Source organism: Gammaproteobacteria bacterium CG11_big_fil_rev_8_21_14_0_20_46_22 (assembly GCA_002796245.1).
In the GTDB taxonomy this organism is placed as follows: domain Bacteria; phylum Pseudomonadota; class Gammaproteobacteria; order UBA12402; family UBA12402; genus 1-14-0-20-46-22.
Genome location: PCWT01000054.1, coordinates 3,516 through 61,186 on the forward strand (window position 1 = coordinate 3,516; position 57,671 = coordinate 61,186).

Consider the following 57,671-nt stretch of genomic DNA (forward strand, 5'->3'; position numbering starts at 1 on the left):
GAAGGTCCCCCGCTTTGGTCCGTAGACATTATGCGGTATTAGCTCGAGTTTCCCCGAGTTGTCCCCCGCCTAGAGGCAGATTCCCACGCATTACTCACCCGTCCGCCGCTTGTCAGCGAAGAAGCAAGCTTCTTCCTGTTACCGCTCGACTTGCATGTGTTAGGCGTGCCGCCAGCGTTCAATCTGAGCCAGGATCAAACTCTTTCATTAAAAAAGAGATTTGCCCCTAACGCAAAATTACGTTAGTAGCCATATATATAGTATATGAGCTACGTACGCTGCACTCATCAAAATTGCTTACTTAATTTTTAAAGATCATCCTCTCCGGGAAAGGCTTTGCATTCTACACTTAGCCTTCTGCCTGTCAACGATTTTTTTACACTTTTTCAAGGGCCTAAATCGTCATCTCTCAGGCAGGCGGCCATTGTAATCACAAATTATCCAAAGGCAAGCGTTTTTTTAAAAAAGTTTTTTGGCGCTCAGATTAGGGCGTGTTAAGAGGGGGCTAGTCATCGATATAGCCGACCTCACCATGCTGACTAATATCTAAGCCTGCAAGTTCGTCCGCTTTTTCCACGCGAATAGAAAAACAGCGTTTCATCACACTAAGAATCACAAAGGTCCAAAAAGCAGACCAAGCAGCAACCAGTAGTGCTGCAAGAAACTGCACCCAAAGCTGCTTATTGACCGTCAGCCCAGGCGGATAACCTGCCCCGCCTAAACGCGCTGATATAAACACCCCCACCAACATGGCACCCACTAAGCCTGCCACACCATGCAGGCCAAATGCATCTAGCGCATCATCGTAGCCTAAAGAATGACGCCAACGCACCGCAAAATGGCAAATCGCGCTTGATATCAAGCCTATCAATATAGCGCCGAACACCCCAACAAAACCAGCCGCCGGCGTAATGGCAACCAGGCCTGAAATTGCTGCTGCTGACGTGCCAATCACCGTGACACGACGCCTGACAAGATGATCCAGAAAAAGTTTAAACAAAATAGCTGAGATGGCTGCCAACTGCGTATTTAGGATAGCCACGCCTAAAATATGAAAATTTTCTGAGCCGCCGCCATTAAATCCAAACCAACCAATCCATAAAATACCAATCCCTATCACTACAAAGACGCGGTTGTGTGGCTCAACCTCTTTGACTTGCCCAAGACATCTTTTACCAAGCAAGCATGCAGCGACTAGAGCGGCAACGCCTGAGCTTACGTGCACGACAAGGCCGCCCGCATAATCTAACACGCCCATGTGATACAAAAAGCCACCACCCCAAACGGTGTGCGCCACTGGATAATACACCAGCAATTCCCAAAAAAAGATAAACACCATCACGGCTTTAAATTTAATACGCTCGGCCACCCCACCTAAAATCAACACAGGGGCGATCACTGCAAAACCCATTTGATAAATGGCAAATGCAAGCTTAACTGAGTGGTGCTCACTTAAATTTTGATGAAGATGAAACAAAAACGTGTCCGTGATATTGCCAATCACGGCATCTGTAGGCATATGACTTGTCCCGAAGCTCAACGCATAGCCAATCAGTACCCACATCAATGTGGTCATGGACACGACAGCCGCCGCTTGAAGAATGATTGAGAGCACATTCTTGCGCCGTACGAGGCCGCCATAAAATAACATCACGCCAGGAAAGACCATGAAGAGAACTAAAATGGCCGCGATGATCATCCAATCTGCACGGCCAAGATCCACTCGACTAACCCAAGCGGGAATGTCAGCTTTACCCACTACTGTAAGGCACAGTAAGCCCGCAAGCGCTAACAGACGATTTATCATAAATCGTAATACATATCAAACTCAACAGGGTGCGTTGTGCCGCGCAAACGTGCGACTTCTTTATCTTTTAGTTCGATATAACTATCAATAAAGTCATCCGTAAACACGCCGCCTTCTCGCAAAAAAGCCCGATCTTTATCTAAAAAATGCAGCGCAGCCTGTAAGGTATTGCACACGTGCGGCAATTTTTTCGCCTCATTCGGTGAGATATCAAACAAATCACGATCAGTAGGTTCGCCAGGATCAATCTTATGTTTAATGCCATCAAGACCTGCCATCAACATCGCCGAAAAGCCCAAATAAGCATTACCGCAAGGGTCTGGAAAGCGCACTTCGATATGGGCGGACTCAGGCGTGGGCGCGTGAGGGATGCGAATGGCAACAGAACGATTACGACTCGAGTAAGCTAACATCGTTGGTGCTTCAAAGCCTGGCACTAAACGCTTATAGCTATTTGTGCTTGAATTTGTAAATGCATTAATTGCGCGCGCATGTTTAATGATGCCCCCAATATAATACAATGCCATTTGTGATAAACCAGCATACTTGTCACCAGCAAATAAATTTTTGCCGCCCTTGGCGATAGACTGATGCACATGCATGCCACTACCATTATCACCCACGATGGGTTTTGGCATAAAAGTCACTGACTTGCCATATTGACGAGCGACATTTTGAATCACGTATTTAAACACTTGGAGCTCATCTGCCTTTTTTAAAAGCGTATTAAAACGAAAAGCAATTTCATTTTGGTTACCCGTTGCGACTTCATGATGATGCGCTTCAACCACGATACCTAAAGCACGCAGTTGTTCACTCATCGCTGTGCGAATATCTTGCGATGAGTCCACAGGTGGCACAGGAAAATACCCGCCTTTTACGGTTGGGCGATAGCCTTTATTGCCGTCCTTATATTCTTTTGAAGAGTTCCACGCACCTTCTCGCGAATCAACACTGTAGAAAACACCGTTCATCTCAGTGCCCCAGCGGACATCGTCGAACATGAAAAATTCAGGCTCAGGCCCCACAAGAAACTCATCGCCAACGCCTGAATCTACTAGATACCGTTCAGCGTGTTTAGCAATGGATCGAGGATCACGCTCATAGCCTTCCTTTGTCACAGGGTCAATGACATCGCAACGAACCACCACCGTAGCCACATCACGAAATGCGTCAAGAAAAGCCGTATCAGGATCCGGCATAAGGATCATGTCAGATTCTTGAATGCCCCGCCAACCTGCGATCGATGAGCCATCAAACATTTTTCCGTACTTAAAAAAAGCCTCATCGGCAGCCGCAACCGGAATTGTGACGTGTTGCTCTTTGCCTCGCGTATCCGTGAAACGAACATCAACGTACTTGGCTTGATATTGCTCAATTAACTCATTTACTCGATTAGACATGCGCCCTCCTGGACTTAAATTTTCTTTAACCTCCAAAAGGATAACGTAATTTTTCCAATAGAGCAAAACCGCCTTTATCTGCCCGAAGCGTTGAAAAACGCTTTAAGTATGTACCCGACATTATATCGCAATAATGTTTGCAAAACGCCGTTTACCTACCTGCACCACTGCCGAAAAGCCTGCCGTAATTTTCAGGTTGTGATCTTCAACGCGCTCGCCGTCAATTTTCACCGCGCCTTGTTTGATCATGCGATTACCCTCACCAGAACTTACCACAAGCTCCGCTTGCTTGAGCACAACAGCTATCAGCAAGCCTTCACCCACATCTATACTGATCTCAGGGATATCGTCAGGCATCGCACCGTGCTTGAATCGCTCAATAAAGGCCTCACGCGCAGCCGTGGCCGCAGCTTGATCATGAAAGCGCGCCACAATTTCTTCGCCCAATAAAAATTTCACATCACGCGGATTTTGACCGTCTTGAACAGCCTGCTTCAATTTAGCAACTTCAGCCGGCGTTTTAAAACTTAAGCAATCAAAGTAACGCCACATTAATTCATCGGATACCGACATGATTTTGCCAAACATTTCGTCGGCCTTATCGGCAATACCAATATAATTACCCAAAGATTTTGACATTTTCTGCACGCCATCCAAACCTTCGATCAGCGGGGTTGTGATCACAGTTTGTGGACGCTGACCATAATGTTTCTGAAGCTCGCGCCCCACTAATAAATTAAATTTTTGATCGGTACCGCCGAGCTCCACATCAGCCTGCAAAGCGACTGAGTCGTAACCTTGGACTAAAGGGTACAAAAACTCGTGAATCGCAATTGGGCGATTATCTTTAAAACGCTTGGAAAAATCGTCGCGCTCCAGCATGCGAGCGACCGTATAGGTCGACGCAAGCTGGACCAAATCTGCCGCGGTTTTATCGCCGAACCATTCTGAGTTGAACAGCACATGGGTTTTTTCAGGATCTAAGATTTTAAAGACTTGCGACTTGTAGGTTTCAGCATTCGCCAAGACTTCTTCACGGGTTAAGGGCTTGCGCGTGACATTTTTACCCGTGGGGTCACCAATCATGCCCGTAAAGTCGCCGATCAAGAAGGTGACCTCATGCCCCAAATCTTGAAACTGGCGCAGTTTATTAATCACCACGGTATGACCCAAATGCAAATCCGGCGCCGTGGGATCAAAGCCCGCTTTTACTTTCAGCGGCTTGCCGCTTTTGAGCTTTTCAACAAACTCGTCTTCGACGATAATTTCTTCGGTGCCCTTTTTCAGCAAAGCCAGTGTTTCATTCATAATAGCTTCTCTAAAATCAAGCGCATACAGTATGACAAAATGCGCAACAGATCAAATTGAAAAAAAGAGAGCGATGTTTTTCGACATCTAAAACAAAAAACCCGGGCTCAGCCCGGGTTCCTCATGACTGATATTAACCTTGCACAGTGCTACAATGCTCGTTTGAATCAATGACAAAATGTGTATTAAGCGCTTGGGCGAATTTAGCAGAATCGCCTGTGTTAAGGGTAATGTTTGGACAGGTAATCGTTGTCGGCTTAATATCTTTGCCTGGGTTACCAGGAGTTACCGCAGACATTGTTACTGTAATATTTTGATCATAACACCCTGCATCGTTCATAATCATTTGGTAAAGATATCCAGCATAAGAGGCTGTTTGCCGGCCACTGTCAATATAGTTAGCAATCGTCAGCTCGCCGCCGCCCGAAGACATTTGATACGTAAAGGTTAAATTCTGAAGCTGAAGACCACTTTCATTTTGAAGATATAGACCGCCAGCAACAAACTGTGGCGACGCTGAAGAACCTGCAGCGAATGAAGCCGTTGATACCGCCAGGGCCACCGAAAGAAATAGTGTATTTTTCATAGCATTCTCCCCTCAAGGATAATCGTTAAACTTGGCGAGCATTGTATCAAAAAAAACGAATCTGTCAATGACTATGGAAAAATAGATTCGCACTCAAAAACACAGAAAAAAAGCTAAATCGAAAACGACTGCCCACAACCACAGGTGGTTTTAGCATTGGGGTTTCTAATAACAAATTGTGAACCCGACAAATCTTCTTTGTAATCGATCGTCGCGCCCATTAAATATTGAAAACTCATTGGGTCGATCAGCAACGTCACGCTACCGCTTTCTAGCGGCTTTTGAATCGCCATATCATCGGCATTTTGCTCTTCATCAAAGGTAAAACCATATTGAAACCCGGAGCAGCCCCCGCCCGTAATAAACGCACGCAGCTTCAATTTAGGATTTTCTTCTTCACGAATCAGCTCCAAGACCTTGGCTGCGGCAGCATCGGTAAAATCGATTGGGGATTTGGGTTTGTGAGTTTTAACGGCATCGCTCATGACTGATCACACTTGTTACTGAACTGAGGCCATTATCCGCGCAGCGAGATCGCCTGTAAAGCCCCGTTTTCTTGACACTGTTCATAGCAGAGCGTAGCCTTGTGCCAGACAAAAACCCGAGAATACCGATGCTCTGGCTCAAAGCCTTTCACGTGATCTGTGTGGTCTGCTGGTTTGCAGGGCTATTTTATTTGCCGAGACTCTTTGTCTACCACGCCATGACCGAAGATAAAAACGTCTCTGAACAATTCAAGATCATGGAGTATAAACTTTATTATTACATCATGTGGCCTTCATTGATTGGCGCGGCGTTTTTTGGCTGCTGGATGTTATTTTCGCGCCATCACTACTACGCCCAACAAATGTGGATGCATATCAAGCTCATCTCCGTGATGATTCTAGTCGGCTACCATTTACTCTGCGGCAAATACCTCAAAAATTTCAAGCGCGACCGCAACACGCACAGTCACCGTTTTTACCGCTACTTCAATGAAGTACCGTCTGTGTTTTTGGTGCTCATCATCATATTGACGATCATCCAGCCCTAAGCCCTCACTTCATTGGAGAAGCAGGAACCACACGGTCATCAGGCTCGAGAGACTGCTCATCGGACAAAGCCGTGACCCAGATGATGCACTCTACATCCCGCCCGATCACACTGGACTCAATGCGTTCTTGTAGAGCCTGTGCTCGCTGATAAAAACCTTGTGCATCTGTATGTTCTGGGCTCCCGGGGCCCGCGGTGCGCGAATTATAATCAACCACCTGATTCAAATACACCACCGTTCCCAAGAAATAGCCAAACACGCGCCTCAAAGCAGCCCCACGAGCATCAGTCGCATTGCTGTGCAAAAGCTCGTGGGCCCTGCCAATCTCAAGCAAGTGAAAATTTCGGATACGGGCTTTAATCTCAAGCTGCAGGGCGTTACAAGCCAACAGCGTTTGATAAATTCCTGAAATATCTCCTAGTAACCCTCTGACGTTCGCATTCGAGTCTTGATTAAAAAATCCACGGGGTGAATCCATAGAACTCAGCTCCTTTTTGATTATGATTAAACTGAACGCTAAGTATGGCCGAGCTTTCTTTAGAAAAGCTTAAGGCATAGCTCAATTTTTCATTTTGAGCTATGATTCACACGAATTTAAGGAGACCACCATGTCACATTCCAGCAATATCTTTCACCAAGCCGAGAAGCTGATCCCAGGTGGTGTGAATTCCCCCGTGCGCGCTTTTCGCGCTGTGGGCCTTGAACCGCCGATTATTGATCGTGGCACGGGCGCTTATATGATCGATGTCGATGGCAATCGCTACATTGATTATATTGGCTCGTGGGGGCCACTGATTGCCGGCCACGCTCACCCTGCTGTGGTGAAAGCCCTGTGCGAGCAAGCGCAAAAAGGCTTGAGCTTTGGCGCCTCCTGCGAACTCGAGCTCAAACTCGCGCAAAAAATCTGCGCCATCATGCCAAATATTGAAAAAATCCGTATGGTGAATTCCGGCACCGAGGCGACCATGAGCGCCATTCGCTTGGCGCGCGGCTTCACTGGCAAACTTAAAATTATCAAATTCGAAGGCTGCTACCATGGCCATGCCGATCATCTGCTCGTGAAAGCCGGCTCCGGCGCACTCACTTTTGGACAACCGAGCTCCGCAGGCGTACCCGAAGACTTTGCCAAACACACGCTCACCGCGGATTTTAACGATCTCTCCTCGGTCGAAGCTTTATTCAAAGAAAACGCCAACGCTATCGCGGCGATTATTTTAGAGCCTGTGGCTGGCAATATGAACTGCATCAGCCCCGAACCCGGTTTTCTTGAAGGCTTGCGCGCACTGTGCGACCAACACCAAAGCTTGCTCATTTTTGATGAAGTGATGACCGGTTTTCGCGTAGATTATCAAGGGGCTCAGCATAAATTCAACATCAAGCCCGACCTCACCACGCTGGGTAAAGTCATCGGCGGCGGCATGCCTGTGGGTGCGTTTGGCGGTCGCGCAGATGTGATGAATTACCTTTCACCCTTAGGGCCTGTGTATCAAGCCGGCACCTTATCCGGCAATCCTTTAGCGATGGCTGCAGGCCTAGCCACACTCAACTTGTTAGCCGATGGCAAAGTCTACCCCGCACTCTTTGAAAAAACCCAGTGCTTGCTCCAAGGTATTCAAGCGGCGGCCGATAAACACGGCATTGCTCTGTGCACGAATCAAGAAGGCACCATGTTTGGCATTTTCTTCACCGACAAAAGCAAAGTCACCAGCTTTCGCGATGCCACACAGTGCAACATCGACCAGTTCAACCGCTTTTTCGCGCATATACTAAAACAAGGCATTTACCTCGCACCTTCGGCTTACGAGGCAGGGTTTATGTCGATGGCGCACAGCGATGAGGATATTGCAAAAACGATCGATGCCGCAGACCAGGCGTTTGCCAGCTTGTAGCAAGCAGCACGATAGCCGCCTCAAATCCGCTCGCATACCGTATCGCAGGGTATGCGCTCGCTGTTTTGGGCGAGGGTTTTTCTTTCGCAGGGCTTCTGGAGGCATGGATGCCGGAAGAGAGCGGCCAAGGATGGCGAAAAGCGTCCCTGCGAAAGAGAAACGCAAGATCAATAAAAGCGAGCAAGCCCTGCCACTGAAAAAATGCAACCTGATGCGCAAGCACTCGTCAACGGCTAGCGTATTCCACAGCCGCCCTAGCCAACAAACGCGTGGTGTCTACAGACGGGATCGACAGTGTATTTCCAAACACTTCAGGAAGCTCTGTACAGCCTAGAATAACAGCATCACAGCTAAGCTTTTCGATAAGCCCTCTAATATATTGGGTACTGCTTAAAGACACTTTCTCAGGAATGATTTCATGGATGATAAAATCATGTATTGCCTCACAAGCACCATCAGAAAGCGGAAGGATTTCAATACCCCTGCCAGACAATGCTTTTGAATATAGGCCATCTTGCATGGTCGGCTTAGTGCCCAAGACAGCCACTTTTTTATACGCGCGACGGGAGCACTCTTCGGCGGCGATATCAATAAGGTTTAAAACCGGCACCTTAGATGCGCGAACAAAAAAGTCATAACAATAATGCGGCGTATTTGAAGGGATAATAATAAAATCGCAATGCTGCTCTAGCACCCGGATCGAGCGTAAAATCAACTCGCCCATACGCTGCCAATCTCTAGCGCCGCAAAGTGTTACGCAATGCCTCTAAAGAAAACGTGAACTCATTCGGCGCTTCAGTTTTTTGCTCAGCCTTAACGCCGTGACCAAACACCAGCTCCAAACTTACAGTGTACGGCGGCACACCCAACGCTGTTTGAAACGCTTGCCATTTGGCTTTACCCATCAAACCTTTTTGTCGATCCACATGAAGATTAGTCCAACCCAGTTGTTTTAACTCGTTGAACATTGCCGGCAATGACGTATACTGCAAGCTCACTCGCTCCACATCCATCACCGGATCTTCAAACCCTGCCGATAATAATCGATCGCCCACATCATGCATATCCCAATGCACATGCACATGCGGTTTATCATCCACTTTTGCCCAAGCCTCTCGAAGCTCAATCAAGGTATCTGGCCCAAAACTTGAAAACAGGCACACGCCGCCCACCTTTAGCACGCGCCACATTTCACTGAACACACCCGATAAATCATTACACCACGGCAACATTAAATTAGACACGAGCAAGTCAGCGTAGTGATCTGGAAAGGGCAATACTGTGGCCGCAGCACACTGAGAGCCATACGGGTAAGTTGCCAATGATTTCGACGAAATATCCGCGCCGATGATTTTAGCCTCAGGGTATAAGGCATGAATGGCTTTGGAAAGCGCGCCCGTGCCGCAACCAATATCCAACACCACAGCCGGCTTGTGCTTAATAAAAGACAGGCGTGACATCAAACGTGCGGCAATGTCTTCAGGCAAGTCAGCCTGCTCGGCAAGCTTGCCCGCCACACGGTCAAAGCGCTGAGCAACAGACGGTAATAAAAATTGTTCCATACCACAACCCGGAGTTTCGAATGAAAGCGATCATAACACGCTTGATAAACAGCGTCTTCGTACAGCACTGCTTTTTATGTAAAACCAAAAGCACGCTCATCATCTGCACCGAATGCAAGCATCAACTCAAATCACACGCCACACGCTGCCCGCGCTGCGCCAGACCCAGCACATCAAATATGGCGTGCATTAGCTGCCAAGCTGAACCGCCTGTTTTCGATAAAGCCTACGCCTGTTTTGATTATAACGATGTGATCAAATACAGCATTCAGCAGTTTAAATATCATGAGGCGCTTTACTTCGCGCCCTTTTTCGCTGCCTGCCTACACGAAACGATTAATTGGAATGAAGTGGATGCGATTTTAGCCGTGCCCTTGCATCGTAAGCGATTAGTTTCACGCGGTTACAATCAATCGCAAGAGCTCGCCAAACGCCTCAGACGGCAAACGAGCAAACCCGTGGTTAGCCATTATGTGAAACGCATCAAAAACACCGCGCCACAACACACACTGAATAAAACTGCACGAGCCAAAAACCCCAAAGGAGCGTTCAAATTGATAAAGCCGATACCGTATACGAAACTTTTAATCATCGATGATGTGATGACCACCGCCAGCACGCTCAATGCTTTGTGCAAAGCACTACAGCAAGCGAGGTCACATCACATCATCGTGGCCTGTGTGGCTAGGGCTTAGTAAACAGGCCCATCTCAACATCAGGATCTTCAAATACAGAACCATCAAGGACAGGCTTAGCGCCATCTATAACCACACATCCGTTTAAAACAGGCTCAGGGAGTGGTTCAGGATCAAGAAGCTCGTGGAGAGCAAACACCTCACCAAACCTTAAGCCCGGTGCTTGAAGCTGATCCAGGAAAAATGCGCTTTGCGGACTGGGCGATCGAGAGTCTTGTGAAAGCACATCTGCCGAACTAGCTGTACTATCTGTAAGCGGCGAAGTAGGCTTTTTCGCCCGCTTTTCGGCAGATGTGTTTTTAACACCCAACACTTTGTGTAAGATTTACCCAAAACAGAGCGACCCACCTCCTGAACCGCTGCTCTTGTTTCACGCTTATACCGATTACCAATACCTTCTTTCGCATCAAGACTGTGATAAAAAAGCTCTAGCGCACGAACATAGCTTTTCGCGCCCTCAGAATCCCTATTAGACTTACATTCACGACTTAATGGACTGGTTACCAACTGATTTCCAAGCATCGTTTGCTAAAAGCTCAGATCGTGTATAACCCTTATTGCTAGGTCTAGCCATATTAACACCTTTATTTTTATGATTATTGAGCGGCGAGTTTAGCAAAGAAAAATTAAGGGTTTATTAAAGGTAACTACTTGCCCCCTCTATTTATAAATTTCCCCACTCAACGCCGGCGCGGTGCGCTTCCTCAATAATCTTAGCCATTTGCCGAGAAACCAGCATGCCTGCCTCATCCACGACAAGTGCCTCTACAACCCTTAGCTAGCAATGGGTTATTTAACTAGCAAAATTGCTGTTTATGAATGTAGCAGCAAAGTTGTAATGCCCCTTTTAGTAAAAAGGGGCATGTGGATGACGGGGTGCGTCCGCCGGATAACAGGAGACGCATTACGAAGCTGAAGGAGCACTTGCTTTGTAAGATAACCCATCGTCCATCAAACCATCAGCTCTTCCCGAATCAAACAACACCCCAGGGGCGCTTGACATAGATATTCTCCTATGACCTGCTTGAGGGATATTTGTAAAAAACTGTCCGCTGTCACAGCAAAAACCAAAATGTTCATAGGTTCTTTCAATCAGTGAAGCAACGAATTGTTTATTCTCTCTTAAAAAATCTCTAAGCTTGCTTTCTTCAATCGTTAAATCTGTGCTTATACATCCAAACTCGGAAGCGTCATAACAATCCGTTTCAATTTTCTTTTTTAGAGTACCCCACTCCTCTGCTAGATCAGAATTACAGGGGACGTGCCACGAGCTTGTTTTCCCAGAATACGTGACTGGAGTCCCCGTGCTCAATAAATGATAAATATCCGCAATAAAAGAGACAGAATCATGCCCAAAGTTGAATTGATTAAACATCACATATAAGTAGACCTGCATTACTTCTGGTGTATATGCTGCATGTAATGCAACTTTATAAGCAATTTGAAAAAGAGCAAACCCATCAGTCTTATGAAGGCGCTTAAAAACGATCGCTGCTTGTCGAAGATTTTTTGAAATACCCAACTCCTCATCACCCGTTAAATATAACAAACCCAGCTGAGCGATTGCCCCAGGCGACCCTTCTTTCGCAGCAAAGTGATAGACATCCAACATTTTTTCTCGTCGCACCCAAACCGGGCCCGAGTTTACTTGTGTACGATAGACCTCAGCAAGTTTTAAAGCACAGTTAGCTTGGTCATGCTTACTCTCTCCCGTTCGCATACCTAACTCTAAAGCCGATACAGCCTTTGCGACACAAACATCTATTCTAATGAGTTGAGCATCAAAACTTTGAAGCGAACAATAATCTTCATTCAAAAATATTTGTGACAAGGTGATAGCTGCTTCAGCATCTCCACCTCTCAAGACACATTCAAGAAAATGTATGGCTTTATTAATATCTGGCTCCACTCGAACCGGGATAGTATCAAAGCAACCATTATAATAAAATTTAGCTATTTCAGTTCCAACCTCCGAATCTCCTAGCTCTGCCATTTCATGATATAAAGATAAAAGAAGAGAATCATTAGGTTTACTCGGTATATCAGCACTTTCCTGAGCACTATCATCCAGAGTTCCCGGCTCTCCTTGCTCCGCCACTCCAGAAGAGAAATCGAAGAAAGCAGAACAGCTCGACTCCCCCGACGAATCAGCGTCGGATTCATCACTAAAATTATTACTATCTTTGATAGAAATTAATTTTTGTCGCAAGACGTTAATTCTGAGCTCCCGATCTGTTACTGATTCCAACAGTTCATCAAAAATCGTACCGGCTTGATTAGCATCACATTGAACACCCAACTCAGGGCGCCCCTCCACAAGAAACCTAAAATACTCATATTTAGCATGCTCACTTTTAAGCTTTAGCGCCAAGTCAAAATAATATTTGGATTGAACATAATCTTGCTGCATTACTTTTTTCGCCCATGAAAACGGCGGCTCTTCAATAAAATTATAGTTTTCATCAAAACCATCTGCGTAAATTTGAAACAACCAAAAAGCCGCGCTTGGGTCACCGTTATTGGCGGCGTCAATTAACGTCTGCATTCCTTGAGCCATTTGTTGTTCTAAAGTTTTTTTGAAGTCTTTACCTTTTGGAAATAGAGTTGATGGCATGAGATATCCTTGATTTTTTTTAATTAGAAATATGAGTTTTTACTATATGGTCAAAAATTATACTTATCAAGCTATTTCGAGCAGAGGCCACCTCATTAAAAAGTAGCAAAAACTGAACAATTTTTTATGCTATCAAGCTTTGAGCTTGAGGAGGCTAAAATCAAGGGTTTATTAAAGATAACACCTTTAACGATTCACTACGCAACGGCCACCCAGCAGCTTCGCCCAAGCGGGACACAACTGTTTTTCGATAATGCCGTCAACCTGCCAAGGCGGATTGATTAAGCTCACACCACAGGCGGTGAGCTCATTACCCTGCGCCTTAGCATTCAAGTGAAATTCTACCGTAAACACTTCACCCAAGGCTTTTAAATTACGGTGAAAAGCACTCACGCGGGCTTTGTTTTTAATGGGATACCAAATCATAAAATGCCCACCGCGCCAGGTTTTCAATGCCTGTTTTAGCGATTGTTCAATCGTGTTAAATTCATCGGGCTTTTCAAACGGCGGATCGATCATCACCACACCGCGCTTTTCAAGCGGTGGCAAAAAGGCTTTTAAGCCCGTGTAACCATTCATAGGGTGAATACCCAGTTTTCTAGATTTCGGCCATTGCTCATTTAAGGTTTCATAATCTTTGGGGTGAAGTTCGCAAAGCTGCATTCTATCATCTGGACGCAAGCAGGCTTTAGCAATCGCCGGCGAACCCGGGTAAACACGAAGATCGCCTTTGGGGTTATAGGCTTTAATAATCTCAATATACGATGCCAACACCGGAAACTGCTCGGCCGCGCCCATCAAACGCGCCACACCCTCGGCATACTCTTGTTTTTTCTGCATTTCAGTGGCCGAGACAGGATAAAGCCCTATGCCCGCATGCGTATCCAGATAACAAAACGGCGCATCTTTGCGCTTAAGCGCGGCGAACAACTCAATCAAAATACAATGCTTAATCACATCGGCAAAGTTACCTGCATGATAAATATGGCGATAGTTCAAAGGGTACCTCTACGAAACAAATGAGACTTGCGATCTAAAATCCTGGCCCGTAGAATAGCGACAAAAAATAACACAGGCAATGACCACCATGACAGACTCAAAAAAATTACAAATTTGGAAAGATGATCAAACACAATTTGAACAACAACTTTCTGATTCTCAAGTCTTAAGCCTTACCTTAAAACAACGTGGATACCGTGATTTAAGACTGACAGATGCCTCCAATCTTCGCATGGCCCACCTATGCCTTGACTTCTCATTAAGCCTAACCCCAAACTGCTCTCCCAGTGACGCCGCCCAAAACCTCAGAACTTTCTTGGGAAAAAAACTGGATGAAACACAACCCGATGCAATAATCACAGGTCTAAAAGATGTATTCGAAATCTGCTCGCCTCGCCAGATCATTCGCGAAGACCAGTCGATGATTTGGCAGCTCACAAACCAACGTCGGCAAAACATGTTGTTTATCTATAAAAGTAGTGGCGAATATTACGCATTAGGACACCCAGGGCAATACAATACAGTCATTAAGCTCCTGAACATATACACCCAAGATACAGGTCAAAAGCCCGGAGTCAAAAAAATTATCGCGGCGCTGTATAAAATGTTTAATGGCATGAGCACGAAGAACGAGGAACCTTGCTATCACCGAATAGAAATTTTAAAAAACCAGCTTCACTTTGAAATTTTTGGTGGCAAAACTGCCGAGACAAGCGAGATTGGATTTGATTTTTTCAGAAATCGCATGATACAACGAAAAACGGGCTTAGGGCCGACCCGACAAGCTTTTTACACGATCGCCGAGTTGGCTGATAGACCGTGGCTAGAAATCATTGAGCGATTTCACAACACAAACCAACAACCCACAGGCGCACCGGCGCCATAATGACGGTTTATTTTTAAGCAGCGCTTTACTCGCCCTACCTTTCGCGAAATAATAGGGCTTAAATTTTAGAGCGCCAGAATGAAACGATTATTACAACAACGCGCTGTTCGCGCCTTTTTATGGCTTGTGATCCTTGCAGGCATTGTGGCCACGCTCGTCGTTTATTGGCACCACAATGAACTCTACCCTTCGACTGATGATGCCTATTTGCAAGCCAACATCGTGCATATTGCGCCGCAAGTTTCAGGCCCGGTTGATCACGTGCTGGTTAAAAACTATGACAATGTCAAACAAGGGCAATTGCTGTTCACTATCGACCCACGGCCTTTTCAGCTTGCAGTGAACGATGCCAAAGCCAAGCTCTCACTCGCCCAGCAGCAAATGCAAAGTGATATCGCCACCGTGAAAAAAGCCGAGGCCGATATCAACGCCAACCAATCCCAACTGGAGCTTGCGCAAAGCAACGCCAAACGTATTTTAACCCTGGTGAAAGACGGTCAGATCTCAGCGCAAGAAGGTGATAAAATCAATAATGCCTTGAAAGTGGCTCGCGCCAACTTAGCGGCCAGCCAGCAACAACTGGCACAAGCCCAAGCCCAGCTGGGTGAAAACGGTCCAAACAACGCGAATATCCAAGAAGCAAAAACCAATCTTGCCACCGCCGAGCTGAACTTGAGCTATACCAAAATTTACGCGCCAGAAACCGGTCAGCTGGTTAATTTCCACTTACGTCCCGGCAATATGCTCACACAAGGGCAACAGGTGTTTGATATCGTTGAGCAGAACAGTTGGTGGGTGGCCAGCAACTTCAAAGAAACCGTGCTTGAGCGCATACACCCCGGCCAAAAAGCCAGCGTGGTACTGGACATGTACCCAGGCCATGTGTATCACGGCCAAGTCGCACACTTAAGCCCAGGCAGTGGCGCGGCGTTTTCCTTGTTGCCGCCTGAAAATGCCAGCGGCAACTGGGTAAAAGTGACCCAACGTTTCCCGGTGCGCGTTGAAATCACCGACAAAGCCAATGCACGCTACCCGCTACGTGTAGGCGCGAGCGCTTCGGTCACCATCGACACGACGTCATGAACAACGCTCAAGACACACCACTCGATACTCTAAACAAAACGCTAATCACGATCAGCGTGATGCTGGTCGCCGTCATCGAAGTGTTGGACATGACTATCGTGAATGTGGCCTTGCCGCAAATGATGGGCCAGCTTGGCGCAAACTCGGATCAAATCACTTGGGTGCTGACCTCCTACGTGGTTTCAAGTGCCATCCTCATGCCGATGACCGGCTTTTTAGCTGCACGCGTTGGCCAGAAAAAGCTGCTCATGATCAACGTCATTGGTTTTATGATCACCTCAGGATTGTGTGGCATGTCCACAAGCCTGGGGGAAATTGTCTTATTTCGTACCTTGCAGGGCGTTTTTGGTGCCTCACTTGTGCCCATGTCGCAAACGATTTTGCGCAACACCTTCCCGATTGAAAAACAAGCCAAAGCGATGGCGATCTGGGGCATCGGCATCATGGTCGCACCGGTGCTTGGGCCCACTGTCGGCGGCTACATTACCGATGCAGCCTCGTGGCGCTGGGTGTTTTACATCAACGTGCCGTTTTGCATCATGGCCGCCATCATGATTATTTTCTGCATCCAAGAGACCCCGAGAGAACACTCGAAAATTGATTGGCTAGGCATCATGCTTTTGGTCATTGGGGTGGGCAGTTTGCAAATCTTCTTGGATCGCGGCAATACATCCAATTGGTTTGACTCAAAAATGATTACCCTGCTCGCCGTCATGGCCTTTGCAGGTTTGGGTATGTTTATCTCGCGCGGGCGGCGCTTAAAAGAAAAAAATATTATCAACTTTAGTCTTTTTCGTGATCGTAATTTTTGCCTATGCACCATCATGCTTGCCATTTACTGCATGGGCGCGCTCGGCATACTCACACTGCGCCCCTTAATGATGGAGCATTTGATCGGCTATACCGCAAAAACTGCAGGCCTTGCCATGGCACCTTCAGGTATCGCCTCAGCCTTTGGGATGATAATCGCCTCAATGCTCATGAAGCACATTAGCCCAAAAATCATTTTAATCGCCGGTGTATTGCTGAGCATGGCGGCAAGCTACACCATGGCTACGCAAAGTTTGTTGACGATGAGCTTTGAAGTCTTACAAATTCAAAGTTTATTTTTAGGCCTTGGCATGGGTTTTGTGTTTTTAATCATCTCATCCGTGTCGCTCTCCACACTGCGTGGCCGCGAAATGGCCGATGGCGCGGGCTTGTTTAGCTTTGGCCGAAACCTCGGGGTATCGATCGGCATTTCACTATTAAGCACGCTGGTCACACGCGCCACACAAACCAACTGGAACCAACTTTCAGAACATGTCTACAGCGGCAACTCTGCCCTTAACGTTTGGCTGCAAGCTCATAACGCCACGCTGCAAAACCCACAAACCATTGCCCGTCTGGGCGAATTAGTCGCCAACCAAGCCAACCTCATTGCCTTTAGCGATGCGTATTGGATCACCGCGATTGGCTTTACCGCATTGATTCCGCTCGCATTTTTCCTAAAACCACCCAAAGCACTCACGATGGGTGCCGGGCATTAAACAACGTTTCTCAATGAATACTGCTTGACAAACTACGTATGTAAATTACGATAGCGATCACATAACAATAACAATAAGAAATCTACACCATGGCATGCTCCTGCTTCTGCTCATTCTTTCGTAAATCGCGACAAGTCACTGACGAAAAAGTGATCTCAGCATTGCAACAGCTCAAAATAAAGTTCGCCGAATTGATTACAATATGTTACGAGAATCGCCGATCACAACCCCTCGCCCTCGGCCTCAAAACATTCGACACATTGATCGATATTTCACCCGACTCCTCAAAAGAAAAACTAACCCAGATAAAATTTATTGTGGAAGAGCTCGAACTTTTTGAAAAGCTCCTGACCCCTGAATCGCTGCACTTCGCTCAACTTAAAAACAAGCAGGAAAAGCCGTCAAACGCTCAACTAAAAAAAACAATTGAAAAAGCGAATAGCGTCATCTCAAAGGTTTACAAACAGCTCAAAGGAAATCACTGCCACCAAAACCAACCACGCTAAAAACAAAAAACATGATAAAACTTTTAAAAAATTGCTTTCAATTTCTTTTTACAGCGCACGATGAAGCTGAATCTAAGAGAAACGCCCGCTACTTCAGCGGAAACAGGCGCCCTGCTCTCAGTCAGCTCACTCAGCGCTCTATTCACCACCAGTAAGCGCGGGTGTAGAACGAAATTTAGCTCAAGCCGCAAGCCGACTGAGTGATTTGAGTCGACGGCAAGCACTGCAAAATTTACAATGGCGCCATGCCCATCAGCCACAATAAGAGCTGAAGGCCTATCAGGGTATACAGCCCTGCGACCACATCATCCATCATCATGCCTAGGCCGCCCATCACGTTGGTTTTCACCCAACATGTGGGCCACGGTTTCCAAATGCTGAACAAGCGATACACCACAAAGCCGAGCAAGACCCATTTCCAAGTTAATGGTAAGGCATAGAGTGCGACCATCACACCAACGACTTGATCAAAGACAATGCCATCGAGCGAGTATTTTCGAAGATCACTAGAAGTGACTTCACAAACCCACACGCCGAGTACAAATAAAATGAGCAATAACAAGGCGTACAAGGTCAGCGGCAAGTGCGAAAAGATTAAGAAAAGAACGGTACCAACCACACACGCCCAAGTGCGCGGCATCGGCCAAGTGCCCACACCAAAACCGAAGGCCACAAAGTGGACCCAGTTTTTCCAGATGCTGGGCGGGGGTTTTGGCATTACTCTTTTCCTTGCGAAGCTAAAGGCCGTAATTGTGACACTAATTTGTCCAAAACGCCATTCACAAACTTATGCGCCTCTTCTGCACCATAGCGTTTAGTCAGCTCCAAGGCTTCATTAATGACCACTTGGTACGGCACATCGTGATGGTGCTTGAGCTCATAGGTGGCCATGCGCAATACACACAACTCGATCGGCGTGAGATCGTCAAAACTCACGTCTTTCAAATACGGGGTGAACACCGCATCCAGCTCGGAAGCCTCCCTCGTGGTGCCGTGAAGCAAATCCACCAAATACGGCACATCAACCTTGTCTTCTTTCACTGCTGTCATCAGGTGTTTTTCGGCGTCAGCCGGTAAATTGCCTGACATGTAGACTTCGTATAGGCCTTGCAAAGCAAAGCGTCTGGCTTTTCGGCGTTGCGCAGGGATCATATTTTTTTTCCTTCTTGTTGTAATCGTTTAATCGTCTCACCAAATTGTTTCACGTCTTCAAAATCGCGATACACAGATGCAAAGCGTATGTAGGCGACGTGATCCAATTGTTTTAGCTCGTCCATCACCCACTCACCAATGCGCTTTGATTCAACTTCTCTCTCACCAGTCGCGCGAAGCTTGTGCTTGATGTGCGTGATTGCCGCCTCCAGCTTATCGCTATCGACTGGGCGTTTTTCTAACGCTCTGACCAGGCCGGCCCGCAGCTTTTCTTCTAAAAAGCCTTCTCGCTTACCATCACTTTTCACCACGCGCGGCATCACCAACTCAGCTTGCTCGAAGGTGGTAAAGCGCTCGCCACAATCCGGGCACTCGCGACGACGACGCACTTGAGCACCTTCACTGACCAAACGCGAGTCGATCACTTTCGTGTCTTCTGTTTCACAAAAAGGGCAATGCATCCTTACCTCACATACACGGGGTACGCCCGAGTCAACTCGGCCAATTTGGCTTTCACTTGCTCAAGCACATTATCGTCATTCATGTGATCGAGTATATCACACACACAGTGTGCGACGAGCTCACACTCAGCTTCTTTAAAACCGCGCGTTGTGACTGCCGGCGTACCCAAGCGTAAACCACTGGTGACAAACGGCGAAGCGGGATCGTTCGGCACGGTGTTTTTATTCACGGTGATGTTCGCCTGGCCTAAACGTGCCTCGGCGGCTTTACCTGTGATGCCTTTATCCACGAGACTGACAAGAAACAAATGATTTTTCGTGCCATTGGACACAATGCTATAACCACGCGCTTGCATAAGCTTCACCATCGCATTCGCATTATCCAACACCTGCTGCTGATACACGGCAAAGCTTGGATCCAAGGCTTCTTTAAACGCGACCGCTTTCGCTGCGATCACGTGCATCAAAGGACCACCTTGGCTGCCGGGAAACACCGCGGAGTTGAGCTTTTTAGTCAACTCATCATTTTGACGCGCTAAAATAATACCGCCTCTTGGGCCGCGTAGCGTTTTATGCGTGGTGGAAGTGACCACATCGGCAAACGGCACAGGATTTGGATACAACCCTGCCGCCACAAGACCTGCGACATGCGCCATATCCACCATCAAGTACGCGCCAACGCTATCAGCAATCGCACGAAAACGCGCCCAATCGATCACACCCGAAAAGGCAGAAAAGCCTGCCAAAATCATCTTTGGCTGGTGCGCTTTAGCCAGTGATTCAACTTGCTCATAATCAATATCACCCGTCTCAGCGTGCAAACCATAATGATAGGCCTGATAGATTTTGCCCGAGAAATTCACGGGCGAGCCATGCGTTAAATGCCCACCCTGATCCAAGCTCATCCCCAAAAATGCATCGCCTGGTTTTAACAGGGCTTGAAACACTGCGCTGTTAGCTTGCGAACCCGAATGCGGCTGCACGTTGGCATAGTCTGCGCCAAACAAGGTTTTTAAGCGCTCAATCGCCACATTCTCAACGATATCAACATACTCACAACCACCGTAATAACGTTTACCCGGATAACCTTCAGCGTATTTATTCGTCAGCACTGAGCCCTGCGCAGCCATCACATTAGCACTCGCGTAGTTTTCAGAGGCAATAAGCTCAATATGATTTTCTTGGCGTTGCGCCTCCTGGTTGATGGCTTTAGCTAAGTCAGGATCAAAGGCAGGTAAATTTTCAGCATGAAGCATGGGCTTATCCTTATTCAAATGTGGGCCCATTTTAAACGAGTTTATGAGCGAGGTCACGAGGGTTTATCGGCTTAGAAACTGCCGAAGCGGAACCACCTCAATCTTTTCATCCAAAAGATAAGCATTGTCACCCGGATAGATAACACAGAGCTTTTCAAGCCCCAGGTGCTCGAGCGAGCTTACCATAGAACGAGTGAGTTTTGGCGCATCACTGAATTTAAATTCAAAGCCCAGTAGGCCTGTATTTTGGTTAACCAATAAATCCAGCTCAGCCTGATTATGCACGCCCCAAAAAAAACAGTCTTCGGACTCAGCGCCCAGTGAATGAATCACCGCCTCCATCGCAAAACCTTCCCAAGAGGCGCCGAGTTTCGGGTGAAACAGTAACTCTTCCATGCTCTGAATATTGAGCAAAGCATGAAAAATACCGCTGTCTCTAAAATAAATTTTAGGGGTCTTAACCTGGCGCTTTTTAATATTGGCAAGCCACGGTTGCAACTGACGCACCATAAAAGTGTCGGTGAGTATATCGACGTAATGCTTAATCGTGGGATGAGATAAATTAAGCGACTGCCCAAGCTCACTCGCATTCAGTGTTTGCCCATGATAGTGGCTTAGCATCATCCAAAAACGCCGGATATTTTGCGGCTGAACTTTAAACCCGAGATTTGGAATATCCTGCTCTAAAAACGTTTTGATATAAAATTTTCGCCACGTCAGGCTTTCATCGTCAGTATTAGCCAAATACGCCAAAGGAAAACCGCCTCGTAACCACAACGATTTTTCTTCTTTGGTTTCATCGTATGAAAACGGCGTAACCTCAATATAGGCCAAACGACCCGCCAAAGTTTCTGAGGAATGCTGAATCAGGTGACGAGAAGCGCTGCCCAAAATTAAATAGCGCTGCTTTCTCTCAGGCCTGTCGACCAGCACCCTAAGTAATGGAAACAAATCAGGCTTGGTTTGAATTTCGTCGATGATGATTAAGCCCTCAAGCGCGGACAATACCGTCTTTGGCTCGCTCAAGCGCTGCAAATCCTCAGGGTCTTCTAAATCAAAATAGTGTGTTGTCTCAGATTGCAAGGCACGATACTGGCGCGCTAGCGTCGTCTTACCACACTGCCTTGGGCCCAACAAAGCCACCACCGGGAACTGGCCGACCAGGGATTTGATCTTCTCTAAATATTTGTTTCTATTCATAAAAACACAACTTTGTGAAAACTGAAAACATGGATTACAATTTTCACATATTTGACGCCGGATAGCAAGAAAACACCGGGTTTAAGCCATTTACAGCCGTTTTGTAAAATGAAAGACGACCCCGGCTATGCCATCACCAGCAAAGCATAGTAAAAACCATCCATCGCCGACTCGCCCGGTAAAATCTGGCGACCGTGAGCCATCGCATGCCCCCAGCTCGCGTCAATGGGCTGCTCGCGAGCATCGGCATGGCGCGCCAAGAAAGCCGCAATCTGCTCGCTGTTTTCTTCGGGCAAAATAGAACAGGTCGCATACAGCAAGCGCCCACCGGATTTTAAACAACGCCAAGCTGCATCCAAAACTTCGGCCTGCAAAGCCACTGCTGAGGCAATATCCTCTTCGCTGCGCAAGGTTTTAATGTCCGGGTGGCGGCGAATCACGCCCAGCGCGGAGCACGGCGCATCGAGCAATACTGCATCAAAACCCGTTTCAGAATACTGACGAAGATCGGCGCACACCGTTTGCATATTCGCTTTAAGCCTCGTGCAATTTTCCCGCACCTTATTTAAGCGCGACTCACTAACATCCAGCGCCGTGAGCCGAACAGCGGGCTCATACTCCCATAAATGACAAGCTTTACCGCCAGGGGCCGCACAAGCATCTAAAATTTTCTCGCCAGATTTCGGCGCAAGTATATAAACGGCAAGCTGGGCTGCTTCATCTTGCACAGACACCGCACCTTCTGAGAAATTTGGCAAGGCACTCACATTCACCGCGGAGCGTAACCGCAAGCCTGCCGTACTGTGCTCACAGACATCAGCCTCGATACCCGCATTTTTCAAAGACGCCAAATACGAATCGCGAGAAGCTTGCTGCGTATTCACACGCAAGCTCATGGGCGCTTGCCCATTATTGGCGTCCAAAATCGCTTGCCAGTCACTGGGGTATGCGCTTTTTATGCGGTCAATTAAATACTGCGGGTGTGAGTAAAAAGCTTCTTCGCTTTGCACAAGCTCGCCAAGCAAAGCCTCATGTTCTCGCTGAAAGCGACGCAAGCTCGCATTCACCACCCCTTTAGCCCAGACTTTTTTCAAGCTCACACACAACTTGACCGATTCATCGACAATCGCATAGGGCTTCACACGACTGTGCTGCAACTGAAATAAAGCGATCAGTAAAACAACTTCAATATCACGATCTTTGGCTTTTAACGATTTATTTAACAACAATGCCAAAAGGGCCTGAAGCTGATCATAGAAACGAAACACCCCAAAGGTGATAAATTGAATTTCAGGCAGACGCGGATGATCACGATGGTGATCTAGCGCATCATTGAGCGGCGCACCATCAAGCACGGCCTGAATAACGTCAATACTCACAGCTCGAACATCACGCATCTAAGACATCACCCACAGAAAACGGCAGTTGCTGACCGTTGATTAAATCACTCACTGGCATCGCCCTTTTACCCGGCAATTGCAAGCAGCTTAAATTAAGTGCGCGCTCGCCACAAGCCACACACACGCCAGTTTTATCGACAGATAACACAGTGCCGGGCACGGCTTGTTTATCCGTTGGCACCACATAGGCTTCAAGCACCCGAAAACGTTCACCCTTAACATATGCCTCACTCACCGGCCAGGGATTAAAAGCTCGAACTTGCCGGTCCAAACATTCAGCAGACTGAGCCCAATCTAAACGTGCCTCAGCTTTATTAAGCTTTTTAGCATAGCTAGATTGATTGTCGTCTTGTGCCTCGGGTACCAAACTCTCTAGATTAGCTATGGCTTCCAGCAAGGCTTGCGAACCGAGATTCGCAAGCCGATCATGCAGGCTGCCACCAGTGTCATGATCAGCAATGTCACAAGTCTTCTTCAATAGCATATCGCCGGTGTCCAAACCCGCATCCATCTGCATAATGGTGACACCACTTTGCGTATCACCCGCCAAAATAGCGCGCTGAATGGGTGCTGCGCCACGCCAACGTGGCAACAAGGACGCATGCACATTCCAGCTACCATAACGCGGAATGAACAAAAATGATTCTGGCAGGATTAAACCATACGCCACCACGATCATTAAATCGGGCTTTAACGCCATAAGCTCGTCATGGAATTCTCTGTCACCGCGCAAACGCTCAGGCTGATATACCTCGATACCGTGCCGCAAAGCCAATTGTTTCACAGGCGAAGCCGCAAGCTTACGGCCACGGCCTGCAGGTCGGTCTGGCTGTGTAAACACGGCCGCCACCTCAAAACCCGCCGACAACACGGCCTGTAAATGCAGAGCAGCAAATTCTGGCGTTCCGCAAAAAACGACGCGTTTTATGGACATGATTCAATCTCGGCAGTGACAAGTGGCTGAAAGTTTAATATAAATGATATCATGAGACAAATAGATGACTGGGCACAATTTAAATGGCTGCACGCTTTTCGGTGTGCCGTAGCCGTCAGCGTCTGCCTTTTCATCATTAATCAGTTCACTTGGCCACTGCTTGCCTTCATGGCACCCACCTCCGCCTTTGTGATCATGAACGTCTTCAAGAACCAGACGGTCTCGAGCGCTATACAGCGCATCGTCGGGCCTTTTATTTTTTCGATCTTCGCCTTGCTGTGTGCTTACTTTGTGCATAACCCCTGGCTGAACACGGTTTTTTTATTCTTACTATTACTGATCGGCAGCTACTTATTCGCACGAGCCTATTTTCCTTATGCCGCGATCATGGGCTGCTTGATTGGCACAGTTATCTTTTCTGTCGCCGCCACCAGTACACACCCCGACTTTGCCACACTCACCGCTATTTCGTTTATCGCTTATTGCGTGATAGGCGTTGTGATCGCCTGGCTCGCCACACGACTGATCTTCCCTAACCGCGCTAAACGAGAGTTACTCCCACAACTTGGCCTCACATTAGACGCGATCAAAGAAAGTTATAAAAGTAAAAAAGCAATGCTATCACTCGAAAGCTTCACCCCGCTAAAGCATTTATTTCTCAATTGTGAGCACCAGTTCAAGCCCGCCCAAGCTAGAATCATTGAACACTTAATTATTGAGCTAAAACAGCTTTATTTAAAAGTCGAACGCATCAACCAGGAAAAACGAACGCAGACACTCGGCAAAAAATTGCCCGAGCTTGGCAAAGCGCTCAGGGCACTCGATCAAGCCATGATCGATCGCTTCAGCGCTTTCGCTCAAGCACTGAAGAGCAGCAAACCTTTAAGCCATCGCGCAAGCGAAATTAGCGACATGCTCAACCAGCTAGACTCTCTATTAAGCCAGCTTCGCGAGCAAGGCGAACTATTAAAGCAAGATGTCTTAAGCGTACTCAAACTCACCAGCTGTATCCAAAGCTATCGCCTACTCAACCAAAAACTCGAAGCCTGCATCAAAGCGTTCAATGCCAGCTTTGACACACACACCACACCCAAACAACTCAATGCTTTTCTACCCGGCGAGAAAAGCCGCTTGTGGCAGTGGGATAAAAAAACAGCCAGACGAACGTTTAAAATCAGCATTGTGCTCTTGATCGTGTATTACTTTGTAACCCAGCAGCACTTACCCGGCAGCTTTCAAGCGATCATCACAGCAGGCATTATTGCCGCGCAACCTAACCTCGGCCAATCCACACAAAAACTTTGGCAACGTTTTTTAGGGATTGTCGTCGGCGGACTCATTGGCTTTGGCTTGCTATTACTACTAGGGCATACAAGCAGTTTATGGCTTCTCATTCCGGCCTTGTTTATCCTCACCTTAGTGTTTAGCTATATCGCACAAGGCTCAGACACGGTCAGCTACTTCGGCATACAAGCCGGTGTGATTTTATTTATCCTGGTCGCCATGCTCGAGCCAAGCCACAACACAACCATGGCGATACAACGTTTAGAAGGCGTCTTTAGCGGTGGATTGATTGCATTAATTGTCGCTTGGATCCTTTTCCCCGTTCACCCACGCAAACTATTACGCAAACAATTAGGTGTAGGTTTACAGCTTGCCAGCCAATTAACAACCGCCATCAATCAACACAAGGTTAGCGATGTCCGAATCATTTTACGCGACGCCCTAAGCGGAAAGAAACAGCTGCTTGATGATCTCAACGGACTAGGTAGCCAAGCAGCCGACAGGCAAATACTCGACAGCTTTAACCTACTAGAGGAATGTTTTGAACAACTGGCACACTTAAATGACATTCAAGCTCAAGTCAACAAAAGCCAACTCTGCCAGCGAGCTGACCGCGACCTACAAACGGTTCGCCGAATCTTACCGCGCATTTTTGAACAACTTGGCACATTAGACACGGCAAACGTCAAACAACTTGACCCCGAGCGCCTCATTAAAACGATCGGTGAAATCGCGCAATCTTATCGGGAGCGACGCATTACCTACCAATACCCACTCGAAGAAAGCGAACTTTACGCGAACTACGTTTGCACTTGGATTTTCATTGCTGAGCGCGCCGTGCTACTCAAGGCCTTGCTGTTAAAGTCGAGCTAGGCAACGTCCCTAAAGTCTCGGTAGGAGCGAAAAACAAGATAATCGAGGAAAAATAGCTGAAGGTTCGAGGCGAATATTGAACATATTTAACGAGAAGCTTCAGCTATTTTTACCGATTTTGCTTGTTTTACAGCCCAGCGACGACTTTAGGGACGTTGCCTAAATACTTCATAGACTGCAAGCTTAGCTTCTGTGTTTTTCACTTTAAATATTGAACGTCTTGCCCAGTATTCAGCAGGCTTTAGCGATACGCTCGCCGACTGAAATAAAGCGTGATTGCGAGCCAAACGCGCAACCTCAATCTCACTACGCACAAAAGGACTATCGCTGGCAAAAAGCAACTCGCCCAAGGGCTGCTTTTCTTTCAAATCGCTAAGATACTTCAGCACAGAATCTGTGAGCACGCTGCGGCCATAAACCTCAATCGCCTTGCCCTGATGCAGAATCTCTCGCACAGTCACGCGCGCACCCACTGTGATCTGTAAATACCCCGCATCTTCTTCTGTAATTGTTTGCTGCTGATCGGTCAACTTCACAAAACGATAGCTGTCACCATTGAATTTTCGGCAGCGAGCTGTCAGTGAATCGCGCGATGACAACCACTCAAACAAATCAGCCGGCACGCGGCCGGCTGTGATAGGCGCCCAAACTGGCATGATTATTCCATATCAGTGGAATACTGGCCCAACTGGGCTTTGCTATTAAGCTCTAAACGCTTTAAGAAAGCCGCTTGTGCTGCTTGTACGTTTTCGGCTTTACCGCGCCACGCGTCCATCGCAGGCTCTTGCAAAGCGCGCGCATACGAGAAGCTCAAATTCCAAGGCTTATGGGCTGCTTGGTTCATCAGGTTTAGATGTGCTGTAGCCTGCTCTGGCGTTTGACCACCGGAGAGGAAGTTGATCGTGGGGACCGCAGCTGGCACCGTGCGACGAAAGACACTCAAGGTTTCATTCGCGACTTCTTCATGCGACGCCTGTTTTGCACATTGCTTACCAGAGATCACCATGCTCGGCTTTAAGATCATGCCTTCTAAATGCACTTTGTGCAGGTGCAAGAAACGGAAGGTGTGAAACAACACACGATCACTCACGCGTGCGCAGCGCTCTAGCGTATGATCGCCATCGATTAAAATCTCTGGCTCAACAATCGGCACAATACCGGCTTGCTGGCAGGCCGTGGCGTAACGCGCCAAACCTTCGGCGTTGGTATGAATCGCTTGCATTGAGGGCGTATCATCGCTGATGCGGTACACCGAACGCCATTTCGCAAAACGCGCACCGAGTTTTCTGTATTCTGCTAAACGTTCAGGCAAGCCATCGAGGCCTTGCGTGGTTTGTTCATCATCGGCGTTGATTAATTCAATTAAACCTTTGTCGACCTTAATGCCCGGCACAATACCTTGCTTGGCCAATAATTCAGGAATTGGCGTGCCGCACGAAGCTTTCTGCATCAACGTTTCTTCAAAGAGAATCACACCACTCAAATACTGGCCCACATTCGGTGCGGTGAACAACATTTCACGGTACGCCAAACGGTTGGCTTCCGTATTTTCCACACCCACCGCCTCAAAGCGTTTACCCACTGTGCGGTGACTTTCATCAGCGGCCAAAATACCTTTACCTGGCTGGACGATGTCTTTGATCGTGTTTAATAATACGTCGATGCTCATAGCGTTCCTCATTTAAGGTGTTTAAAAGACCGTTACAGCGGCCTCGCAAAGGGGTATCATCATACCGAAAAAAATGGAAATAGACCATGACTCCGTGTCCTTGTCACAGCCAAAAACCGTACGACGCCTGTTGCGGTCGATTCATTGGCGGTCATGCTTTGCCCAGCACGCCGCTAGAACTTATGCGCTCACGCTACACGGCATTCACCCAAGCCAATATGGACTATGTTCAAGAAACGCAATGCGGCCCGGCGGCCGAATACTTTGATCGAAAAATGGCCAAGTCTTGGGCGGAGCAATCGATTTGGCTGGGCCTGGATATCATCAGCGCGCCCAGTATTGGGCCCTTTGACATGATAGGCTACGTCACCTTTCGCGCGCACTATTCCTTCGAAGGCAAGACCCAGCAACTCAACGAAAAAAGTCGCTTTGAAAAAATCGATGATCGCTGGTTCTATGTGGGCGGGAAAATTTAGGCTTTCGCATTCTCTCTGAGTGTTGCAATCGCGCGAGCATAATCTGCTTCTTTAAAAATCGCAGAGCCTGCCACAAAGGTATCCGCGCCCGCTTGCGCCACCAGATGAATATTATCCGCGCGCAAACCGCCATCAACCGCTAAATAAATATGCTCACCACTGCGATCAATGCGAGCACGCACATCCCGAATCGTCTCAACACTGCTTTCAATGAAGGTTTGCCCACCAAAACCTGGGTTCACCGACATACACAACACCAAAGCCAAGTCCGAAAGCACGTTATCCAACCAGCGCGTGGAGCTACTAGGGTTAATCGCAAGACCAGCTTTGCAACCGTAGTGCTTGATTTGGCGAATACTGCGCATGACATCACGGGTGGCTTCAGGGTGAAAGGTGATGTAGTCGGCACCCGCCTTGGCAAACGCGGAAATCAGATTATCCACGGGCTCAACCATCAAATGCACATCCAAGGTGTGCTTGATACCGTAGTTACGTAAAGCGGTGCAAATCATCGGGCCAATCGTGAGATTCGGCACGTAATGATTATCCATCACATCGATATGAATCCAATCCGCACCTGCGGCAATAACTTTGTCGACCTCCTCGCCCAAACGTGCAAAATCGGCCGCTAAAATGGATGGTGCGATACGGATACTCATAAAACCCTCGTAAATGTTGAAGGCATTATAACGAAAACCGGCTTAAGCGCCAGCAGCAGGACTGAATACAGACTTCTGACTGACCCGGCTCAATTCATTTTCTATAGCCAGCCAGTCGTCGTAAAGACTTGCGCCAACGCCACTCACCAACTGTTCGTAGAACTGCGCTAAGTGCTGCAAATTCGCCTGATAGGCACCTAAATCAACATACTGATCACGCTGCAAGGTAGCATACTGATTATTTAACTCATTTAAACGATGATGCGCGTCACTGCCTACTTGAAAAAAATTTTGAACCAAGACCGCAGGTTGAAAAAAACCAATCGGATTCATATTACTACCTTTTTTATTGTTATGATCAATATTTTATCAAATGAAGCTTAAGGTAAGATTAAAGGCCCCGAGCGACACAGTATTAATACGTAAGACATTGCTTACACAATCTTGCGCCTGCAATTTGGGACATTGTCGTTATAATGAACATCTGCCATCTGCTAAGGGACTAAAGGGGAGCTAATGGCGTTCAATGATCTGATCGATACAATCAGCAAGGCGTGGAACTATCTCGCTCATCCATATCATTTATATGATATTTCGCTCGAGCGCGTGATTTATGACACCCAAAAAAGTGAAGAAGTTGCGCATTTCGTCATCAAAAATTTTCGCACACTGCGAAAATTACCCGTGCGCAAAGCACTGAAAGATCGACAGCTGGCCGCGAAACTCTCACCGTTGGAGCTTACCCTATTAACCATTATCGCCGAAGAGGAAAGGCTGCATCATGGTTTATCGCTGAGCGCTAACGTCAACACAGTCCTCGAGCGCTTTTTAGCCTACCCATTAGTAGAGAGTTATTTTTTTTCAGCCGCACAAAAGCGACACATGCTCGTGATTCATTTTGAAGACAGCGACCATGAAACGTGTTTATCTGTGCGCGAGCTTGCCGATATGCCAGACTATATTGAAGCGCTGCGCAAAAGCGAAGAAGCGTATCACGCCGCCAACACCTCAGAAGACAGCGAAGAAGCCTTCGCTTAAACGCTGTAACGATCAAACTGCGTGATATCTTCTGGCAACGAGACCTGCTCTTTCGGCATGACCTTGGCCAACAAGGTTTCACCTCTGTTCTCAACGATATCGAAAAACACCGTCACACCTTCTCCGTCTTGCTTGCCCGGTGAAAACACATCCAAAAACACACTGTCTTCTATCGCTGCGATGGAATGCACATTAAGCTCTGGCGTTAGGGTCATGGCTTGGTTAGCGATCACAACGTCACTAGACGCCAGCGTCAAGCAGTAGTCAGTTTCTGACAGCTTTTCATGCGCATAGCAATTCACGCGACTTTTACCCGACAGCAAATACGTTAAAGCATACTGCCCTTTATGCAAATGATGTGGAATCACATCGCCCGCTTTTAAACAAAAACGGCCAACCATCATGTCAGGATAATCAATCACAATAGCCCCGGTTTCTTTAATCAGCATAAGGCTTCCCCCAAATGTTGTTTAATCGCATACAAGTCCACCATGGCCTTGGCTTTCTCACGCGGCGAGCGCAATAAATAGGCCGGATGATACGTCACATACAAGGGCGTGCCATGGTAATCGTGCCACTGGCCTCGCAAACGACCGAGGGTTTGTGTACTTTCCAGCAAAAATTGCGCGGCGATGCGCCCGACTGCCACAATTAGCTTAGGCTGAATCAGTGCGATTTGCTCACGAAGGTACGGTGTGCACGTCGCCACTTCTTCTGGGCTAGGGTCACGATTATTCGGGGGACGGCATTTTAAAATATTGGCAATAAACACATCATCGCGCGACAAGCTAATCGCTTTAAGCATTTGCGTGAGTAATTGACCGGCTCGCCCCACAAATGGCTCACCTTGGCGATCTTCATTCGCCCCCGGCGCTTCACCGACGATCATAATCTCTGCCGTAGACGAACCCACACCAAACACGGTTTGCGTGCGCGTTTCACACAAGCCACACAAAGTACAGCTCGACACGCGCGATTTAAGCGCACTTAAATCGGCTGACGAGTGAGCAGGCAAGACAGAAACGGCAGGCTTTTCTTCGGGCAAATCACGACGTTGCCAGACATCAATTCCCATACGCGTAAGATAGGCTTTCTTTTTCGCGTCGATTGTCATTTCAACTTACCGTGGTTATGATGTTCATTCAAAAGGAATAGGATTGAGACGATAACATGCAAGTTGAGCAACTGGAAGACCCGATCAAACCCTTAAGCCAAATTACGCTACTCATTTTATCCTTCATTGTCGGCATTATCGCAGGTTTCGGTGCCGTGATTTTCCGTGACATGATCGCCATAGTGCATAACTTCATGTTTTTGCGGCAATTCAGCTGGATTTACCATACCACGCAGCATACGCCAGCAGGCCCCTGGGGTTGGTTAATCATTTTCTCGCCTGTGCTTGGCGCAGTCGTCGTGGCTTGGCTCGTGAAAACCTTCGCGCCCGAAGCCAAAGGCCATGGCGTGCCAGAAGTCATGTATTCCATTTATTTTCAAAAAGGGTTTATCCGCCCAATTGTGGCTTTGGTCAAATCGATTGCGTCGGCCATTTCGATTGGTACGGGTGGCTCGATCGGCCGTGAAGGGCCCATTATTCAAATTGGTGCAGCCTTTGGCTCCACGCTCGGTCGCATCATCAAAATGCCGATGCGCCAGCGTTTTATTTTAATTGCGGCAGGCGCCGGTGGTGGTATTGCCGCAACATTTAATGCGCCTCTAGGCGGCTTAGCGTTTGCTGCCGAGCTGATGTTAGTCAGCATCAGCGCGCGCACCTTGTTACCCGTGGCCATCGCCACGGTCACCGCCACCAACATTGGTCGCTTATTCTTCGGCATGCACCCGTCTTTTCCCGTTTATGGCCTTCGTGCGCCACAACATGTCGTTGATACAGCCTGGCAACTTTTAGCCTATGTACCCTTCGGCGTGATTGCAGGTTTTTTATGTTTGTTGTTTGTGCGCGCTATTTACTGGTTTGAAGATTTGTTCGACGCCATGCCTGGCAATTATTACTCGCGCCATATGCTCGGCATGCTGCTTGTGGGCATCATGATGTATTTATTTTTACACTTCACCGGCCATTATTATATTCAAGGCGTAGGTTACGCGACCATCGTCGATGTGTTAGCCAAAGCCCTAATGAACCCTTGGTTTTTATTATTGCTGTTTGTCTGCAAATTTCTTGCGACCTGCTTAACACTCGGCTCGGGCGCCTCTGGCGGTATTTTTTCGCCTTCATTGTATCTTGGCGCAGTCGCAGGTTGTGCTTACGGCATTTTGATGCAACACATTGCCCCCGGACTTCATGAATCACCGGTGGCGTTTGCCGTCGCAGGCATGGCAGCGATGGTTGGCGGCAGCACCGGCGCTTTATTCACAGGTATTATCATGGTGTTTGAAATGACCAGTGATTACAAAGCTGTTTTACCTGTAATGATCGTGGTGGCCATTACCTACGCCATTCGAAAATACTTCTCTAACGAAAGTATTTACACTTTAAAATTACTACGACGCGGCGCATTGGTGCCTGAAGGACTGCAGGCTGCGATCATTGGCTCACAAAACGCGGGCCACGTCATGCACACCGAATTTAGCGTGCAAGACTTGAGCGCGGGCGAAATCAAACCGACTGAAGATATGGTGGTCTACACCCGTGGCAAAACCATCGAAGCGATCTCACGCCACGGCCTTGTGGATAAAAACTTTGTCTGTGTAAGCGAAACCACCTCAATGCTTAAAACCTTGCGCTTAGAGCACCGCAAACGTGTGAAAACGATCTTGGTCTTTGATAAAGAGAAAGATTTGAGCATAGAACACTTGAAAGGCATCATCGCGCCGCGTACCCTATTAAACAATTATATGAACAACGCAGAGCTCATGGAATCATGACCACACCACCGAGAGAAGAGTTCAAACCTCAAAAGCCACGAGCGTTCAGCAACGATTATATTCATCGCTGGAATGTGCACGAAGAAATTGCCAACAGCATCACCCATTTTGTTGGCGTGCTGCTCGGTATTGCCGCACTGGTCATCATGATCATCGAGGCAAGCATCTACCAATCCGTGGAAGGCATTGTCGCGAGCATCATCTTTGGCGCCAGTATTATCGTGTCCTACGTTTCGTCGGTGATTTATCACGCCGTATTGGCGCCCAAGATTAAATATTTTTTCCGCATCATGGATCACTGCTGTATTTACCTACTCATTGCAGGTTCTTACACTCCCTTTGCCTTAGTCACACTCAGAGGCCCTCTTGGCTGGACCTTGTTCGGCATTATTTGGGGCATTGCCTTAGTCGGTATTATTCTGAAGTTTAACTACGTCGGTAAATACGAAATGCTCTCAACCATCTTGTATGTCTTGATGGGCTGGATTGCCGTGGCTGTTTCAGTGCAATTATTTGAACACCTGCAACTCGGTGGGATTATTTGGCTGGTCATTGGCGGGCTGACTTACACAATCGGTGTCATCTTTTTCATTTACGAACGCGTGCCTTTTTTTCACACGATTTGGCACCTATTCGTGCTCGCCGGCAGCATCTGCCACTTTTTCTGTATTTCGCTCTACGTCCTGCCTTATCCACCGGGTTAAGCGTGCTTGCGAGCCACGCCGCACTCACGTAGAATCCGCGCAAAACGAACAGGAACAGACTCATGGGATTTAAATGCGGTATCGTCGGCTTGCCAAACGTGGGCAAATCCACTCTTTTTAATGCACTCACACAAGCAGGCATCGAAGCACAGAACTACCCGTTCTGTACGATCGAGCCCAATGTTGGCACCGTGCCCATGCCAGACCCCAGGCTCGACCAGCTCGCCGCCATCGTTAAACCTCAAAATATCGTGCCAACCTATATGCGATTTGTGGATATCGCAGGTCTTGTCGCCGGCGCCTCCAAAGGCGAAGGCCTGGGCAACCAGTTTTTAGCCAATATTCGCGAGACCGATGCCATCGCCCACGTGGTGCGCTGCTTTGAAAATGACGACATCACCCATGTAGCCGGCAAAGTCGATCCGCTCAGCGATATCGACGTCATCAACACCGAGCTGATGCTCGCTGATTTAGAAAGCGTGGATAAAGCCCTACTTAAGGTCGCGAAAAAAGCTCGCACCGGTGACAAAGAAGCGAAAATAGAAGCCAGCCTTTTAGAACGCTTAAGCCAACACCTAGGCGATGGTCAAGCTGCCCGCAGCCTTGATGTGAACGACGATGAAGCTATCGCCCTTTCTCGCATGCAATTGCTCACCGCCAAGCCAGTGCTCTATGTCGCGAATGTGAATGAAGACGGCTTTGATAATAACCCTTTGCTGGATCAAGTTCGGGAGCTGGCCAAAAAAGAAAATGCCTCTATTGTCGCTGTCTGTGCAAAAATCGAATCTGAAATCGTCGAACTCGACGAAGAAGAGCGCAAAGAGTTTTTAGCCGAGCTTGGCCTTGAAGAGCCTGGTCTTAACCGGGTGATTCGAGCAGGTTATGATTTATTAGGACTACAAACCTACTTCACCGCTGGCGTAAAAGAAGTGCGCGCCTGGACCACAAAAAAAGGCGCGAGCGCACCGCAAGCCGCCGGCGTGATCCACACCGACTTTGAAAAAGGATTTATCCGCGCAGAAGTCATCAGCCTTGACGATTTCATCACACACAATGGCGAAAACGGCGCAAAAGAAGCCGGTAAAAAACGCGTGGAAGGTAAAACCTATACCGTGAAAGACGGCGACGTGATTCATTTTTTGTTTAATGTGTGAATAATGCGAAAAGCATAACCCAGGTTTGATTTTTCCCGGATTATCTCTCGCCGTAGCTGCTTCGCAGCAAAGGCGGACCAACCCAGGCTTGCTTTATGGCTAATGTCATTGCGAGCGAACGATAGTGAGCGCGGCAATCTCGCTCGAGATCGCCGCGGTGATTACATCTTCTCTACATGCCGTAGCTGCACACAACCTTTCACAAACGGCGAGGACGCGGGAAACGCAAGCTTACCTGACAAGCTTTGTACGAAACGCGGGTCGTCATCGGCCATATTGAAGCTGGGCGACAGTTTGAGGATAATCCAAGAAAAGCGCTATTCGATGAATGAGAGAATCAATAGATGGGCTGTGATATTCATATCGAAGCCGATGTTTGCGAAAAGCAACCTGTCGACTAGCGAGATAAAGATTTTACTTTTTGAGACTGGGCATATTAAATAGTTTTTAGTGAGGATGGGACGTGTTTTTAAGAATAATTGGTGAAACGCATGGTGAAGGTACTGATTTCCTTAATCGCGCGGAACAGTTAGCGGAAAAAGCCGCTATTGTATTGGTCAGAGAAGGTGGGATTTATGAGAATTACCCCGCCGGGAAGATAGGCCTCAACACGTATACTGTCGAAAATGTAGCGGCTTTTGCATATTCTGATGTGCTAGATTTCTTAAAATACTATTTTACGTTGATAAAAAAATATCACCCTGGCTATAGTATAATTACATCGTATTTAAAATGCCGGGAGAATAAACAATGGCCTGCTGTTATTAAAATGAAAAAAGCGATTTTGCACAGCGTAGAACTTTTCACCGAACTCATCAATTATTCATTCTCAGAAAAAGGGGAAAAATATTATCTACTGCAAGTGATTTTTGAGCGCTTTTGTGATCAAGTTGATAAGAAAATTGGTTGTAATGCTTTAAAAGGGCTTGTGTCGGATGATGATAATGAAAGAATTAATCTATTTTTAAATCATCATGAGGTGTTGTTGTTGGAAGTAAAAAAACTAGTTGAATCGATTGTGGCATACATTAAAGATAAGTATCCAGGGAGTGAAAACGATCAAATTAGTCTAAAAAAATCATGGATTGATAAGGTATTTGCGTTTGATGACGCGCTTGTCGAACAGGAGCATGGGAGATTAAATACAGATGCGGTGATTCTTGATTTGCGAAATTATTTTTATAAAATAAATTTGACTAAAATTTTCGGAGAAACTGATAGAGAGGTGTGGTTTATCGTTGGTCGAGCGCATTTGCCTGGGCTTAAGGAGCTCATGAAAACGACACCAGTGCCCTGTCGGTTTGTAGCAGATGATAGAAAAGAAGCGCTTTTAAATTTGTATGGCTCAAGTAGTGTTGGGCTCCGGCGCTATACACTCCACACAGAAAGTAGCTGGCAAAAAGTTAGAGACAAACAAAACAGCGGCTTTCCAAAAGCTCCCTAACCATTATTGATATCATGAGGTTATATAATGCTGTTTTGAAAAAATAGACTTGTATGATTTTGGTATCTCATACAGCCCAACCAAGGTGTTTAGCGATGGCAGTGGACAGAATAGATACAAAGACTAAGCCCGAATTCAAAATAATACAAATCAGCGATAGTCACTTAACAAAAACAGACAAAGACAGGGTTTTTGGCTTTCCAGCAAATAAAAACTTCTCTCTAGTCATGGAAAAACTCTACCATGAAGAAGATGTTGATTTAATATTCGCAACAGGCGACATTTCGAACGATTACTCAAAAGAATCTTACCAACTGTTTGCCGAAAAAATAAGCCTAATCGACAAACCTGTTTATTGGATTCCTGGAAATCACGACAATACGGAAACAATGAGGGAAGTTTTCGCTTACTTTCCACATTTCAAGGAAGGCACTCACTTAAGCCATGCCAACTGGCATTTCCTATTTTTAAACACAAAATTTGAAAATAATAGCTACGGGAAAATTCAGAAAAGCGAATTAAACACACTACAGAAAAAAATCGAACTTATTCCTACATCGGGAAAAATCGCAATTGTCATGCATCACCCGGCCATAAAAGTAAACACACCGCTAGTTGATGCGCATGGACTTAGAGAGCCCGATGCTTTTATTGAACTTGTCAAACGCTACAAAAACATATCACTGATCATATGTGGGCATGTTCACGAAGACTATTGCTTACCCATTGCTAACTGCAAACTTATCACCTGCCCTGCAACGTGCTTTCAATTCAAAAAAAATGCCATTGAGCTTGCTTTTGAAAAAAGAGTCGGCTACAAATTGTACACTTTTAATAAAGAAGGATTCACATGTTCAACAAAACAATGGGACTTTTAAATAAACTTAAACGATTCTGGGCAAGCTTCACCCCCAGGTATAATCTTTGTTTAGACAGCTCCGAATATGCTATTGATTCAAAACACTTAATTCATCGTTTTAAGGTTTATGGTAGCCACAATTACGTTAAATTCACTTATGAAGAAATAATGAGAGATAGAAACCTCACGTACCAAATCAACCCCTACGATCTAATCGATATTGCAGTTAAAGAACGGGATGCACAAAAGAAAAAAAGCATCTATATAATCAAAAAAACCCTGCGAAACAATTATTTTAAAGTATGCAATGCTGAGGGCGAACATATTATCGATGGCGACGAACTGTGCCACAACCCTATATTAATCAAACAAATGTCGCCGATTGATCTACACAATATTTCTTACAATACCGGCTTCATTCACGGAAGACGCCTATCAAAAACCATTTCTGAATCTTCAAAGGGCCCAGCAAAACCATCACTTAGGGTGTTATAACCCAGGCAACGTTTCATCACCCTCAGCTACTTCACCAAAAAATCCTTCACCACCTTGCCATAAGGCAAGGTCAAGTCCGCCACAAAATGCAGCGCACTGATCACTTCCTTCACCGGCAAATTAGCCACGGGGGCTAAAGCGTGTTGAAAAAGTTCTAGCGCGCCTGGGCCGCGCCAAGCACCTTTTAGGTCGATATTTGTCAAGTGGTACTCGACCAATTGGCAGATTTTCGGGCCGCCATCGACATCGGGTATCAGCTTCACTAAATAATTAGGCTCATGCAATACCGCCAAAACATCCGCGTTCGGAACCGTTTGGTATTTATAGCCCATAGTACCCACTGCGACACAAACTGGGCCATAGTATAAAGTACCCAACAAGGTATCCGCCTCGACTTTCAAGCTTGGGTTAGCTAGTTTTTTCGGGAACCCCCAAATTTCACGGCCACCCGCGATCGGCGCATGGCAGTCCAAATACATGGAATGCACATAGCCACCTTTTTTGCCCTCGTACGCCACAGGAATGACTTGACCTGATTCCGTGTAATCGCCAAACCCTGTGGAATCCGGCATACGAATAAACTCAAACTTCACAATGGGTTCGTCAAAGGTTAAACACTCTGGCAACACAGCTTTTAAAGCATCAGGATCAGTTTCATACGTGATAATCATGTACTCACGATTCACAAAACGATAAGGACCTTCAGGATAGGTAGTAATGCCACGACGAATTGGCATGCCAAAGGTATTGTAAATCGGCTTGATGTGTTTCATTGTTTTCTCCTTAAGACAAATCGCAAGCTTCAATATATCGCACTTTATCACCCTTTTCGAGATTCGCGTTAACGCAGAAAACCGACTATAGTGGAAGCCACACGCCCCCATTTAAGGAATATTCATGAGCAAAAATACGGAGGTTTTAATTGTTGGTGCTGGCCCCAGCGGTTTAATGGCGGCTATTGAACTTCGCCGTCGCGGTATTGATTGCCGTCTTATCGATAAGAAAGACGCGCCCACTCAAACCTCGAACGCTGTCGCTGTGCACGCACGCTCCCTCGAAATGTGGGACAACCAAGGCATTATCAATAAAGTAAAAGGCAAAGCCCAGCGCATCGAAGGCTTAGAAATTTTCTCACAAAGCATGAAACGCTTAGCGTCGATGGCATTTGTGAAACACTTAAAATCCACCTACCCCTGCGCCTGGGATATTCCACAAAACCAAAGCGAAGCCGTATTGATTGAGCGGCTCGGCGAACTCGGATTGCAGGTCGAGCGCTCAACCGAATTAGTTTCAGCCAAAATACACGACGACGGTGTTAGCTGTGAGATCAAAACAGCAGGCGCTGAGACTACCATCGTTGAGTGTCACTACGTGATTGCCAGCGATGGTTTTCATAGCACGCTACGCAACATGTTAAAGGTCGAGTACGAAGGTAAAGATTTAAAACAAGAATTCATCATGATCGATACACCTTTAAATTATCCCGTGGATTTGCACAAGATTGCTATTTTTTTTCACCCAGAAGGCTTGTCAGGTGTTTTTCCGATGAAAGAAAGTGCGCGCATTATTGTTGAAGTAGCCAATGATAAAAGCTACAACCGCGAAAATGGCGTAACACGCGAAACATTTATCGAAGTACTAAAACGTCGGTGGTCGTTTGATTTCCAGCTGGGTGAAGCCCGCTGGATGAGCCATTTCTTTATTCACGAGCGCTTAGCCAAACACTACCAATCTGGTCGTGTGTTTTTAGTCGGCGACGCCGCCCATGCACACTCGCCCGCCGGCGGACAAGGTATGAATACCGGCATGCAAGACGCGTACAACCTGGGCTGGAAATTAGCGGCTGTAATAAAAGGCGAGCTGAAAGACTGCGTGCTTGACACTTACGAGCCAGAACGTCGCCCGGTTGCGCAAAATGTTTTAAAGCAATCCACCGCCATGACCGTGGCCGCCGCCGTTAAAAACCCGCTACTGATTAGCCTTAGAAATTTTTTCGTGCGGCATGTGGCCTCGCGTCGCGTGTTTCAAAAAAACTTTGCGAACTTTATCGGCGAACTCAGTTATCATTACCGTCAGTCACCCTTAAGCTTAGGGGATAAACACATCAACCTTCGCCCGGGAGATCGCTCACCCATCATCCACCACAGCGAACATTTTGTACTGTATGTGCCAGAAAACTGGGCTAAAAAAGCTGAAATTGAAGCGCTTATCAAACCCCACACCAGTTGGATAGAGCTTTGCCTAGCCACAGCCGAACAAGCCAAACAGCTGGCGTTAAAGCACGGGTTTTGTTTAGTGCGGCCGGATATGTACATCGCCTGCCAGGGTTGTTGCACGAAAGAGCTAGCCCAATGGCTGGACGCTTGGGTGAAATAAGCTCGTTTTTTCACGCTTGAGTAAGCTGGATTGATTTGCCGTCGTGCTATAGCGCCATGGCGAGAGATAATAAGCGCTTTTATTTCCCGGGTTATCCTCATGATACTCGTCAACCTAGGCCACACTTCATCTTCAATCTCATTGTGAGCAAACGATAGTGAGCGCGGCAGCCTTGTTAAGTAACATGGAGATTGCCGCGTCGCTTCGCTCCTTGCAAAGACGGTTGGGGTTTAAGGTTACATCGCGGCTTTGATTTTTGCCAAGGCTTGTTTTTCAAGCTGGCGCACACGCTCGGCAGACACGCCGAGTTCATCCGCCAAATCATGCAAGGTCGCTTTAGGCTCAGCCAAAAAACGTTTTTCTAAAATCACTCGCGAGCGCTCATCCAAGCCGCCCATCGCGTGGATCAAACGGGTTTGTTGATCATCGGCACTGCTTTCGTTAACCAACGCCGTTTCGGGGTCAAGCTCGGCAGAAACCAAATAATCGGCGGGGGTATAGACATTGTCATCATCATGCTCAGCCAACACATCATACGCTGCATCTTGTGCGTACATGCGCGATTCCATTTCGCGCACCGTCTCAGGCTTCACATCCAAATCTTTGGCAATGTCTTGCACATCGCTTTCTTTAAACCAAGCGAGCTGCGTTTTCATTTTGCGTAAATTGAAAAACAGTTTGCGCTGCGCTTTGGTGGTGGCCACTTTCACAATGCGCCAGTTTTTCAAGACAAATTCATTTATCTCTGCCTTAATCCAATGCACGGCAAAGCTCACCAAGCGCACACCTTGTTTCGGGTCAAAACGTTTAACGGCCTTCATCAGACCGATATTGCCTTCTTGGATCAAATCGGCTTCTGACAAACCATAGCCCGAATATTTTCTCGCGATCTTAACCACAAACCGTAAGTGTGAAACAACGAGCTGGCGCGCAGCCTCAAGACTGCCTTGCTCGTGATACGCTTGTGCCAAGCGCACTTCTTCGGCCTGGCTTAAGAGCGGAAAACTGTTCACAAAGTGCATGTAGCTGCTGACATTATCAACACTTAGGCTCACATTGAGCGCTGGAATACGTGTCATATTCAAACCTCGCTAGACTTGGCTTTGGATTCACTGATTCTTATTGGCGGCCATTTTAGCACTCTTTAGGCCGGAGCGCCAAGGCTCGTCGACCTGGCCGAATATAGCCCCCCAGATCTTACTTGCCTGGAGTATGCGAAGCAGCTGGCTGAGCCATCCCACCACCTCCCGGAGGAGGCTCATTAGGCGTAACCTGTCCAGAATCCCGAGCGGGAGGCTGTACGCCTGGCGAATCCCTGTGGGAATTTTGAGCAGCCTGGCCAGGCAAGCCATTATCATGGGCTTGCTCGTCACGGGCTTTGTCAGCCAAAACCTCTGTTGTTTTTGTGCCTTTTTCTCTTTGATCAATCGCCGCTGATAAAGCATCAGTTTCTGCTGGTGAAGCATCAGTTTCTGCTGGTGAAGCATCAGTTTCTGCTGGTGAAGCATTAGTTTCTGCTGGTGAAGCATCAGTTTCTGCTGGTGAAGCATCAGTTTTTGCTGGTGAAGCATCAGTTTTTGCTGGTGAAGCATCAGCTGCTCCTGCTCCACCAGGTCCAGAAGCTAACTCTGCCGTCCCAGAATCCCTCAGTTGTTCTTGAACAGTAAGCGGAACAGCTTTCGGGTCCAGACTATCCAATGCTTGCACAAGCTTTGGCGTATCTTGATCAAGCTGCTTAAGTGCAGCACCCTTAAGGCCATCAACTTCCTGATCACTTTTACCGGCTTGCTTAGCTTCTTTATACGCTTTGATTTTATCGTGCAGCGCCGCAAACCCTTTAATCAAACCCAAGGCTAATAGCGCGATAATAATCAATAAAAAAGCTTCGTTCTCTTTTGTACTGGCCTTATTAAGACTCTTAAGCTTTTGCGTCATTTTTTGCGAGAAAGTCGGCGCTGGTTTAGGTGCGCTTGTTTGATTGGCTGTGCCAGCAGCAGGTTTTGGCGCTTGCGCGGCGCCTACGGCTTCAGCCGCTGCTTGCTTTTTATTGGCGTCGTCTTGTCGGCGCTCAGCCGCATTGGCACTATCTGCAGCTGTTTTTTGCTGTTCTTGGGTTTCATTGCCAGGGGCATGATCAGACGATTGGCGCACTTCCTGGTCCTGCTGAGGCGTTTGAACACTTGTTTTATCATCTTGGTTTTGCTTATTTTTTGGCATAAAATGTCCGCATGTAATCTATTTCCTACAATTTTATCAAATTTTGGTGAAAAATCAAGCATGGTTAGCCGAAACCAGCGGCTCCCGGCGAAATCGTAGACCCACGAGTGGCAAGGGCTCCAGAGGGAGCCGCTGCTGATGTTGTCTGCGGGTTATGATCTTGATTTGAGTCAGGCATAATTGATACCTTTTATGTAGGGCCGTCCTGCTAAAGCCTTTAATTCAAAAACTCGCTAAAATCAATAATCTTCGTAAAATACGCCGCATCGACAAGCGCATCACTGACACCATTGACATGAATCAATACGGGAAAACACGAAAAACCTCTCGGCTTAGATAATCGCTGGATTTTTTCAGTCATGGCCTCTATGACATCGGTTTTGACTTCATTTCGAGAAAATTTAATTTCACAGACAAATAAGTTATTAAACCGTGTTTGTATCATATAGTCGATTTGGCATCCCCTTTGTTTAATCGTTTTTCTCTGGAAATAAGCGCCATCAATGACGACGTCATTAGCCGTTATGCCCAACTGCTGCCAAATCGTTTTTCGATTACTTAACACAAGGTTTTCAAACTGCAGCCCCATTATTGTCGACCATTCTGGCAACAGGGCAATAGACTTCCCCTCATACAATCCTTTCTCTATTTTTATTTTTTCTTTATCAAGATAACGCAAATAAAACCGCAAGTAGTTGTCACTCAAACGATATCGACTTAACTTTGAAAAATTACCGGCTTTAACGAGCCAAGTAAAATCTCTGCTGATAAAACCTGCTTCTACCAAATCACTTAAATATTCAGATATTAGCCCACTTGGTTGAATGCTTAAATGCTGGCAAATTTTTGCCATATCGGCAGGCTCTTTAAGCAATGCAGAAACAATTTTTTTATACATATTAGATCTTTTTCCGAATAGGTCATGAAAAATATTATCAAACTCTCTCAGCAACAACCCGCCATCGGTGTAACAAAGCTGTTTAATATTCTCATCAACAGGCAGCTTAGGATCCAAACACTCAAGATACAGAGGAACACCCCCTGAAATGGCTAAATATTTTAATTTATCCGTAGCGCTCACATGATTTTTATACCCTGCCCAAAATTCACTGCATAACGCTAATGGTAATTCTTTTAGCGTTAATACATGATGTATTCGGCCGATAAAGCCTGAAGCAGACAATAGATTTTTATCTATCCATGATGAAACTGAACCACAGACTATTAACATTAGGCGTTGATTTAACTTAAATTCATCATCCCAAGCATTTTTTAGTTTTGCCAAAAAGGTACTATCGCCTTCTGCCATCCATGAGATTTCATCCAAAAGCAAAATGATGCTGCCTTGATGAACACGCCTAGCAAGAATCGAAAATAGCTCTGCCCAATTATCTGCTTTAAGTGTCGGCAAATCAGGAAAATAGACGCTTAGACGCCTTGCAAATTCATCACGTTGATCTTGTGCGGTAATACCTTCTTCTGGCGCCAAACCAACAAAACGATAAAGCAGCTTGCTTTTAGCAAACTCGGCGATTAACCGGCTTTTACCAATGCGGCGTCTGCCTTTGATAGCCACAAACTTAGCCACTTTCTCCGTATACCAAGCTTGCAAGCTATTAAGCTCTTGGGTTCTACCTACAAATCTTCCCACAATAGGACGCCCTCTGGTCACTACAACAAATCGCTATTTTGCCATTTATTGTAGTTTTTTTCAACTGTTTGCGCTACAACAAATCGCTGCTTTGCCGTTTGTTGTAGGTAATGAGTGGCCTACCTCTAAATCCAGCGTCGAATTCGAAACCAGATCAACAACAAGATCGCAACCAGCACCATCACGCCCAAGAAAATATAAAAGCCACCGCCCCAGTTCAAAGGCGGCATAACCCTAAAATTCATGCCAAAAATGCCGGTGATCAAGGTCAGCGGCAAAAAGATAGCGGAGATCACAGTGAGCACTTGCACCACACGATTCGTTTGGCTGGTCATCAAGGAATAATGCAACTGCATGAGCGAGTCAATTTGAAACTGTAGCTGCTGCGCGAATTTCACGCCTCGCGTGATGTGGCTTTCCAAATCAGCCAAATGCACACGCGCACCACCCGAAGTCTCTTCTTCTTCCAGGTCTTGCTGCCAGAGCATCACAGCATCGAGCTGGCTTTCGCACAAACGGTACAAGCGTTGCATACTGTTTTTATAGGCTAAAAATTCACGCCATTGGTTGAAACGCCGGCCCTCATCCAACATTGACTGCTGCCACTGGCCAAACTTTTCACTGAGCTTGTCACGTAACTGTAAAAACTGATCGGTCATGGCGATCAAGATATGGTAAAGCAGCGCATGGATTTCTTTCGGCGGCTGACGCTTGCCATCGGCTAAGCGCTGAGACACTCGCGAAACGGTCGAGCCCTCTTCGGACACGGATATCAAGACCTTATCAAATAAAATAAACGCCGCGGGCTTAGCTGGAGAATTAATCGGGTCTTTAGAATCAACCTCAACCCCGCGATAAATTAAAAAACTATAATCGTCAGTGGCGTCATAAAAACAGGGATGTAGCTCGTTGAAGCAGTCTTCATAATGTTCTTGATGAAGCTCGAGCTCATCGCGCTCTTTAAAAAACGCAAGCACACTATCCAACTCTTCGCGATTGACTTGCACCCACAAAAAATCCGCATCGGAATGCTTTTCGTTTAAGTCCACAACCCGTGGTTTCGAGCCGTCTGCAAATGCCCAGGTTTTCATCCGCTCTCCTTGTGATTACAACCCTAAATCGCCGCCACTCGCCAACATTAAGCCTTGTCGCAAGGCCGACTGCATCAGCGCCTCTTCACCCAAGCGCTCGGCCGACAAAGCCAATACCAAATATGCCTCGGGCGTTTTCTCTAAACGTAAACTTTTCTCTGCATAGGTTTTTGTGATCGCCCAGGCTTTTGCATGAAAAGCAACAACAGCAATTGTGCAATATAAAGCCGGGCTTGCGGTTTGTTTTTTACTCCAGCCGTCGACCATATCCAGCTGGCGATCGGGATCTTCCAAGCGCACGCGCGCAAACAAACGCAACAACGCATCGTCCCACTCAGATTTCAACTCTTGGCTAATGAGTTTAGCCGCGCGATCATGCTGACCAAAATCAATTAAACGCGCAATATACGCTTGCACAATCGGTTTGCGAAGCTTGATGATTTTCGGTAAGTCTTTCCAAACCGTATCAATATCTTCAAGACTGGCATTGGCATCATTAATCACGTGCTTCACCGCATAATACGCTTGCTGATCCAGTTCATCTTGGTCAATCAAATGCTGCTTAGATAAATCTGGAATTAAGTCCAGCTGGCGACGCCAATTTTTGCAGGCCGCATGGTAACGATAAATCAGCTTTTGCACTTGCTTGTGCTTGGCTGCGCTTTTTTTCAAGTCACGCAAGGTGAGCTTCAATTCATCAAGCTGATGATGCTCAAGCTGCAATTGCGCACGCATTAAACCCACCGCCACAGCTTCGTTCTTATCGACCTTCAAAGCCTCATTTAAATAACGATCACGTCGATCGTACGCCAACTGCTCTTGCGCTGCGCGCGCGGCACTTAGATAATTCACCACAGGAATTGCACTGCTTTTCACACCTTTGATGAGCAAATTTTCAGCGGCTGACCAATCGCCTTCGTGTAAAGCCAACACACCATCGCTGGTTAAACTGTGGGCTTTCTTGCTGCGATGATCCTTGTGCCAACGACGGATAGACCCTGGCGTACCCAGAACACCAAACACAAAGCGCGCGATCATCCACAAAAGTATAATAATGATTGCAATGGCAATAATGAAAAACCAAATCGAGGTTTCCATGCTCCAGTCGCCATAGGCAAACATCACATAACCTGGGTCACGCGAAAGATAGAGGCCCGCGATAATCGCAAGCACTAAAATCACGGCATAAATAACGACGCGCTTCATGAAGCAACCCTCGTCGTCTCAGGCTTTTCAAAGCCCGTCATCACGGCTTTATTTTGCTCGGCCACGAGATTATTGAGCCCCACTAAAGCATCACGAATCGATGGCAATTTAGGGTCCACATCCACCGCCTGAAGTTTTTCAATGGCTTGAATGATCGGCAAGGCTTGTGTTTGGTCATGATCAAAATAGCGCTGCAGCATTGAAACAATTTGCTTCAAGCTTTCTTGGTACAATACGCTGTTGCGCTGAACCAGCGCCCATTGGGCTTGCGAAAATAATAAGGATAAATTTTGCATCACCACATTATGCTCAGCACTCGACAACAAGGGCTCTATGGGTTGATCATGACGGCGCACGACAACCACCTTGCTCAAAGCATGCCACATGCCGTGAGCGAAGCTGCCTTTTTCAGCGGGGTTATTGGTTTTTAAGACATTATTATCTTTCTCTTTAAATTGATTGCGATAAATCGACAAGCCCATTGCCTGCTTTTGCAATGCGTTGAGTTGCATATAAATACCCGGAATATCGACTGACTTCACACCATTAAGACTGGCAATCGCATCAGCCAACTGCTGGCGAACCGGATAGACTTTCGGGTCTGACACGTTAGCCAATCGCGCGTCAGCTGTTTTCAATAGCGCCACTGCGGTGGGAACATCGTGCGAAAAGCTTAAGGTGTAATTCGCTAATTGCACTAGGTGTTTAGCATCACTTAACTGCCACAAACCCTGGCTTTGATGCGCCTTGCCCGCCAAAGCTTTCAAGGTTTGTTGCTCTGCTTGGCTGTTTTGCTGCGCTTGATCCAACTGCGCTTTCAAAGCCGCGATGGCTTGATTATTCGATACGACACTGGCTTCTAAGTTTTGCATCGCAGGGTTTGACGTTTTCGGCTTGGCCACGTGCTGCTCGGCCTGCCAGACATAAGCTGACGCTGCCAAGGCCACAACGGCGATCACAAAAGTAATCAATAAAATGACTTTAGAAAAAAAACCGGCTGTGGCACGCACAGGCTCATCAGCCTGAACTTCTCCACGCTGCGGCACATCGCGCACCTCGTCTAGCGGCTTATCATCAAAATCCTCAGGGCTGGGCTTATCCGTCACGGGCTTTTCCTTAAACTTTCAGTGTTTTGCTAGCTTAGCATAGCGTTTGCGAAGGTCAAAGGCTTGGCTTGACTGCCCACCCGATATTGCTATGCTCTGTTCAACATCAGGAGCGCGCGATGATCCACCTAGTCCCAGGCCCGGTTGAGCCTACCGCTAACACACTGAAAGCCTACGCAAGCTTTCTCGGCTCACCGCGACTACAAACAGCATTTTGGCAAGATTACAGCGCACTGGCCAATCACCTCCAAACGATCTGCCAAACGACAAACACGATGGCCATCATGACCGGTGAAGGGATGCTCGGCGTGCGGGCAGCCATGAAAAGTGCGATCACTGAAGGCAACAGGGTACTGTGCGTGGTCAATGGTCTTTATGGGGAAGGGATGGCCGAGATCGCCGAAGGCTTGGGCGCCGAGGTCACACGCGTAACATTTAGCGACACCGAATTTGACCGTGGATTGTTAATGCAGGCCATCGACCAGGCTCAACCGGATAGCATTTGTTGCGTGCACTGCGACACACCCACAGGCTTGCTCAATCCGCTAGAGCAAATTGCCAGCTTAAAAAAACAATTTGGCGTGGGGCTTTTAATCGTTGACGCAGTTTCAAGCATCGGCGCCACGCCCGTGAATGTAGATGCTAACGGTGTCGACATTCTCATTGGCGCAGGGCCAAAAGCCCTGGGCGGTAACACCGACGTCAGCTTTGTTGCCGTGAGCCCAGCCGCCTGGCATAACATCATCCGCCGCGATTATCGCTTAGGCTATGAGGCCTTACTGCCCTTTAAAGATGTGCAAAATGCAGAGCAACTGCCCTACTTGCCTCATTGGCCAGGCATTGCTGCGCTACGCAGTGCTTGCGAAGACATTATCAACACAGGTTTAAATAAAACATACGAACGCCATCTGATCGCGCGCGATTTTGTGTGCACAGAATTGGAGCGATGCGGCTTTAAGCTCTTTCAACCCGAGCGGGCACTGCGCTCACCCAGCGTGACCGCTGCGTATTTACCCCATGGCATGAGCTGGCAAGATTTCAACACCGCACTGTGCAAAAAAGGCGTGCAGGTCGGACGTGGCGTGGGCGAACACGCGAACACGCTGTTTCGCATCGGCCACATGGGCCCGCAAACAGACATGAAACGCTTGAAAAAAGCGATGAAAATTATTAGGACGTGCCTCTAAACTCATCACTGGGCTGCAAAACAAGCCAAATCGGTAAAAATAGAGGAAGCTTAAAACAGCGTTTTGATCTTATCTACCAAACAGTTTTCATCCATCGATCGCGATACATGAATGCTCGAAAAACCCAAACGAGTCGCCGCATCCGCAATTCGCTGGCTATAACACAATAAAGGTATTTGCTTACAGCACTCACGATACTCGGGCGAGGCGGCGGCCAAGGCAAACATCAAAACATCCACGCTAGGCACGACTAAAAGCTTAGCCGCAAGCTTGTCATCAAACGAGGCTTGCGTAGGCACTCGCTCATACACAGTGACAACATCACATACGATATTTTTCCGGGATAAATATTGCTCAATCACACCGCGGCCGTTTCTGCCCGTGAATAACGCCACGCGTTTCGCCTGCGGCAACACATCAGCCAAGGTCGCGAGCAAGCCTTCACTATCGGGGGTTTTAGCTAACAAAACATGCGAAACTTTTTCAGCTAAAACCTTCGCGGTGGCTTCACCCACGGCGATAAACACAGTGTCTTTCCAGTTGGCATCAGCCAGCAAGGTCTCGCCCTGCAACACAGCATTCACACTGGTGACCAAAACCGCTTCATGCGAAAGACTGGGAAGCTGCGTCGGTTTACACGGTTTGATATCGATAGCCTGAAAGGCTTGGGCAGAAATACCCGCCGCAGTTAAAGCATCCAAAAGGTTTTTCGCACGCAAAGGATCGCGCAAAACAATCACATCACTCACGTGATACACCGAGACTGGCAAGTAATTCAAAGGCGCCTTTTGCAACCAACTCATCAGCCACACGCTGACCCAACAGCAGCGCATCAGATTCAGGTGCGCTATCTTCAACGCTAATCATACGCCCACCTTTGGCGTCGGCCACCAGGGCAATCATGCGCATCACGCCCTGCTCAATAACCGCATGCGCAGCCAACGGCCAATGGCAATCGGCTTTCATGCGTGTAGACACTGCGCGCTCAGCGCTCACACAGGCTTGTGTGGCAGGATCATTTAAGGTGAGCAGACACTGCTGCATAAATTCATCACCGGTACGACATTGCACCGCTAAAACGCCTTGAGCAATCGCTGGAATAAAATCAGGTAACGATAAGACCTGCACGATACGGTCAGCCAAGCCCAAGCGTTGCAAACCTGCAGCAGCCAAAATAATGGCGTCAAAATCGCCAGCGTCTAAGCGGGCCAAACGGGTGTTCATATTCCCGCGCAAAAAAGCCACACGGATATCCGGACGCTTGCGCAGTAATAAAGACTGACGACGCAAACTGGACGTGCCGACAACCGCCCCCTCGGGCAAATCCATCAAAGATGCATGATTATTCGAAACAAAGGCATCAAAAGGATTTCCGCGCGGCAAAAAGGCCGGCACCGATAAACCCTCGGGCATCGCATAAGGTAAATCCTTCGTAGAATGCACCGCAAAATCTGCTCGCCCCGATAACAAGGCTTGCTCAAGCTCTTTAACGAACAAGCCCTTACCACCAATTTTCGACAAGGATTGATCAAGCTTTTTATCGCCCTCCGAAATAATAGGCAACAGTTCACAAGCAAGCTCAGGATGAAGACGCATCAACTCGTCGCACACCAGTTGCGTTTGGGCGAGCGCTAAGGGACTTTTACGTGTGGCGACTTTAAGCGTTCGCATCGCACTCTCGCTTAAGTGCCTCAAGGCGCGCATCTTTTTCGGCCCATTTTTCATTTAACCACGCCTGAAAACGCACACGAAAATCACGGTCATTCGTATAGTCGCCGAGAATTTCAGCCGGAATGGGCTCGACTTTTACATTCACAATCACTTTTTTCACCTTCGCGCCGTACAATTCCCACATCGACGGCGGCTTGCCCCCGCAATACACAATATCCACATGCACCAATTTTTGAAGGCAACCTTGCATAGCATTCACCGTAAACGCCACCCCGCCCGCTTTGGGCTTGAGCAAATGCTTGAACGGTGAGCCTTGGCGATGGGCTTTAGCCGGCGTAAAACGCGTACCTTCAACGAAAGAAATAATACCAATAGGCTCACGACTAAAACGCTGGCACGCTTTTTGCGTGGTGAGCATGTCTTTGCCTTTGAGCTTAGGATTTTTCGCGATTTGCGATTTGGTGTAGCGCTTCATAAATGGGTAACCTGCCGCCCAGCAGTACTGACCCACCAGGGGAATCCATTTCAAACTGTTCTTCATAAAAAAGCGCAACGGCGGAAAATCATGATCTAGCGCGTAATGGAGCATGACAATATCACTGAAACATTGGTGATTCGGGAAAATCAAATACCATTCTTTACGCGAAGACGCTTCAAGCCCCCTGACCTCACACTCCACGCCTGATAAATAACGCGCCACCGCACCGGAACTTGAGCCCCAACACATGGGCAAGTCATTAATAAAGCCTTGCAGGCAGCGGCGAAAGTACGGTACTGGCGTGATCATGCGCACGAGCATCAACAAAAAAGCAAACAAACTGACAAAAGCGCTTAACAGAATGAAAGCGCCCATACCTAAGACGCTCAATATGGCACTCGGCAACCATCGACGCATGACCCTACTCACTTTGACTGATTGATGTAACCGCCTCACTATACCGATTGACCGAAGAATAATCTAGGGCTTATACTGCCAGCATGAAACGAGACGACCTAGCCAAAAGCATTTTTGACAACATCACGCGTTACGTATCAAAAGATAAAACGCAGCATTTGTCTTCAGACCTTAAGCATTTAGCTGAAGATTTAGCAGAGCGTCTAATCCAGCGTTACGATCTCGTCACACGCGCCGAGTTCGAAACTCAAAAGAAAATCTTAGATAAAGCCTTGAAGAAAATCGAAGCGCTTGAGAAAGCGTAGCGAGGAAAACCCGGATTATCACGCCTTCGGCGTTCAATCCATATACAGGCTACACTTCATCGCTAATGTCATTGCGAGCGAAAATCACATGATTTTAATGTACGCCTCAGCACGCAACTGCTGCAACCAGGTGGCCAGCGCATCTTGAAATTGCTGCTGAAACAGCATGTTCTTCACATCGTCTTCGCGTGCCTTGAGGCTCTTAGGCAACTGGGTATTGCGCATACCCAGCAATTTAATCAGGTGGAAACCATTCGCCGCACGTAAGGGTCCTGCTACCTCACCCGGGTTCATCGTCACCACACGCTCAGCAAAAATACTCGGCATGTTCGCCAAGGTACGCCAGCCCATATCACCGCCTTTCAAGGCATCTTGTGCATTAGAATGGCCCATAGCAATTTTCTTGAAGCTTGCACCTGCTTGGAGCTGCTTGAGCAAGGCTTGCGCTTTCTCGCGAGCCGCCGCCACTTCTGCGGGCGACGGTGTCGCAGGCAATGCCACCAAAATATCACCCACGTTATATTCAACTTTTTCAGACTGAATACGCTTTAAAACATCATTCACTTCAGTTTGGCTAATGCTAATATGAGAAGCAACAAAGCTACCTTGAACCATCTGAATCAAAATTTCTTGGCCGATTTCTTTTCGAAACGACGCAACCGTAAAGCCATTTTTTTCCATGCGCTTATACAGCTCACGCGTTGAAATATGATTTTGCTGTGCCACGCGCGTTAACGCCTGATTAATTTGTTCGCTAGAAACTTTTATGTGGTTTTCTTCAGCCAGCTGCAACTGCAAACTACGATTGATCAACTGATTAAGCACCTGCGTGCGCAACACACTGTCTGACGGCAACTCTTTACCCTCGCCCGCGCTTTTAACACGAAGCTTTAGAAGATTAACGTGGCGATCGAGCTCAGCTTGAGTGATGACATCATTATTCACAATCGCAGCGACCTGGTTAATCACTTGTGATTTTGCAGAGGCCACACCTGGCAAGCAAACCAACAAGGCCAAGCACAAACCTAAAAAATAACGTAAGCCTGAAATTTTCATGTGTTATTATCCTGTCTTCAAAAATTGATCGCTGTAATTTTGAACGTAGGACCTCAGCGCATTGCCCACAGAGTCACCACCGTATCCGCCCAAACCTTTGAGCACAAATTGCACAAAGACGCTGGTATTGTACTTAAATTTTCCGGATGTATCTATACGGTCAAAGCTTCGCATCACAACAGCACGAGCCCCCCAGCAGCAACTCTCATAACCCAAACCTGCGAAATAGGTATCGCCAACGGTCTCGCCCCATTGATGGTTCCAAGCGCCAATCAGGTCCCAGCGTTTATGAACCTGCCAATACGTCGAAAAGCCGGCCGATTTTAGACCTGGCAAATCATTTTCTGAGTTCGATACAAAGGTGTAGTTCACATTAAACAGGTGATTCGCATCACGGCTGTACTCTATGGTTGCGTTTTTATAATCAAAGCGGTGATTATACGGTGCCCAAGTCGCACCTAAGGTGCCAGACCAATGCTGCGTTAAATTATACTGCGCCTGGCCCGCCACGGGTGAAAAAGGCCGGCGATCATTCGCAGGCACGGCGTCGCAATTGCCCTGATTGGCATCACACAACTGCACATCACGATTACGAAAATACGCGATCTCACCGATGCTAGCACTGGCTTGCTGCTGGCCCGTTTCACCATTGATCAAACGAGACGTCAGAGCATAGCTCAATTGGTTTGCATCACCAACACGGTCAATCCCGCTAAAACGGTTATCCTGAAACAATTGGCTGTAAGTAAACTGCTGCGCATACGTATCAAATATCGGCAAATTATTTTGATTGTGATAAGGCACATACAAATAATAAAGCTCAGGCTCCAGGGTTTGAATGAGTGACTGATGAAAAAGATTCATCGATCGCTCAAGTGTCGTACCGCCGTGGAGCGTGACAATCGGCAAGCCCGAATTAGGGTTAGTTCGTTGAAGCTGGCCAATATGATCGAGTTGATATTGAGTAAAACGAAACTGAACTTTAGGCGTCAAATATCCCATACCCCCAATAAAATGGTAGTCGATGAGAGGATTGAGGCTTTCCCGATTACCGACCACCGGTACGGTGCTCACATCAGGCGTTTTCTCTTGATAAAATCGTATCGCTTGAAACCCTAAACCCGCGTCCAAACGATGCCAAACCTGAGGATAATCACCATTCACATACAAAGCGGGCAAAGACTCATACTGATTGATAACCGTTGACTCATTGATAGGGTGCAAGGTTTGATACGCCTGAACCAAAGCACTAGCGGACCAATGTGTGCCCTGATAAGCCACATTGGCCGCCTGAAGCAAGTCATTCTGATTGCCATCAAGAATGTATTGATTATTAAAATCTTGCACATAGTAATCGTCACTCACCTTCGTATAATTAGCGCTTGCAAGCCAATTGCTATTAAAGCGAGTGGTGTTGTCCCAATGCAGCGAGTAGCGCTTATCGCTATCATCACGCAAGCGATCAAGCGCCTGTGGACTGCCATTGATATAATCAGGATTATTTAAGGCTTTTTTGCGAAAGCTCGCGAACGCTCTATCACTCGGCACGAAAGACCCGCTCAAAGTACCATTACTTTTATGCGTTAAATACCGAAAACGGCCGTCCTCAAAAAGCCCGCGCAAACTGTACATTTTTGTGTTAAACAAAGCATCGTAGTTGGGCGCGATATTCCAGTAAAAAGGTAACGTGACCGCATAACCCGAGTTCGTTGTATGCTCATAACTCGGAAAAAGAAAACCCGTTTTACGTTTATGATCAAGCGGAAAATTCACATACGGCATATAAAATACGGGCACACTTTTCCAATACAACACCGTGTTCCAAGCATCGCCGCGCTGAGAAGCTTTATCGACATTCACCGTTGTTGAGTGCATACGCCAAGTATGGCAAGCCGGACTACACGTGGTGTAGCTCGCGTCTTTAAATAAGTAATGCTTGGGTTTTGTTTGCGACATGCTAGCAGCCGTGCCCCAAAAATTAACCCCATAAATGTGGCGCTCTGTGCTACCCGTTTTTTGACTTTTGACCTTCTTGACGTCTGGCGTGCCTAAATTCACGCGAAAAGCGGCATCGTGCAAATGCACTGTTTTTTGCTGAAGATTGGCTTGGCCGGCTTTGGCCACAACCATCTCACCGGGGGTATAATAGCGGACACGGCCAAACAAACGCACCGTGCTAATTTTCCCCTGATGATCCCGATCAATATACGCCTTATCAGCCTGAAGGCTTTGATTAGGTTGAGTGACACGCACATGCCCATGCAGCTCGCTACCCCCTTTCAGTGAAAGCTCAGTATTATCTGCGTCGATATCGTAATTATTTGTCTGCGAGCTGAAGCTAAGATTCGGCGAATAAAGAATGGGTAACTCTTTATAGTATCCTTCGCAGAGATTGGGCGCGTTTTTTTGAGGCGTCCAACCCAGAAGGCTCGCAAGCCCAGAGCTAGAAGAAAGATCATGCACATTATACGCCTTGGCAACCCAGCCAACGCTAGAAAAAATCAGTAGTACTGTTACGCGCGCGCGATATCGCATAGCCCCTCCGAGGCCGCTAGCATACAGTAATTTCCCTCGAGGATTAACTACTTTTAGGCCGATATTGCGAAGAGCTAGGCCTAATGATAGAGTGTGCGCTCTTTTTATGGCGAAAAGCTCATGACGTCACGCAAAGCAGCCTTAACACACTGGCTTGAGCAATATCTAGACACATTCACACTCACCGACCATTTAGGCGACGCGAGCTTTCGCAGCTACTGGCGCATCCAAACTCCCACGGGGCATTTGCTTGCCATGGACGCGCCAGTTGAGCTTGAAGATTGCAAGCCTTTCGTGGCCGTCGCAAAGAGTTTTGAAGTACTGGGCCTTAGGGTCCCGCACATCCACCAGCTTGATTTAGCACAAGGCTTTATTCTGCTCGACGATTTTGGCGATGATATCTTGTATCGAGTGCTTAATACTCACAACGTTGACGTTTTATACAAACGAGCCATCGACGAAATCCATACCCTACAGCGCTGCCAAGACTTTAACGGTGAGAGAATACCCGCCTTTGATCGCGCGCACCAACAACGCGAACTCGACGAATTCAAGTCTTGGCTTTTAGAGCAATACCTCGGTATAAGCCTCGACAAAGCAACCCTGGCTTTGCTACACAAAACAGATGAAACATTATTGTCAGCTTGCTTGGCTCAACCACAAGTTTGTATTCATCGTGACTATCACAGCAAAAACCTATTACGACTTGCGAATAATGAGATCGGCATCATCGATTTTCAAGACGCCATGATCGGCGGCGTGTGTTACGACCTCGTTTCACTTGTGCGCGACTGCTACGTCGATTGGCCTGCAGAACAAGTGTATAGCTGGCTCAATTATTTTGTCGACAGTCTTCACAGCCGCGGTTTATACACCAGCATTTCAAAACCAGAATTTGAATATTGGTTTGATTTGACAGGCATGCAGCGCCATTTAAAAGCGAGCTTTATCTTTGCACGAAAATACTTGCGAGACGACAATGACGGCTACCTAAAATATCTAAACCGGACATTCAACTACGCTGAATGTGTTTCCGCCAAGTACCCTGAACTTCATGACTTCAACACTTTCTTACAGGAAACTGTGCTGCCCAAACTTCGCCTGAAGGTGGTAGCATGAACGAGCGCGGCTTCAACAAAGCCCATCGCCTTCATTCCACAAAAATTTCGCGGCGAATGAAGGATGAGGTGCGAGGCGAAGCCAAGCGAGACACCGCAGTTTACTCAAATGTAAATGAGGATGGCGAGCGCGGCTTCAACAAAGCTCATCGCCTTCATTCACCGCGAAAAGCGATGATACTGGCGGCGGGCCTTGGCAAACGCATGGGCAACCTTACGCAAGACACGCCCAAAGCTTTATTAACCGTCAACCATAAACCTTTGATTGTTTACCGCATCGAACAGCTTATGTCTGCCGGTGTTAAAGACATCGTGATCAACGTACATCAACATCGCGAAGCTTTCGAACAAGCCTTAGGCGATGGCTCACGGTTTAACTGCTGCATTCAGTATTCCTTTGAAGATGAAGTCTTAGAAACTGCTGGCGGCATTATCCAGGCGCTGCCTTTGCTTGGCGACCAACCTTTCATCATCACCAGTTGCGACACACTCACGGACTTTAATTTTTCTACATTGATGATTCACGATCTTGGCGAGCACTTGGCTCATTTGGTCTTAGTCGACAATCCGCCCCACCATCCGGAAGGCGACTATGGCCTTATCAACGGGCAGGTCTCACTAGAAGCAAAACCCAAATACAATTACGCAGGGTTTGGACTGCTCCACCCTCAACTGTTCGCAGGCCTTGTGCCCGGTAAACGCAAAAAAGCCGAAGTCTTTGCCGATGCGATTCCAAAGAAGCTAATCACTGGCGAACACTATGAAGGACAGTGGATGAACATTGATACACCTCAACGCCTAGCACAAGCTCAAGGTAGTACGCATTGAATCCAGCGCACAATACGTTGCGTGCGCGATGAAAACAAACGCTCTGCGTAATAACTGCCGGCCACACGCTTAGAAATTTCACTCAAGGTTGGGTATGGCGCAATAACCGTCGCCAGTTTACTGATAGGCATATTTTGCTGCACAGCCAGTATCCACGGCAAAATCAACTCGCCTGCATTGTGCCCGACGATACTGCAACCTTGCACACGGCCTTTGGGGCTGACAATCACTTTAATTAAGCCCGCCGTTTCTCTTTCAGCCTGCGCGCGATCATTATCTTTGAAAGAAAAGCGCAGTACGCGACAACGTTTCGCCTGATTTTCCTGCAAACCCACATGCGCTAACTCAGGATCAGTGTAGGTACACCAAGGCATCGCACGGTAATCCACTTTTGCAGGCCAAGCAAACAAACTATTGCGAATCACAATCCCGGCGTGATAACTCGCCGCATGCGTAAATTGAAAACGGCCGGCCACATCACCGACAGCAAACACACGGCGATTGGATACACTTTGCAAGCGCGCATTCACCACAATGCCTGGACGATCGTGTTTCACTTTAGCCTTATCAAGACCCAAACCATCAAGA

General features: G+C 47.3%; 59 protein-coding genes and 1 rRNA gene (2 of these 60 cut by a window edge). 22 read left to right on the forward strand and 38 right to left on the reverse strand.

All coding sequences use genetic code 11. From position 1 onward, the window contains the following. The 6 genes from COV52_07655 to COV52_07680 all read right to left on the reverse strand — a co-directional run. A 16S ribosomal RNA gene (locus COV52_07655) occupies nucleotides 1-204 on the reverse strand (it extends 1,227 nt beyond the left edge of the window). A 301-nt stretch (nucleotides 205-505) separates the two neighbouring features. Next, entirely contained in the window at nucleotides 506-1,807 is a 1,302-nt protein-coding gene (locus COV52_07660) for a hypothetical protein (GenBank protein ID PIR10634.1), read from the reverse strand. Continuing rightward, nucleotides 1,804-3,210 carry a type I glutamate--ammonia ligase gene (gene glnA / locus COV52_07665; protein PIR10635.1) on the reverse strand — a complete coding sequence of 469 codons (1,407 nt, stop codon included), beginning with the start codon at nucleotides 3,208-3,210 and terminating at the stop codon, nucleotides 1,804-1,806. The genes COV52_07660 and glnA overlap by 4 nt, the downstream gene beginning before the upstream one ends. A gap of 120 nt (nucleotides 3,211-3,330) precedes the next feature. After that, entirely contained in the window at nucleotides 3,331-4,518 is a 1,188-nt protein-coding gene (locus tag COV52_07670; protein PIR10636.1) for a tyrosine--tRNA ligase, read from the reverse strand. A gap of 133 nt (nucleotides 4,519-4,651) precedes the next feature. After that, a complete protein-coding gene (locus tag COV52_07675; GenBank protein ID PIR10637.1) occupies nucleotides 4,652-5,104 on the reverse strand; it encodes a hypothetical protein in 453 nt (150 codons plus the stop codon). Nucleotides 5,105-5,217: 113 nt separating this feature from the next. Further along, nucleotides 5,218-5,589, reverse strand: a complete 372-nt coding sequence (locus COV52_07680; protein ID PIR10638.1) for an iron-sulfur cluster insertion protein ErpA — start codon at nucleotides 5,587-5,589, stop codon at nucleotides 5,218-5,220. Nucleotides 5,590-5,711: 122 nt separating this feature from the next. Between COV52_07680 and COV52_07685 the strand changes: the two genes are divergently transcribed. After that, complete coding sequence (locus COV52_07685; protein PIR10709.1) at nucleotides 5,712-6,137, forward strand: TIGR00701 family protein; 426 nt, start codon at nucleotides 5,712-5,714, stop codon at nucleotides 6,135-6,137. Between the two features lie 4 nt (nucleotides 6,138-6,141). Here the strand turns inward: COV52_07685 and COV52_07690 are convergent, their stop codons facing one another. Continuing rightward, entirely contained in the window at nucleotides 6,142-6,615 is a 474-nt protein-coding gene (locus COV52_07690; GenBank protein ID PIR10639.1) for a hypothetical protein, read from the reverse strand. Between the two features lie 130 nt (nucleotides 6,616-6,745). Here COV52_07690 and hemL point away from each other — a divergent pair, with 130 nt between their 5' ends. Next, on the forward strand, nucleotides 6,746-8,026 hold the full coding sequence (gene hemL / locus COV52_07695; GenBank protein ID PIR10640.1) for a glutamate-1-semialdehyde-2,1-aminomutase: 1,281 nt from the start codon (nucleotides 6,746-6,748) through the stop codon (nucleotides 8,024-8,026). Nucleotides 8,027-8,252: 226 nt separating this feature from the next. On the opposite strand, the gene COV52_07700 is transcribed toward hemL, so the two are convergent. After that, entirely contained in the window at nucleotides 8,253-8,750 is a 498-nt protein-coding gene (locus COV52_07700; protein PIR10641.1) for a hypothetical protein, read from the reverse strand. A 13-nt stretch (nucleotides 8,751-8,763) separates the two neighbouring features. Then, complete coding sequence (locus COV52_07705; GenBank protein PIR10642.1) at nucleotides 8,764-9,588, reverse strand: malonyl-[acyl-carrier protein] O-methyltransferase BioC; 825 nt, start codon at nucleotides 9,586-9,588, stop codon at nucleotides 8,764-8,766. Between the two features lie 20 nt (nucleotides 9,589-9,608). Between COV52_07705 and COV52_07710 the strand changes: the two genes are divergently transcribed. Continuing rightward, a complete protein-coding gene (locus COV52_07710) occupies nucleotides 9,609-10,283 on the forward strand; it encodes a hypothetical protein (GenBank protein PIR10643.1) in 675 nt (224 codons plus the stop codon). On the opposite strand, the gene COV52_07715 is transcribed toward COV52_07710, so the two are convergent. The 3 genes from COV52_07715 to COV52_07725 all read right to left on the reverse strand — a co-directional run bounded on the left by COV52_07715 (nucleotide 10,273) and on the right by COV52_07725 (nucleotide 13,896). Then, nucleotides 10,273-10,596: a hypothetical protein gene (locus COV52_07715; protein ID PIR10644.1), complete on the reverse strand. Its 324-nt coding sequence runs from the start codon at nucleotides 10,594-10,596 to the stop codon at nucleotides 10,273-10,275. The genes COV52_07710 and COV52_07715 overlap by 11 nt on opposite strands. A gap of 591 nt (nucleotides 10,597-11,187) precedes the next feature. Beyond that, the gene (locus tag COV52_07720; GenBank protein PIR10645.1) at nucleotides 11,188-12,897 is read right to left on the reverse strand and encodes a hypothetical protein; all 1,710 of its coding nucleotides are present in this window, start codon (nucleotides 12,895-12,897) and stop codon (nucleotides 11,188-11,190) included. 186 nt (nucleotides 12,898-13,083) lie between these two features. Continuing rightward, complete coding sequence (locus tag COV52_07725; GenBank protein PIR10646.1) at nucleotides 13,084-13,896, reverse strand: 23S rRNA (adenine(2030)-N(6))-methyltransferase RlmJ; 813 nt, start codon at nucleotides 13,894-13,896, stop codon at nucleotides 13,084-13,086. A gap of 88 nt (nucleotides 13,897-13,984) precedes the next feature. Between COV52_07725 and COV52_07730 the strand changes: the two genes are divergently transcribed. The 4 genes from COV52_07730 to COV52_07745 all read left to right on the forward strand — a co-directional run bounded on the left by COV52_07730 (nucleotide 13,985) and on the right by COV52_07745 (nucleotide 17,900). Continuing rightward, entirely contained in the window at nucleotides 13,985-14,782 is a 798-nt protein-coding gene (locus COV52_07730) for a hypothetical protein (GenBank protein ID PIR10647.1), read from the forward strand. Between the two features lie 78 nt (nucleotides 14,783-14,860). Then, the gene (locus tag COV52_07735) at nucleotides 14,861-15,865 is read left to right on the forward strand and encodes an MFP transporter (GenBank protein PIR10648.1); all 1,005 of its coding nucleotides are present in this window, start codon (nucleotides 14,861-14,863) and stop codon (nucleotides 15,863-15,865) included. Beyond that, nucleotides 15,862-17,394, forward strand: a complete 1,533-nt coding sequence (locus tag COV52_07740; protein ID PIR10649.1) for an MFS transporter — start codon at nucleotides 15,862-15,864, stop codon at nucleotides 17,392-17,394. The genes COV52_07735 and COV52_07740 overlap by 4 nt, the downstream gene beginning before the upstream one ends. A gap of 89 nt (nucleotides 17,395-17,483) precedes the next feature. Next, a complete protein-coding gene (locus COV52_07745) occupies nucleotides 17,484-17,900 on the forward strand; it encodes a hypothetical protein (protein PIR10650.1) in 417 nt (138 codons plus the stop codon). 232 nt (nucleotides 17,901-18,132) lie between these two features. Here the strand turns inward: COV52_07745 and COV52_07750 are convergent, their stop codons facing one another. The 7 genes from COV52_07750 to COV52_07780 all read right to left on the reverse strand — a co-directional run bounded on the left by COV52_07750 (nucleotide 18,133) and on the right by COV52_07780 (nucleotide 24,303). Next, entirely contained in the window at nucleotides 18,133-18,618 is a 486-nt protein-coding gene (locus COV52_07750; GenBank protein ID PIR10651.1) for a phosphatidylglycerophosphatase A, read from the reverse strand. Then, complete coding sequence (locus tag COV52_07755; protein ID PIR10652.1) at nucleotides 18,618-19,052, reverse strand: transcription antitermination factor NusB; 435 nt, start codon at nucleotides 19,050-19,052, stop codon at nucleotides 18,618-18,620. Before COV52_07755 ends, COV52_07750 begins: the two co-directional genes overlap by 1 nt. Then, nucleotides 19,049-19,513, reverse strand: a complete 465-nt coding sequence (locus COV52_07760; protein PIR10653.1) for a transcriptional regulator NrdR — start codon at nucleotides 19,511-19,513, stop codon at nucleotides 19,049-19,051. Before COV52_07760 ends, COV52_07755 begins: the two co-directional genes overlap by 4 nt. Nucleotides 19,514-19,515: 2 nt before the next feature. Then, nucleotides 19,516-20,769, reverse strand: a complete 1,254-nt coding sequence (gene glyA, locus COV52_07765) for a serine hydroxymethyltransferase (GenBank protein ID PIR10654.1) — start codon at nucleotides 20,767-20,769, stop codon at nucleotides 19,516-19,518. 63 nt (nucleotides 20,770-20,832) lie between these two features. After that, nucleotides 20,833-21,969 (reverse strand): hypothetical protein, encoded by a 1,137-nt coding sequence (locus COV52_07770; GenBank protein ID PIR10655.1) that lies wholly within the window; start codon nucleotides 21,967-21,969, stop codon nucleotides 20,833-20,835. A 125-nt stretch (nucleotides 21,970-22,094) separates the two neighbouring features. Beyond that, complete coding sequence (locus COV52_07775; GenBank protein PIR10656.1) at nucleotides 22,095-23,366, reverse strand: 16S rRNA (cytosine(967)-C(5))-methyltransferase; 1,272 nt, start codon at nucleotides 23,364-23,366, stop codon at nucleotides 22,095-22,097. Further along, nucleotides 23,359-24,303, reverse strand: a complete 945-nt coding sequence (locus COV52_07780; protein ID PIR10657.1) for a methionyl-tRNA formyltransferase — start codon at nucleotides 24,301-24,303, stop codon at nucleotides 23,359-23,361. Before COV52_07780 ends, COV52_07775 begins: the two co-directional genes overlap by 8 nt. Nucleotides 24,304-24,354: 51 nt before the next feature. Here COV52_07780 and COV52_07785 point away from each other — a divergent pair, with 51 nt between their 5' ends. Continuing rightward, a complete protein-coding gene (locus COV52_07785; protein ID PIR10658.1) occupies nucleotides 24,355-26,460 on the forward strand; it encodes a hypothetical protein in 2,106 nt (701 codons plus the stop codon). Nucleotides 26,461-26,606: 146 nt separating this feature from the next. Here COV52_07785 and COV52_07790 read toward each other — a convergent pair whose 3' ends face one another. Next, a complete protein-coding gene (locus COV52_07790; GenBank protein ID PIR10659.1) occupies nucleotides 26,607-27,116 on the reverse strand; it encodes a hypothetical protein in 510 nt (169 codons plus the stop codon). Between the two features lie 2 nt (nucleotides 27,117-27,118). Next, a complete protein-coding gene (locus COV52_07795) occupies nucleotides 27,119-28,129 on the reverse strand; it encodes a fructose-bisphosphate aldolase class I (GenBank protein ID PIR10660.1) in 1,011 nt (336 codons plus the stop codon). A 143-nt stretch (nucleotides 28,130-28,272) separates the two neighbouring features. Here COV52_07795 and COV52_07800 point away from each other — a divergent pair, with 143 nt between their 5' ends. Further along, nucleotides 28,273-28,605, forward strand: a complete 333-nt coding sequence (locus COV52_07800) for a nucleic acid-binding protein (protein PIR10710.1) — start codon at nucleotides 28,273-28,275, stop codon at nucleotides 28,603-28,605. On the opposite strand, the gene rpe is transcribed toward COV52_07800, so the two are convergent. Continuing rightward, nucleotides 28,602-29,264 carry a ribulose-phosphate 3-epimerase gene (rpe, locus tag COV52_07805; protein PIR10661.1) on the reverse strand — a complete coding sequence of 221 codons (663 nt, stop codon included), beginning with the start codon at nucleotides 29,262-29,264 and terminating at the stop codon, nucleotides 28,602-28,604. The genes COV52_07800 and rpe overlap by 4 nt on opposite strands. A 42-nt stretch (nucleotides 29,265-29,306) precedes the next feature. Beyond that, nucleotides 29,307-29,597, reverse strand: a complete 291-nt coding sequence (locus COV52_07810) for a hypothetical protein (protein PIR10662.1) — start codon at nucleotides 29,595-29,597, stop codon at nucleotides 29,307-29,309. A gap of 183 nt (nucleotides 29,598-29,780) precedes the next feature. Here COV52_07810 and COV52_07815 point away from each other — a divergent pair, with 183 nt between their 5' ends. After that, complete coding sequence (locus COV52_07815) at nucleotides 29,781-30,302, forward strand: hypothetical protein (GenBank protein ID PIR10663.1); 522 nt, start codon at nucleotides 29,781-29,783, stop codon at nucleotides 30,300-30,302. On the opposite strand, the gene COV52_07820 is transcribed toward COV52_07815, so the two are convergent. Together COV52_07820 and COV52_07825 are read right to left on the reverse strand one after the other, a co-directional pair. Then, entirely contained in the window at nucleotides 30,299-30,751 is a 453-nt protein-coding gene (locus COV52_07820) for a hypothetical protein (GenBank protein ID PIR10664.1), read from the reverse strand. The two genes, COV52_07815 and COV52_07820, sit on opposite strands and share 4 nt — an antisense overlap. Then, entirely contained in the window at nucleotides 30,745-31,416 is a 672-nt protein-coding gene (locus tag COV52_07825; GenBank protein PIR10665.1) for a uracil-DNA glycosylase, read from the reverse strand. Before COV52_07825 ends, COV52_07820 begins: the two co-directional genes overlap by 7 nt. Nucleotides 31,417-31,472: 56 nt before the next feature. On the opposite strand from COV52_07825, the gene COV52_07830 reads away from it, so the two are divergent. From COV52_07830 to COV52_07860, 7 genes are all read left to right on the forward strand, one after another. Then, complete coding sequence (locus COV52_07830) at nucleotides 31,473-33,185, forward strand: hypothetical protein (GenBank protein ID PIR10666.1); 1,713 nt, start codon at nucleotides 31,473-31,475, stop codon at nucleotides 33,183-33,185. Then, nucleotides 33,182-33,889, forward strand: a complete 708-nt coding sequence (locus COV52_07835; protein ID PIR10667.1) for a hemolysin III — start codon at nucleotides 33,182-33,184, stop codon at nucleotides 33,887-33,889. The genes COV52_07830 and COV52_07835 overlap by 4 nt, the downstream gene beginning before the upstream one ends. Nucleotides 33,890-33,951: 62 nt before the next feature. Further along, on the forward strand, nucleotides 33,952-35,043 hold the full coding sequence (locus tag COV52_07840) for a redox-regulated ATPase YchF (GenBank protein PIR10668.1): 1,092 nt from the start codon (nucleotides 33,952-33,954) through the stop codon (nucleotides 35,041-35,043). 102 nt (nucleotides 35,044-35,145) lie between these two features. Beyond that, nucleotides 35,146-35,487, forward strand: a complete 342-nt coding sequence (locus tag COV52_07845) for a hypothetical protein (GenBank protein ID PIR10669.1) — start codon at nucleotides 35,146-35,148, stop codon at nucleotides 35,485-35,487. A gap of 19 nt (nucleotides 35,488-35,506) precedes the next feature. After that, nucleotides 35,507-36,487 (forward strand): hypothetical protein, encoded by a 981-nt coding sequence (locus tag COV52_07850; protein ID PIR10670.1) that lies wholly within the window; start codon nucleotides 35,507-35,509, stop codon nucleotides 36,485-36,487. Between the two features lie 53 nt (nucleotides 36,488-36,540). Beyond that, nucleotides 36,541-37,365: a hypothetical protein gene (locus tag COV52_07855; protein PIR10671.1), complete on the forward strand. Its 825-nt coding sequence runs from the start codon at nucleotides 36,541-36,543 to the stop codon at nucleotides 37,363-37,365. Further along, nucleotides 37,338-37,841, forward strand: a complete 504-nt coding sequence (locus tag COV52_07860; protein PIR10672.1) for a hypothetical protein — start codon at nucleotides 37,338-37,340, stop codon at nucleotides 37,839-37,841. Before COV52_07855 ends, COV52_07860 begins: the two co-directional genes overlap by 28 nt. Before the next feature lie 26 nt (nucleotides 37,842-37,867). Here COV52_07860 and COV52_07865 read toward each other — a convergent pair whose 3' ends face one another. Next, entirely contained in the window at nucleotides 37,868-38,614 is a 747-nt protein-coding gene (locus COV52_07865; protein ID PIR10673.1) for an acetoacetate decarboxylase, read from the reverse strand. Nucleotides 38,615-38,738: 124 nt separating this feature from the next. Between COV52_07865 and COV52_07870 the strand changes: the two genes are divergently transcribed. Further along, nucleotides 38,739-40,217: a hypothetical protein gene (locus COV52_07870; protein ID PIR10674.1), complete on the forward strand. Its 1,479-nt coding sequence runs from the start codon at nucleotides 38,739-38,741 to the stop codon at nucleotides 40,215-40,217. 236 nt (nucleotides 40,218-40,453) lie between these two features. Here COV52_07870 and rpoH read toward each other — a convergent pair whose 3' ends face one another. The 6 genes from rpoH to COV52_07900 form a co-directional block, all read right to left on the reverse strand. Further along, on the reverse strand, nucleotides 40,454-41,296 hold the full coding sequence (gene rpoH, locus COV52_07875; protein PIR10675.1) for an RNA polymerase sigma factor RpoH: 843 nt from the start codon (nucleotides 41,294-41,296) through the stop codon (nucleotides 40,454-40,456). A gap of 118 nt (nucleotides 41,297-41,414) precedes the next feature. Next, nucleotides 41,415-42,434 (reverse strand): hypothetical protein, encoded by a 1,020-nt coding sequence (locus tag COV52_07880; protein ID PIR10676.1) that lies wholly within the window; start codon nucleotides 42,432-42,434, stop codon nucleotides 41,415-41,417. 217 nt (nucleotides 42,435-42,651) lie between these two features. Next, entirely contained in the window at nucleotides 42,652-44,088 is a 1,437-nt protein-coding gene (locus COV52_07885; GenBank protein ID PIR10711.1) for an ATPase, read from the reverse strand. A 122-nt stretch (nucleotides 44,089-44,210) separates the two neighbouring features. Further along, nucleotides 44,211-45,176: a hypothetical protein gene (locus COV52_07890; protein PIR10677.1), complete on the reverse strand. Its 966-nt coding sequence runs from the start codon at nucleotides 45,174-45,176 to the stop codon at nucleotides 44,211-44,213. Between the two features lie 15 nt (nucleotides 45,177-45,191). Next, a complete protein-coding gene (locus COV52_07895; GenBank protein PIR10678.1) occupies nucleotides 45,192-46,382 on the reverse strand; it encodes a hypothetical protein in 1,191 nt (396 codons plus the stop codon). Then, nucleotides 46,379-47,488: a hypothetical protein gene (locus tag COV52_07900; GenBank protein ID PIR10679.1), complete on the reverse strand. Its 1,110-nt coding sequence runs from the start codon at nucleotides 47,486-47,488 to the stop codon at nucleotides 46,379-46,381. The genes COV52_07895 and COV52_07900 overlap by 4 nt, the downstream gene beginning before the upstream one ends. Nucleotides 47,489-47,607: 119 nt before the next feature. On the opposite strand from COV52_07900, the gene COV52_07905 reads away from it, so the two are divergent. Next, on the forward strand, nucleotides 47,608-48,675 hold the full coding sequence (locus tag COV52_07905; GenBank protein ID PIR10680.1) for a hypothetical protein: 1,068 nt from the start codon (nucleotides 47,608-47,610) through the stop codon (nucleotides 48,673-48,675). Between the two features lie 50 nt (nucleotides 48,676-48,725). On the opposite strand, the gene COV52_07910 is transcribed toward COV52_07905, so the two are convergent. Genes COV52_07910 through COV52_07920 form a run of 3 tightly spaced genes read right to left on the reverse strand, consistent with a single transcriptional unit; the run spans nucleotide 48,726 to nucleotide 51,241 of the window. Continuing rightward, nucleotides 48,726-49,508 carry a hypothetical protein gene (locus tag COV52_07910; protein ID PIR10681.1) on the reverse strand — a complete coding sequence of 261 codons (783 nt, stop codon included), beginning with the start codon at nucleotides 49,506-49,508 and terminating at the stop codon, nucleotides 48,726-48,728. Next, complete coding sequence (locus COV52_07915) at nucleotides 49,417-50,346, reverse strand: hydroxymethylbilane synthase (protein ID PIR10682.1); 930 nt, start codon at nucleotides 50,344-50,346, stop codon at nucleotides 49,417-49,419. Before COV52_07915 ends, COV52_07910 begins: the two co-directional genes overlap by 92 nt. Beyond that, on the reverse strand, nucleotides 50,333-51,241 hold the full coding sequence (locus COV52_07920) for an acyltransferase (GenBank protein PIR10683.1): 909 nt from the start codon (nucleotides 51,239-51,241) through the stop codon (nucleotides 50,333-50,335). Before COV52_07920 ends, COV52_07915 begins: the two co-directional genes overlap by 14 nt. A gap of 83 nt (nucleotides 51,242-51,324) precedes the next feature. Here COV52_07920 and COV52_07925 point away from each other — a divergent pair, with 83 nt between their 5' ends. Beyond that, nucleotides 51,325-51,546 carry a hypothetical protein gene (locus COV52_07925; protein ID PIR10684.1) on the forward strand — a complete coding sequence of 74 codons (222 nt, stop codon included), beginning with the start codon at nucleotides 51,325-51,327 and terminating at the stop codon, nucleotides 51,544-51,546. A gap of 84 nt (nucleotides 51,547-51,630) precedes the next feature. Here COV52_07925 and COV52_07930 read toward each other — a convergent pair whose 3' ends face one another. Together COV52_07930 and COV52_07935 are read right to left on the reverse strand one after the other, a co-directional pair. Further along, a complete protein-coding gene (locus tag COV52_07930; GenBank protein PIR10685.1) occupies nucleotides 51,631-52,602 on the reverse strand; it encodes a hypothetical protein in 972 nt (323 codons plus the stop codon). 6 nt (nucleotides 52,603-52,608) lie between these two features. After that, nucleotides 52,609-55,137 (reverse strand): hypothetical protein, encoded by a 2,529-nt coding sequence (locus COV52_07935; protein PIR10686.1) that lies wholly within the window; start codon nucleotides 55,135-55,137, stop codon nucleotides 52,609-52,611. A 93-nt stretch (nucleotides 55,138-55,230) separates the two neighbouring features. On the opposite strand from COV52_07935, the gene COV52_07940 reads away from it, so the two are divergent. Both COV52_07940 and COV52_07945 read left to right on the forward strand, forming a co-directional pair. Then, complete coding sequence (locus COV52_07940) at nucleotides 55,231-56,256, forward strand: aminoglycoside phosphotransferase (protein ID PIR10687.1); 1,026 nt, start codon at nucleotides 55,231-55,233, stop codon at nucleotides 56,254-56,256. Between the two features lie 173 nt (nucleotides 56,257-56,429). Beyond that, entirely contained in the window at nucleotides 56,430-57,083 is a 654-nt protein-coding gene (locus COV52_07945; protein PIR10712.1) for a mannose-1-phosphate guanylyltransferase, read from the forward strand. On the opposite strand, the gene COV52_07950 is transcribed toward COV52_07945, so the two are convergent. Beyond that, nucleotides 57,065-57,671: the 3' portion of a dihydrolipoamide dehydrogenase gene (locus tag COV52_07950; protein ID PIR10688.1), read on the reverse strand. 809 nt of this gene lie beyond the right edge of the window; 607 of the gene's 1,416 nt are visible here — the last part of the coding sequence; the start codon falls outside the window, past its right edge; the stop codon is at nucleotides 57,065-57,067. The genes COV52_07945 and COV52_07950 overlap by 19 nt on opposite strands.

Bases quoted from the DNA above. Each gene is read 5' to 3' on its own strand.
- COV52_07705 (PIR10642.1), bottom strand. From the start codon at position 9,588: ATGGAACAATTTTTATTACCGTCTGTTGCTCAGCGCTTTGACCGTGTG.
- COV52_07895 (PIR10678.1), bottom strand. From the start codon at position 46,382: ATGAAGCGCGTCGTTATTTATGCCGTGATTTTAGTGCTTGCGATTATC.
- COV52_07675 (PIR10637.1), bottom strand. From the start codon at position 5,104: ATGAAAAATACACTATTTCTTTCGGTGGCCCTGGCGGTATCAACGGCT.
- COV52_07845 (PIR10669.1), top strand. From the start codon at position 35,146: ATGTCATTGCGAGCGAACGATAGTGAGCGCGGCAATCTCGCTCGAGAT.
- COV52_07915 (PIR10682.1), bottom strand. From the start codon at position 50,346: ATGCGAACGCTTAAAGTCGCCACACGTAAAAGTCCCTTAGCGCTCGCC.
- COV52_07710 (PIR10643.1), top strand. From the start codon at position 9,609: ATGAAAGCGATCATAACACGCTTGATAAACAGCGTCTTCGTACAGCAC.
- COV52_07660 (PIR10634.1), bottom strand. From the start codon at position 1,807: ATGATAAATCGTCTGTTAGCGCTTGCGGGCTTACTGTGCCTTACAGTA.
- COV52_07690 (PIR10639.1), bottom strand. From the start codon at position 6,615: ATGGATTCACCCCGTGGATTTTTTAATCAAGACTCGAATGCGAACGTC.
- COV52_07815 (PIR10663.1), top strand. From the start codon at position 29,781: ATGGCGTTCAATGATCTGATCGATACAATCAGCAAGGCGTGGAACTAT.
- COV52_07890 (PIR10677.1), bottom strand. From the start codon at position 45,176: ATGAAAACCTGGGCATTTGCAGACGGCTCGAAACCACGGGTTGTGGAC.
- COV52_07795 (PIR10660.1), bottom strand. From the start codon at position 28,129: ATGAGCATCGACGTATTATTAAACACGATCAAAGACATCGTCCAGCCA.
- COV52_07870 (PIR10674.1), top strand. From the start codon at position 38,739: ATGAGCAAAAATACGGAGGTTTTAATTGTTGGTGCTGGCCCCAGCGGT.
- COV52_07920 (PIR10683.1), bottom strand. From the start codon at position 51,241: ATGCGTCGATGGTTGCCGAGTGCCATATTGAGCGTCTTAGGTATGGGC.
- COV52_07760 (PIR10653.1), bottom strand. From the start codon at position 19,513: ATGCATTGCCCTTTTTGTGAAACAGAAGACACGAAAGTGATCGACTCG.
- COV52_07680 (PIR10638.1), bottom strand. From the start codon at position 5,589: ATGAGCGATGCCGTTAAAACTCACAAACCCAAATCCCCAATCGATTTT.
- COV52_07810 (PIR10662.1), bottom strand. From the start codon at position 29,597: ATGAATCCGATTGGTTTTTTTCAACCTGCGGTCTTGGTTCAAAATTTT.
- COV52_07905 (PIR10680.1), top strand. From the start codon at position 47,608: ATGATCCACCTAGTCCCAGGCCCGGTTGAGCCTACCGCTAACACACTG.
- rpoH (PIR10675.1), bottom strand. From the start codon at position 41,296: ATGACACGTATTCCAGCGCTCAATGTGAGCCTAAGTGTTGATAATGTC.
- COV52_07880 (PIR10676.1), bottom strand. From the start codon at position 42,434: ATGCCAAAAAATAAGCAAAACCAAGATGATAAAACAAGTGTTCAAACG.
- COV52_07745 (PIR10650.1), top strand. From the start codon at position 17,484: ATGGCATGCTCCTGCTTCTGCTCATTCTTTCGTAAATCGCGACAAGTC.
- COV52_07910 (PIR10681.1), bottom strand. From the start codon at position 49,508: ATGCGCTGCTGTTGGGTCAGCGTGTGGCTGATGAGTTGGTTGCAAAAG.
- hemL (PIR10640.1), top strand. From the start codon at position 6,746: ATGTCACATTCCAGCAATATCTTTCACCAAGCCGAGAAGCTGATCCCA.
- COV52_07780 (PIR10657.1), bottom strand. From the start codon at position 24,303: ATGTCCATAAAACGCGTCGTTTTTTGCGGAACGCCAGAATTTGCTGCT.
- COV52_07775 (PIR10656.1), bottom strand. From the start codon at position 23,366: ATGCGTGATGTTCGAGCTGTGAGTATTGACGTTATTCAGGCCGTGCTT.
- COV52_07820 (PIR10664.1), bottom strand. From the start codon at position 30,751: ATGCTGATTAAAGAAACCGGGGCTATTGTGATTGATTATCCTGACATG.
- COV52_07835 (PIR10667.1), top strand. From the start codon at position 33,182: ATGACCACACCACCGAGAGAAGAGTTCAAACCTCAAAAGCCACGAGCG.
- COV52_07935 (PIR10686.1), bottom strand. From the start codon at position 55,137: ATGCGATATCGCGCGCGCGTAACAGTACTACTGATTTTTTCTAGCGTT.
- COV52_07830 (PIR10666.1), top strand. From the start codon at position 31,473: ATGCAAGTTGAGCAACTGGAAGACCCGATCAAACCCTTAAGCCAAATT.
- COV52_07945 (PIR10712.1), top strand. From the start codon at position 56,430: ATGATACTGGCGGCGGGCCTTGGCAAACGCATGGGCAACCTTACGCAA.
- COV52_07720 (PIR10645.1), bottom strand. From the start codon at position 12,897: ATGCCATCAACTCTATTTCCAAAAGGTAAAGACTTCAAAAAAACTTTA.
- COV52_07670 (PIR10636.1), bottom strand. From the start codon at position 4,518: ATGAATGAAACACTGGCTTTGCTGAAAAAGGGCACCGAAGAAATTATC.
- COV52_07770 (PIR10655.1), bottom strand. From the start codon at position 21,969: ATGAATAGAAACAAATATTTAGAGAAGATCAAATCCCTGGTCGGCCAG.
- COV52_07785 (PIR10658.1), top strand. From the start codon at position 24,355: ATGAGACAAATAGATGACTGGGCACAATTTAAATGGCTGCACGCTTTT.
- COV52_07750 (PIR10651.1), bottom strand. From the start codon at position 18,618: ATGCCAAAACCCCCGCCCAGCATCTGGAAAAACTGGGTCCACTTTGTG.
- COV52_07730 (PIR10647.1), top strand. From the start codon at position 13,985: ATGACAGACTCAAAAAAATTACAAATTTGGAAAGATGATCAAACACAA.
- COV52_07925 (PIR10684.1), top strand. From the start codon at position 51,325: ATGAAACGAGACGACCTAGCCAAAAGCATTTTTGACAACATCACGCGT.
- COV52_07755 (PIR10652.1), bottom strand. From the start codon at position 19,052: ATGATCCCTGCGCAACGCCGAAAAGCCAGACGCTTTGCTTTGCAAGGC.
- COV52_07825 (PIR10665.1), bottom strand. From the start codon at position 31,416: ATGACAATCGACGCGAAAAAGAAAGCCTATCTTACGCGTATGGGAATT.
- COV52_07790 (PIR10659.1), bottom strand. From the start codon at position 27,116: ATGCCAGTTTGGGCGCCTATCACAGCCGGCCGCGTGCCGGCTGATTTG.
- COV52_07855 (PIR10671.1), top strand. From the start codon at position 36,541: ATGATTTTGGTATCTCATACAGCCCAACCAAGGTGTTTAGCGATGGCA.
- COV52_07740 (PIR10649.1), top strand. From the start codon at position 15,862: ATGAACAACGCTCAAGACACACCACTCGATACTCTAAACAAAACGCTA.
- COV52_07860 (PIR10672.1), top strand. From the start codon at position 37,338: ATGTTCAACAAAACAATGGGACTTTTAAATAAACTTAAACGATTCTGG.
- COV52_07735 (PIR10648.1), top strand. From the start codon at position 14,861: ATGAAACGATTATTACAACAACGCGCTGTTCGCGCCTTTTTATGGCTT.
- COV52_07930 (PIR10685.1), bottom strand. From the start codon at position 52,602: ATGAAAATTTCAGGCTTACGTTATTTTTTAGGTTTGTGCTTGGCCTTG.
- rpe (PIR10661.1), bottom strand. From the start codon at position 29,264: ATGAGTATCCGTATCGCACCATCCATTTTAGCGGCCGATTTTGCACGT.
- glnA (PIR10635.1), bottom strand. From the start codon at position 3,210: ATGTCTAATCGAGTAAATGAGTTAATTGAGCAATATCAAGCCAAGTAC.
- glyA (PIR10654.1), bottom strand. From the start codon at position 20,769: ATGCTTCATGCTGAAAATTTACCTGCCTTTGATCCTGACTTAGCTAAA.
- COV52_07840 (PIR10668.1), top strand. From the start codon at position 33,952: ATGGGATTTAAATGCGGTATCGTCGGCTTGCCAAACGTGGGCAAATCC.
- COV52_07700 (PIR10641.1), bottom strand. From the start codon at position 8,750: ATGGGCGAGTTGATTTTACGCTCGATCCGGGTGCTAGAGCAGCATTGC.
- COV52_07865 (PIR10673.1), bottom strand. From the start codon at position 38,614: ATGAAACACATCAAGCCGATTTACAATACCTTTGGCATGCCAATTCGT.